54 protein-coding genes and 2 tRNA genes (2 of these 56 only partly in view) are annotated in these 55,258 nt (G+C 65.4%); 32 read left to right on the forward strand and 24 right to left on the reverse strand.

Features of this window, described 5'->3' with window-relative positions:
- The 4 genes from NLM32_RS01630 to NLM32_RS01645 all read left to right on the forward strand — a co-directional run.
- Positions 1-672 carry the 3' portion of a uroporphyrinogen-III synthase gene (locus tag NLM32_RS01630; protein WP_254127484.1) on the forward strand. It extends 75 nt beyond the left edge of the window, so 672 of the gene's 747 nt are visible here — the last part of the coding sequence; its start codon lies off the left edge, out of view; it ends in the stop codon at positions 670-672.
- A 65-nt stretch (positions 673-737) separates the two neighbouring features.
- Positions 738-2,006: a COG4223 family protein gene (locus NLM32_RS01635; RefSeq protein WP_254127486.1), complete on the forward strand. Its 1,269-nt coding sequence runs from the start codon at positions 738-740 to the stop codon at positions 2,004-2,006.
- A gap of 35 nt (positions 2,007-2,041) precedes the next feature.
- Positions 2,042-3,826, forward strand: coding sequence for a heme biosynthesis protein HemY (locus NLM32_RS01640; RefSeq protein ID WP_254127488.1), 1,785 nt, complete (start codon positions 2,042-2,044; stop codon positions 3,824-3,826).
- A gap of 99 nt (positions 3,827-3,925) precedes the next feature.
- A tRNA-Thr gene (locus NLM32_RS01645) sits at positions 3,926-4,001 on the forward strand.
- Between the two features lie 77 nt (positions 4,002-4,078).
- Here the strand turns inward: NLM32_RS01645 and NLM32_RS46180 are convergent.
- Positions 4,079-4,720 carry a CGNR zinc finger domain-containing protein gene (locus NLM32_RS46180; RefSeq protein ID WP_375143512.1) on the reverse strand — a complete coding sequence of 214 codons (642 nt, stop codon included), beginning with the start codon at positions 4,718-4,720 and terminating at the stop codon, positions 4,079-4,081.
- Here NLM32_RS46180 and NLM32_RS01650 point away from each other — a divergent pair.
- The 3 genes from NLM32_RS01650 (at position 4,719) to NLM32_RS01660 (ending at position 6,281) form a co-directional block, all read left to right on the forward strand.
- Positions 4,719-5,471: an AzlC family ABC transporter permease gene (locus NLM32_RS01650; RefSeq protein ID WP_254127490.1), complete on the forward strand. Its 753-nt coding sequence runs from the start codon at positions 4,719-4,721 to the stop codon at positions 5,469-5,471. The genes NLM32_RS46180 and NLM32_RS01650 overlap by 2 nt on opposite strands.
- Positions 5,464-5,769, forward strand: coding sequence for an AzlD domain-containing protein (locus NLM32_RS01655; RefSeq protein WP_375143513.1), 306 nt, complete (start codon positions 5,464-5,466; stop codon positions 5,767-5,769). Before NLM32_RS01650 ends, NLM32_RS01655 begins: the two co-directional genes overlap by 8 nt.
- Positions 5,770-5,915: 146 nt before the next feature.
- Entirely contained in the window at positions 5,916-6,281 is a 366-nt protein-coding gene (locus NLM32_RS01660) for a hypothetical protein (RefSeq protein WP_254127494.1), read from the forward strand.
- A gap of 71 nt (positions 6,282-6,352) precedes the next feature.
- Here the strand turns inward: NLM32_RS01660 and NLM32_RS01665 are convergent, their stop codons facing one another.
- On the reverse strand, positions 6,353-7,420 hold the full coding sequence (locus NLM32_RS01665) for a polysaccharide deacetylase family protein (protein ID WP_254127496.1): 1,068 nt from the start codon (positions 7,418-7,420) through the stop codon (positions 6,353-6,355).
- Positions 7,421-7,673: 253 nt separating this feature from the next.
- Between NLM32_RS01665 and NLM32_RS01670 the strand changes: the two genes are divergently transcribed.
- Both NLM32_RS01670 and NLM32_RS01675 read left to right on the forward strand, forming a co-directional pair.
- Positions 7,674-7,967 carry a hypothetical protein gene (locus NLM32_RS01670; RefSeq protein WP_254127498.1) on the forward strand — a complete coding sequence of 98 codons (294 nt, stop codon included), beginning with the start codon at positions 7,674-7,676 and terminating at the stop codon, positions 7,965-7,967.
- Positions 7,968-8,148: 181 nt separating this feature from the next.
- A complete protein-coding gene (locus NLM32_RS01675; protein ID WP_148775584.1) occupies positions 8,149-8,364 on the forward strand; it encodes a hypothetical protein in 216 nt (71 codons plus the stop codon).
- A 3-nt stretch (positions 8,365-8,367) separates the two neighbouring features.
- Here the strand turns inward: NLM32_RS01675 and NLM32_RS01680 are convergent, their stop codons facing one another.
- Complete coding sequence (locus NLM32_RS01680) at positions 8,368-10,056, reverse strand: MFS transporter (RefSeq protein WP_254127500.1); 1,689 nt, start codon at positions 10,054-10,056, stop codon at positions 8,368-8,370.
- Positions 10,057-10,192: 136 nt separating this feature from the next.
- Here NLM32_RS01680 and NLM32_RS01685 point away from each other — a divergent pair, with 136 nt between their 5' ends.
- From NLM32_RS01685 to NLM32_RS01715, 7 genes are all read left to right on the forward strand, one after another.
- Positions 10,193-11,572 carry a hydrolase gene (locus NLM32_RS01685; protein ID WP_254127502.1) on the forward strand — a complete coding sequence of 460 codons (1,380 nt, stop codon included), beginning with the start codon at positions 10,193-10,195 and terminating at the stop codon, positions 11,570-11,572.
- Between the two features lie 34 nt (positions 11,573-11,606).
- The gene (locus NLM32_RS01690) at positions 11,607-12,974 is read left to right on the forward strand and encodes a cytochrome P450 (RefSeq protein ID WP_254127504.1); all 1,368 of its coding nucleotides are present in this window, start codon (positions 11,607-11,609) and stop codon (positions 12,972-12,974) included.
- A gap of 45 nt (positions 12,975-13,019) precedes the next feature.
- A complete protein-coding gene (locus NLM32_RS01695) occupies positions 13,020-14,429 on the forward strand; it encodes an adenylate/guanylate cyclase domain-containing protein (protein WP_254127506.1) in 1,410 nt (469 codons plus the stop codon).
- A gap of 245 nt (positions 14,430-14,674) precedes the next feature.
- Complete coding sequence (locus NLM32_RS01700; RefSeq protein ID WP_254127508.1) at positions 14,675-15,163, forward strand: TerB family tellurite resistance protein; 489 nt, start codon at positions 14,675-14,677, stop codon at positions 15,161-15,163.
- A gap of 229 nt (positions 15,164-15,392) precedes the next feature.
- Complete coding sequence (locus NLM32_RS01705; protein ID WP_254127510.1) at positions 15,393-16,172, forward strand: SDR family oxidoreductase; 780 nt, start codon at positions 15,393-15,395, stop codon at positions 16,170-16,172.
- Positions 16,173-16,353: 181 nt separating this feature from the next.
- The gene (locus NLM32_RS01710) at positions 16,354-17,148 is read left to right on the forward strand and encodes a glutamine amidotransferase (RefSeq protein ID WP_254127512.1); all 795 of its coding nucleotides are present in this window, start codon (positions 16,354-16,356) and stop codon (positions 17,146-17,148) included.
- Positions 17,149-17,272: 124 nt separating this feature from the next.
- A complete protein-coding gene (locus NLM32_RS01715) occupies positions 17,273-18,085 on the forward strand; it encodes an enoyl-CoA hydratase (RefSeq protein ID WP_254127514.1) in 813 nt (270 codons plus the stop codon).
- A gap of 126 nt (positions 18,086-18,211) precedes the next feature.
- Here NLM32_RS01715 and NLM32_RS01720 read toward each other — a convergent pair.
- Positions 18,212-18,287, reverse strand: a tRNA-Ala gene (locus NLM32_RS01720).
- Between the two features lie 209 nt (positions 18,288-18,496).
- Between NLM32_RS01720 and NLM32_RS01725 the strand changes: the two genes are divergently transcribed.
- Genes NLM32_RS01725 through folD form a run of 3 tightly spaced genes read left to right on the forward strand, consistent with a single transcriptional unit; the run spans position 18,497 to position 20,055 of the window.
- Entirely contained in the window at positions 18,497-18,787 is a 291-nt protein-coding gene (locus NLM32_RS01725; protein ID WP_148752825.1) for a YggT family protein, read from the forward strand.
- Positions 18,788-18,836: 49 nt separating this feature from the next.
- The gene (locus tag NLM32_RS01730) at positions 18,837-19,169 is read left to right on the forward strand and encodes a DUF167 domain-containing protein (RefSeq protein WP_254127516.1); all 333 of its coding nucleotides are present in this window, start codon (positions 18,837-18,839) and stop codon (positions 19,167-19,169) included.
- A 1-nt stretch (position 19,170) separates the two neighbouring features.
- Positions 19,171-20,055, forward strand: coding sequence for a bifunctional methylenetetrahydrofolate dehydrogenase/methenyltetrahydrofolate cyclohydrolase FolD (folD, locus tag NLM32_RS01735; protein ID WP_254127518.1), 885 nt, complete (start codon positions 19,171-19,173; stop codon positions 20,053-20,055).
- Positions 20,056-20,090: 35 nt separating this feature from the next.
- Here folD and ppa read toward each other — a convergent pair whose 3' ends face one another.
- The gene (gene ppa, locus NLM32_RS01740) at positions 20,091-20,627 is read right to left on the reverse strand and encodes an inorganic diphosphatase (protein WP_254127520.1); all 537 of its coding nucleotides are present in this window, start codon (positions 20,625-20,627) and stop codon (positions 20,091-20,093) included.
- Between the two features lie 183 nt (positions 20,628-20,810).
- The gene (locus tag NLM32_RS01745) at positions 20,811-21,320 is read right to left on the reverse strand and encodes a GNAT family N-acetyltransferase (protein ID WP_027533231.1); all 510 of its coding nucleotides are present in this window, start codon (positions 21,318-21,320) and stop codon (positions 20,811-20,813) included.
- Positions 21,321-21,586: 266 nt separating this feature from the next.
- Here NLM32_RS01745 and NLM32_RS01750 point away from each other — a divergent pair, with 266 nt between their 5' ends.
- From NLM32_RS01750 to NLM32_RS01765, 4 genes are read left to right on the forward strand one after another with little or no spacing between them, the layout of a single operon-like run.
- The gene (locus NLM32_RS01750) at positions 21,587-22,486 is read left to right on the forward strand and encodes a dienelactone hydrolase family protein (protein WP_254127522.1); all 900 of its coding nucleotides are present in this window, start codon (positions 21,587-21,589) and stop codon (positions 22,484-22,486) included.
- On the forward strand, positions 22,483-22,950 hold the full coding sequence (locus NLM32_RS01755) for a DUF2269 domain-containing protein (RefSeq protein ID WP_254127524.1): 468 nt from the start codon (positions 22,483-22,485) through the stop codon (positions 22,948-22,950). Before NLM32_RS01750 ends, NLM32_RS01755 begins: the two co-directional genes overlap by 4 nt.
- An 8-nt stretch (positions 22,951-22,958) precedes the next feature.
- Complete coding sequence (locus NLM32_RS01760; RefSeq protein WP_254127526.1) at positions 22,959-24,278, forward strand: SDR family oxidoreductase; 1,320 nt, start codon at positions 22,959-22,961, stop codon at positions 24,276-24,278.
- Positions 24,278-24,685 carry a thiol-disulfide oxidoreductase DCC family protein gene (locus NLM32_RS01765; protein WP_254127528.1) on the forward strand — a complete coding sequence of 136 codons (408 nt, stop codon included), beginning with the start codon at positions 24,278-24,280 and terminating at the stop codon, positions 24,683-24,685. Before NLM32_RS01760 ends, NLM32_RS01765 begins: the two co-directional genes overlap by 1 nt.
- 180 nt (positions 24,686-24,865) lie before the next feature.
- Here the strand turns inward: NLM32_RS01765 and NLM32_RS01770 are convergent, their stop codons facing one another.
- The 3 genes from NLM32_RS01770 to NLM32_RS01780 form a co-directional block, all read right to left on the reverse strand.
- Positions 24,866-26,104, reverse strand: coding sequence for an NAD(P)/FAD-dependent oxidoreductase (locus NLM32_RS01770; RefSeq protein ID WP_254127530.1), 1,239 nt, complete (start codon positions 26,102-26,104; stop codon positions 24,866-24,868).
- A 214-nt stretch (positions 26,105-26,318) separates the two neighbouring features.
- On the reverse strand, positions 26,319-28,145 hold the full coding sequence (gene typA, locus NLM32_RS01775; RefSeq protein WP_254127539.1) for a translational GTPase TypA: 1,827 nt from the start codon (positions 28,143-28,145) through the stop codon (positions 26,319-26,321).
- Positions 28,146-28,435: 290 nt separating this feature from the next.
- Positions 28,436-29,212, reverse strand: coding sequence for a Crp/Fnr family transcriptional regulator (locus NLM32_RS01780; RefSeq protein ID WP_254127541.1), 777 nt, complete (start codon positions 29,210-29,212; stop codon positions 28,436-28,438).
- Positions 29,213-29,402: 190 nt separating this feature from the next.
- Here NLM32_RS01780 and NLM32_RS01785 point away from each other — a divergent pair, with 190 nt between their 5' ends.
- Positions 29,403-29,786, forward strand: a complete 384-nt coding sequence (locus NLM32_RS01785; RefSeq protein ID WP_254127543.1) for a response regulator — start codon at positions 29,403-29,405, stop codon at positions 29,784-29,786.
- A gap of 13 nt (positions 29,787-29,799) precedes the next feature.
- Here NLM32_RS01785 and NLM32_RS01790 read toward each other — a convergent pair whose 3' ends face one another.
- Positions 29,800-31,347: an alkaline phosphatase gene (locus NLM32_RS01790; RefSeq protein ID WP_254127545.1), complete on the reverse strand. Its 1,548-nt coding sequence runs from the start codon at positions 31,345-31,347 to the stop codon at positions 29,800-29,802.
- Positions 31,348-31,455: 108 nt separating this feature from the next.
- Complete coding sequence (locus tag NLM32_RS01795; protein WP_254127547.1) at positions 31,456-32,901, reverse strand: TAXI family TRAP transporter solute-binding subunit; 1,446 nt, start codon at positions 32,899-32,901, stop codon at positions 31,456-31,458.
- Positions 32,902-33,052: 151 nt separating this feature from the next.
- On the opposite strand from NLM32_RS01795, the gene NLM32_RS01800 reads away from it, so the two are divergent.
- Entirely contained in the window at positions 33,053-33,355 is a 303-nt protein-coding gene (locus tag NLM32_RS01800; protein WP_254127549.1) for a 4a-hydroxytetrahydrobiopterin dehydratase, read from the forward strand.
- An 89-nt stretch (positions 33,356-33,444) separates the two neighbouring features.
- Complete coding sequence (locus tag NLM32_RS01805; protein ID WP_254127553.1) at positions 33,445-33,825, forward strand: YkvA family protein; 381 nt, start codon at positions 33,445-33,447, stop codon at positions 33,823-33,825.
- A gap of 44 nt (positions 33,826-33,869) precedes the next feature.
- Here NLM32_RS01805 and NLM32_RS01810 read toward each other — a convergent pair whose 3' ends face one another.
- The 3 genes from NLM32_RS01810 to NLM32_RS01820 form a co-directional block, all read right to left on the reverse strand.
- Positions 33,870-35,024 (reverse strand): TAXI family TRAP transporter solute-binding subunit, encoded by a 1,155-nt coding sequence (locus NLM32_RS01810; RefSeq protein ID WP_254127555.1) that lies wholly within the window; start codon positions 35,022-35,024, stop codon positions 33,870-33,872.
- An 18-nt stretch (positions 35,025-35,042) separates the two neighbouring features.
- On the reverse strand, positions 35,043-35,891 hold the full coding sequence (locus tag NLM32_RS01815; RefSeq protein ID WP_254127557.1) for a hypothetical protein: 849 nt from the start codon (positions 35,889-35,891) through the stop codon (positions 35,043-35,045).
- A gap of 339 nt (positions 35,892-36,230) precedes the next feature.
- Positions 36,231-37,205, reverse strand: a complete 975-nt coding sequence (locus NLM32_RS01820) for an NADPH:quinone oxidoreductase family protein (protein ID WP_254127559.1) — start codon at positions 37,203-37,205, stop codon at positions 36,231-36,233.
- Positions 37,206-37,425: 220 nt separating this feature from the next.
- Here NLM32_RS01820 and NLM32_RS01825 point away from each other — a divergent pair, with 220 nt between their 5' ends.
- From NLM32_RS01825 to argG, 6 genes are all read left to right on the forward strand, one after another.
- The gene (locus NLM32_RS01825; RefSeq protein WP_254127561.1) at positions 37,426-38,265 is read left to right on the forward strand and encodes an SDR family oxidoreductase; all 840 of its coding nucleotides are present in this window, start codon (positions 37,426-37,428) and stop codon (positions 38,263-38,265) included.
- 106 nt (positions 38,266-38,371) lie between these two features.
- Entirely contained in the window at positions 38,372-39,019 is a 648-nt protein-coding gene (locus tag NLM32_RS01830) for an invasion associated locus B family protein (protein WP_254127563.1), read from the forward strand.
- A gap of 195 nt (positions 39,020-39,214) precedes the next feature.
- Positions 39,215-40,417 (forward strand): 23S rRNA (adenine(2503)-C(2))-methyltransferase RlmN, encoded by a 1,203-nt coding sequence (gene rlmN / locus NLM32_RS01835; RefSeq protein WP_254127565.1) that lies wholly within the window; start codon positions 39,215-39,217, stop codon positions 40,415-40,417.
- A gap of 136 nt (positions 40,418-40,553) precedes the next feature.
- Positions 40,554-41,042 carry a hypothetical protein gene (locus NLM32_RS01840; protein ID WP_254127566.1) on the forward strand — a complete coding sequence of 163 codons (489 nt, stop codon included), beginning with the start codon at positions 40,554-40,556 and terminating at the stop codon, positions 41,040-41,042.
- A 61-nt stretch (positions 41,043-41,103) separates the two neighbouring features.
- A complete protein-coding gene (locus NLM32_RS01845; protein WP_254127568.1) occupies positions 41,104-41,880 on the forward strand; it encodes a phosphatase PAP2 family protein in 777 nt (258 codons plus the stop codon).
- 94 nt (positions 41,881-41,974) lie between these two features.
- Positions 41,975-43,312: an argininosuccinate synthase gene (argG, locus tag NLM32_RS01850; RefSeq protein WP_254127570.1), complete on the forward strand. Its 1,338-nt coding sequence runs from the start codon at positions 41,975-41,977 to the stop codon at positions 43,310-43,312.
- Between the two features lie 190 nt (positions 43,313-43,502).
- Here the strand turns inward: argG and NLM32_RS01855 are convergent, their stop codons facing one another.
- The 10 genes from NLM32_RS01855 to sdhC form a co-directional block, all read right to left on the reverse strand.
- Positions 43,503-45,659, reverse strand: a complete 2,157-nt coding sequence (locus NLM32_RS01855) for an OmpA family protein (RefSeq protein ID WP_254127572.1) — start codon at positions 45,657-45,659, stop codon at positions 43,503-43,505.
- A gap of 183 nt (positions 45,660-45,842) precedes the next feature.
- Positions 45,843-46,106 carry a hypothetical protein gene (locus tag NLM32_RS01860; protein WP_254135183.1) on the reverse strand — a complete coding sequence of 88 codons (264 nt, stop codon included), beginning with the start codon at positions 46,104-46,106 and terminating at the stop codon, positions 45,843-45,845.
- Positions 46,107-46,271: 165 nt separating this feature from the next.
- A complete protein-coding gene (locus NLM32_RS01865) occupies positions 46,272-46,658 on the reverse strand; it encodes a VOC family protein (RefSeq protein ID WP_234684262.1) in 387 nt (128 codons plus the stop codon).
- 21 nt (positions 46,659-46,679) lie between these two features.
- The gene (locus tag NLM32_RS01870) at positions 46,680-47,504 is read right to left on the reverse strand and encodes an FkbM family methyltransferase (protein WP_254127574.1); all 825 of its coding nucleotides are present in this window, start codon (positions 47,502-47,504) and stop codon (positions 46,680-46,682) included.
- A 202-nt stretch (positions 47,505-47,706) separates the two neighbouring features.
- Positions 47,707-49,665, reverse strand: coding sequence for an ABC transporter ATP-binding protein/permease (locus NLM32_RS01875; protein ID WP_254127576.1), 1,959 nt, complete (start codon positions 49,663-49,665; stop codon positions 47,707-47,709).
- Between the two features lie 53 nt (positions 49,666-49,718).
- Positions 49,719-51,857, reverse strand: coding sequence for an ATP-binding protein (locus tag NLM32_RS01880; RefSeq protein ID WP_254127578.1), 2,139 nt, complete (start codon positions 51,855-51,857; stop codon positions 49,719-49,721).
- Positions 51,858-52,050: 193 nt separating this feature from the next.
- Positions 52,051-52,833 (reverse strand): succinate dehydrogenase iron-sulfur subunit, encoded by a 783-nt coding sequence (locus tag NLM32_RS01885; protein ID WP_254127580.1) that lies wholly within the window; start codon positions 52,831-52,833, stop codon positions 52,051-52,053.
- A gap of 24 nt (positions 52,834-52,857) precedes the next feature.
- Positions 52,858-54,693 (reverse strand): succinate dehydrogenase flavoprotein subunit, encoded by a 1,836-nt coding sequence (gene sdhA, locus NLM32_RS01890; protein WP_254127582.1) that lies wholly within the window; start codon positions 54,691-54,693, stop codon positions 52,858-52,860.
- A gap of 3 nt (positions 54,694-54,696) precedes the next feature.
- The gene (sdhD, locus tag NLM32_RS01895) at positions 54,697-55,101 is read right to left on the reverse strand and encodes a succinate dehydrogenase, hydrophobic membrane anchor protein (RefSeq protein ID WP_254127584.1); all 405 of its coding nucleotides are present in this window, start codon (positions 55,099-55,101) and stop codon (positions 54,697-54,699) included.
- A protein-coding gene (gene sdhC / locus NLM32_RS01900; RefSeq protein ID WP_254127586.1) for a succinate dehydrogenase, cytochrome b556 subunit crosses the window boundary here: on the reverse strand, positions 55,098-55,258 show its 3' portion. 238 nt of this gene lie beyond the right edge of the window; 161 of the gene's 399 nt are visible here — the last part of the coding sequence; its start codon lies beyond the right edge, outside the window; it ends in the stop codon at positions 55,098-55,100. Before sdhC ends, sdhD begins: the two co-directional genes overlap by 4 nt.

The following is a 55,258-nucleotide window of genomic DNA, read 5'->3' on the forward strand; positions in this document are numbered from 1 at the left end:
GTGCTGCTCGCGCCGGTGCTCAAGTTCGAGCCGGTGGCTTTCCATGACGAGAGCGAGGCGGGCTACAGCGCCATCATCGTGACGTCGGCCAATGCGATCCGCGCCGTCGCGCCGCAATTGCGGGACCTCGGCCTCGTGGAGCTGCCGCTGTTCGCGGTCGGCGAGCACACGGCTGCCGTGGCGCGCGAAGTCGGCTTTGCGGATGTGATCGTCGCCGGCGGCGATGCCGCGTCCTTGCGCGACAAGGTGATGCAGAGCGCGCGCGACAAGGTGCTGAAGAAAAAGAGTACGCTGCTTTATCTTGCGGGCGCCGACCTGTCGCGGGATCTCGGCGGCGAGCTCGGCGCGGAAGGGTTTAGCGTGGTCACTCAGACGACCTACCGTATGACCCCGGTCAAGCTTCTGCCGCGCGACGTCTGCGACGGCTTTGCCGCGCATGGTATCGAGGCGGTGCTGCATTACTCCCGGCGCAGCGCGCGGGCCTTCCTGGACGCGGCCCGGGACGAAGGCGTCGAAATCTCGGCACTGGCGATCCCGCAATGCTGCCTGTCCGAGACGGTCGCCAGCGTGCTGCGTGATGCCGGGGCATCGCAGGTCCTGGTGGCCGCGACCCCGGACGAAAATGCCCTGTTTGACGCCTTGGAGCGTGCTTTGCGGACCCGTTTGGCGTAAGAGGACGGGCCGAATCCGAGGCAATCGGGCTCGTCTCTGGTATGAAAGTGTGAGGAACCGTCACGATGGCCGACGACAAGCCGGAAGACGCAGGCAAGCGTGAAAACGTAGGACTCGCCCCCGAGTCCGGCCGTGCCAAGCGCACCCCGCCCACCATCGACCTCGAGGCGACCGAAGTCTCCACCCAGCCGCAGGATGTGGCGGCTGAGCCGGAGGCGCAGCCATCGGCCGAACAGGCAAATGCCGCGCAGACCGCTGCCGAAGACGCAGAAGTCGAGACGGCCAAGGTCGACACGGCCAAGGTTGAGACAGCCAAGACCGAGCCGGAGCCTGGCGAGGCGCAGGCTGCCGTTGCATCGAGCGCCATTTCGCCCTGGATCATCGCGCCATTTTCCGGCGCCGCCGCAGCCGCGGTCGTGATCGCGGTCGGCTGGGCATTGGGCTGGCCCGCGGTGCAGGCGCCGCCGGCCGCGCCGCAAGTGACCAGTGCCACGGTCGATGCGCTGAGCGGTCGCGTCGCCGCAGTCGAAGCCAAGGCGGGCAAGCCCGCCGCCGATCCGGCCATCGTCGCGCGGCTCGACGCGCTGGAGAAATCCGTCGGCACCCTGCGCGGCGACATCGCCGGCTTGCGCGCGCAATCCGACAAGACCGCGAGCGCATTGAACGATGCGAAATCCGCGCCGCGCGATGCAGCAGCCTCGTCCGGCCTCGCCGCCCTCGACGACCGCATCTCCCAGCTCGAGCGCGCCAGCACCACCGCACGCGCCGAGCTCGCTGAGCAGGGCGAAAAGATCGCCGACGCCAAGGCGGCGGACGACAGGCCGTTGCGCTACGTGATCGCCGCCACCCTGCTCGATGTCGCCGTCCGCCACAACGATCCCTATGAGGCACAGCTCACGGCTGCGCGGTCGTTCGCCGCCAAGCCCGAACTGCTGAAGTCGCTCGATGCGTTTGCGGCGTCGGGCATTCCGACGCCGGTCGCGCTGACCCGCGAGCTCCTCAACATCGTGCCGAAATTGGCGCCGCCGCCGGAGACGCCGAGCAGCAATGCCGGCATCGTCGAGCGCCTTCAGGCGGGCGCGTCGAAGCTCGTCCGTATCGAGCGCACCGACGGGGTCGGCAACGACCGCGGCGCCATCGTCGCGCGGATCACGGCCGCAGCGCTGCGCAACGATTTCGTCGAAGCGCGGCGCGAGCTGAAGACGCTGCCGGATGCCGATCGCGCGCCTGCGCAAGCCTGGCTCGACAAGGCCGACGCGCGCGATGCCGCGCTCGCGGCCTCCCGCAAATTCGCCGACGACGCTCTCGCTGGTCTCGCCAAGCCCGCTCAATAAGATTCGCGCAACAATCCGCGCGTATAGGAACAGTCATGCTTCGCATCGTCTTCTTCCTTGTTCTGATTGCGCTCGCAGGCGCAGGCGCGGCCTGGGTTGCCGATCAGCCCGGCGATGTCGTGCTGACCTGGGGCGGTTTCCGGGCCTCGCCGAGCATTCCGGTGTTCGTGCTCTGCCTCGGCATATTCGCCGTCCTGATCGTCTTGCTCTGGAGCATCGTGACGATGATCTGGCGCACGCCGGGGCGCATGCGCCGCCGCCGGCACGAGAAGCGTCACGCCCGTGGCCGCCACGCCATCACCCACGGCCTGCTCGCGATCGGTCATGGCGACACCGCGCTGGCTCGCCGTCACGCCGACGCGGCGCGGCGGCACGCGCCGAACGATCCGCTCGCGCTTCTCCTGCACGCGCAATCGGCCCAGCTCGACGGTAACCGCGACGAGGCCCAGCGCGCCTTCCGCGCCATGGCCGAGCGCGAGGATACGCGGCTGCTCGGCCTGCGCGGCCTGTTCATCGAGGCGCAGCGCGCCGACGATGCGGTCGGCGCCGTGATGATCGCGGAGGAGGCGATCAAGCTGTCGCCGTCCTCGACCTGGGCCTCGCACGCGGTGCTCGGCTTCCGCTGTGCGCGCGGCGACTGGAGCGGCGCGCTCGCGATCCTGGATTCGAATCTGTCCGCCGGCCTGATCGACAAGCAGGGCTATCGCCGGCAGCGCGGCGTGCTGCTGACGGCGCGCGCACTGGAGTTGGAGACGATGGACCGCGATGTCGCGCGCGAGAGCGTGATGGAAGCCGTCAAGCTCGCGCCGACCCTGGTGCCGGCCGCCGTGCTCGCCGCGAAATTCGAGAGCGAGGCGCACCAGGTGCGCCGCGCCATGAAGCTGGTCGAGGCGGCCTGGCTCGCCAATCCGCATCCCGACCTTGCCGATGCCTATGCGCATGTGAAGCTCGGCGATGCCGCGCGGCAGCGCCTGCAGCGGGTCGAGACGCTTGCGGCGAAAACGCCCGCCGACAAGGCCGGGCATGTCGAGGGACAGCTTGCGATCGCGCGTGCCGCGATCGATGCGACCGAGTTCGCCCGTGCGCGCGAGGTGCTGGCGCCTTACGTCAACGATCCGACCCAGCGCGTGGCGCTGCTGATGGCCGAGCTCGAACGCACCGAGCATGGTGACGGCGGCCGTGCCCGTGCCTGGACCTTGCGCGCGGTGCGGGCCCGTCACGACCCGGCCTGGACCGCGGATGGCTATGTCAGCGACCGCTGGCGTCCGGTCTCCCCGGTCACCGGCCGGCTCGACGCCTTCCAGTGGCAGACGCCGGTGGCGAGCCTGCCGTCCGACAAGGGCACCACGATCGAGTCCTCGGCCTTCGAGGAAGCCATGCTCGCCGCCCCGCCGCCGAAGCGGGTGACGGTGGTTAGCGAGGCGCCGGTGGAACCGGCCGTGATCGCAGAGGTCCCAGCCCCAGCCCCTGCCGCTGCCCCAGCCCCTGCCCCTGCTCCGGCCGCGCAGGACAACGCGCCCCCGGCGGCGACGGAAGAACCGGTGGTGGCACCCGCCGAGCCGGCCAAGGCGGAGGCCCCCGAGCCCGCCGAATCATCGCCGGTGGCGGCAACCCCGGTGTTCCGGACCCGTGCCGACCTCGGCAAGCCCGCACAGGCGCCGATCCAGGCCGTCATCCCGATCGTCCGCGCGCCGGATGATCCCGGCATCGATGACGACGGCCCCAGCGATGAATTTACGGAACAAATCGGCACGCCCAGGGACCATGCGAAGGCCCAGGCCGGCGGTTGGCGCGGATTCTGGTCCCGTTGGGGCGCGTGAGGCCTATTTCGCCTGCCGCTTGTTCTTGCCAATTCGGGCCATGCCCGATATCAGGGGCGCGTGTATCGGGGCCGGCATCGCCCGGGCCCCGCAGGGTTCGCCGCAATAGCTCAGCTGGTAGAGCACGTCATTCGTAATGACGGGGTCGGGGGTTCGAGTCCCTCTTGCGGCACCATTTTCCGTTTTTCGACGCGGCATCTTCCACACCGACGATCGGCAGTCGCTCGCGCTTGTTGCGCCGCCAGGAATCGATCATTTGCGCTGTCGTGGTCGAGCCGCCTTGGGAGGATTTTCCTTCCGGCGTTTCGTATAAGCGCGCCGCGCTCGCTCGCGATTTCCGCACACCTCGCTCGAACACCACAGCCGGGTTCGGTTCGGGCTCTCATCGACATAGAACCAGCCACAGCCGGTCGCTTGGCAGCAACCAATTCGTCCCGCGTCTGTCGACGTCAGAACGGCGCTCAAAGACCACAGCAACGGCCAAAGTGGTTCGCGGACATCACGCCCCGGAAGGTCGTGCAAGAACACTCCGCCACGGCCAACAAGACCCGGCTGAGGCGGCGCTTGCGAGAGAAGCTCGTTCACGAGACCCAAGTCTGGCTGCCTATTGCCGCGCAGGGCGTCACAAATCTTCCAGATATCCTGACGCAAGGACACAAGTTCTGCCAATGCCGCAGCCCCGGCGGATGGCTCCCGCTTGTCGGCCGAAATCAAACCCTCGACCGCCGACGCCGACATGATTCCGCGACGCGCGCACCATCCGAGGAACGCGGCGTAATCGGGTATCAGCTCCTGCGGATCGTCAGATGTTCGCCAGTCAAGCGTGTTCCCGAAATCCAGGCAAACGCGCCCGCCAAAAAACTGCGTTGCTGCTCGGAGGGGATCCCTTGACATGGCTGCTGCGGTCGTGGCTTATCTAATGCCCATGGCCATTATAAACGAAGCCATCCCTGCGGCAACGGCACGCTGCTCGCGCGCCGGGTTCAAGCGTGGTTTCGTCAAGGCGTTGCCGTTCCTTCTCAGCAACGGTCTCGCGGGCGTGGTCATGGGTGTCGCCTATCGCGGTGTTGGACTTGGCTTTGTTCCTGCGGTGCTGTTCAGCGTCGTTGTCTACTCCGCCACAGCGCAGGCCGTCACGCTCGGAATGTGGGCTGCGGCCCCACCAATCATACCCATGGTCATCGCGTGCGTGGCGACCAACGCACGCTATCTGGTCATGGGGGCCCACCTCCATCAACTCTTCGGCAGGCTTCGCAAGCGTATCACGCTTCCGATCCTGTTCTTCTTGGCGGATGCGTCATGGCTGATGACGACCGCCGACGCGGAACGCAATGATGCCGATGCTGGCTATCTCCTGGGCGCGAGCGCACCGATGGCAATCGGTTGGGTGGGCGGAACAGCTTTAGGCTACGGCTTGCCTCTGCAACCTGACGGTCCACTCGCGATTGCCGCCGCGCTGTTGCCAGCCGCTTTCATCGCCACGCTGCTTCCAAGCCAGTGGCGTGGCAAGCGCTCTATACTTCCCTGGCTTTTGGCTGCCATCACCGCAGTCCTCGTCAGTCGCTTCATGGCGCCGAACTGGGCCATGCTCATCGGTGGCGCGGTCGGAACAGGATTCAGCATGTTGCGGGGGGATCATGCTTGATTGGCGAACTCTTGCGGCAATCGGCGTGCTCGGCCTCGTCAGTTACGTCATGCGGTCAGGTGGGTTTCTCGCCGCCGGGCTGATGCGCGAAGACAGGACGCTCGTGACATTCTTCCGACTGGCGCCGGGCAACCTTTTCGTCGCTTTCGTCGCGGCGGCCTGCCTCGAGGGCGGTTTTCCAAGCATCCTCGGCTGCGCCAGCGCATTCGGCGTGATGGCGGTGACCCAAAAAGAATGGGCGGCTCTGGCTGCAGGCTTTGCCACTGCCACGCTCGTCGCAATTTTTCATTCGAAGTAATTCTGCTGCGCCTCGCGGCCGACAGCCCCATCGACGCGGATGCTGAGCTCGGCTTAAGGCGCAGGTCGGCCAGCGTGATTTCCATCACATAACCTCGCGCAGGCCTCCCGTACTGTCCCGGTCACGCAAACACGGGGAGATGTCACATGCGCAAGATCATTCTGGTTGCCGCCATGGTTCTGGTCTCTGCATCGGCTCAGGCAGGTGACCGCAGCCTGTCGCTGTCTGCGGTCACAGCCGCGCCACAAGCCACCACGACCACGCAAATCAGCGAAGTCGCCCCGGCGGTCGAAGCGCCGAAATATGTCGACCGCCCGCCGGCGATCCCGGCGGCCGAACCCGCCGTGGCGCCGGCTCCCGCCGCGACCACGACGACGGCCTCGGCGCCGGTCACGACCAGCAACCCTGCACCGAAGGCGAAGACGACGGCGAAGGCCGAAAAGCCCCGGCACAAGCGGTGGACCGAAGGGCGCATCATCGCCGAGCTGCATCGCCACGGCATCTATTGGTAATCGGCGTGAAGCTCTCGAAATAAAATGGCCGGGCTGAGCCCGGCCATCATGCTTATTGAGACCCGACGCGCCTAGCGCTGCGAGACCGTCTGCACCACGCTCGACACCGGGCGCGCGTTCGTCGCATTGGTCGCCGGCACCTTCAATTCCTTGAGCACGGCTTCGTCATACTCGGGCAGCGAGTCGAACGTCGTCTTCGCCTTGATCTGCACGACCTTGTAGCCACCGGCCTTGAGGCGCGCGAGCAGCGTCGGCAGCGCTTCGCCGGTGCGCTTCTGGAAGTCGTGCATCAGGATGATGCCCTTGCCGAGCTTGTCGAGCTTGGTCATCACGTTGCTGATGATCTTGTCCGGCGTGCTCTCCTTGCGGAAGTCGAAGGAGTCGAGGTCGGTCGAGAAAATCCCGACGTTGCGGCTGCCGAGATAGCTCACCAGCGCCGGATTCTGCTGAAGCTGCGGGAAGCGGAAGAACGGCGACGGGTTGGTGCCGAGCGCCCATTTCACCGCGCTGAAGCCCTTCTCGATCTCGTCCTTGGCCTGCTGCTCCGTCATCTTCTTGCCGTTGAGATTGAGGTGCGACCAGGTATGCGTGCCCACCGTGTGGCCCTGGGCCAGAACCTGGCGCAGGATCTCCGGATGCCAGGTGGCGTGCTTGCCGACCGAGAAGAACAGGCCCTTGGTGCATTCATCGGCCAGGGCCTTCAGCACGGCCGGCGTGTTGTGCGGCCAGGGACTGTCGTCGAAGGTCAGCACGACCTCCTTGTCGGCCAGGAAATCGAACTGCTTGTACTGCTCGAAGCCGAAGCCCGGACCGCCGGTCGTGTCGATCTCGACCACGCGCGCGACGCCCAAGGCATTCGGATTGGTGCAGGTCGTCGTCTGCTGAACCGGCGCCACGGCCGGTGCCGGCGCAGGTGCGGACGCTGCGGCAGGAGCGGCGGGCTTGCCCGCGAGCGCCGCCGTGGTCTCGACGTCATCCTTGGCGGCAAGCTTGGCCTGTGCCGGGAGCGGATCGGCGGCACGGGCAGCTGTTGTCTTGGGAGCGCCCTGGTCGGCGCGAGAGGAATAAAAATACCAACCCCCGGCGATCACGACCGCCGCAAGGACACTGGCCAGCATCAGGCCCAACGCATTACGCATCGTTACTCTTTCCAAATACGCAACCAAACCGGCGGAATTTCCCGCGCGCCCGGTCATTAATGCGAAGGAACAGTTAACGTGACACCAACACGACAGCGGTTGCGGAGGAATTTCAGGCAGGTGCGCCAAAGTGACCGACCTCACGGAGGGCAGGCCGCCCGTGACGGTCATCACAGTGGAAAGGATTTTCCGGGAGCATGGTCATTCCCATCAACAACGGGCCCGCGTCCCGCGGTGCCAATGGGAGCTTCAAATGACGACGTCGTTTACCGCCAAGATCCGCGACACCAGCCTGGCTCTGGGCTTTGCCGCCATCGTCTCGATCATCTCGACCACCTCGAGCTTCGCCTTCTCGGCCGAAGCGCAGCAGATGTGCACCGGCGATGCCTTCCGCCTGTGCTCGTCGGAGATCCCCAACATCCCGAAGATCACCGCATGCATGATGAAGCATCGCTCCGATCTGAGCTCCGGTTGCCGCGCGGTGATGGACAAGGACCTCGCCAAAGGCGCCTCACGCAAGGTCGCTGACGCCCAGGACGGTCAGTAAGCGCGCAACGATCGCGTCGTTGCGTTAGTCAGCTCCCCTCGCGATGCGCCCCGGCGTCAAGCCGGGGCCACGCGGCGGCGCCAATCAGCCTGCACCGTCAGCCTGCCAATAAAGCCGTTGCGGCTAGGGGATCGTCGCACTAGCTTCGCCCGCATATCTACCGGCTACGAGGCATTACGCGATGACCAGATTTCTTTTCATTGTTTCTTTGGTTCTGTGCGCATCCGGCGCCTCAGCACAGCAGCAGCCCGGCCACGATGCCTGCGCGCGCGACGTCACGCGTCATTGCCGCGCCGTGATGAACAATGGCGATAGCGCCGTGCTCGCCTGCCTGAAGCAGAACCGCACCAAGCTGAGCAAGGCCTGCGACAAGGTGCTGACGGACCACGGGCAGTAAGGCCTACGTGCTGCTTCCTGCCGCGGTCGCGACCACCGGCAGCACCTCCGCACTGGCGCGGTCCGGCGTTTCTTCCTTCCAGCGCACCGAACCGAACGGCCGCTCCAGCATGCGGCGGATCCGCACCGGATCGGGACCGATGTGGAAATCGATCGCTTGCTGATGCAGCGCGCGTTCGGACTGGGTCGAACGGTTGCGCTGGCGCAGATAATCGAACCAGGTCGGGCAGTGATAACGCTCGGTCCACAATTCCGGATCGGCGATGTCGCGCGCGATCGACCAGCCATAGGCGCCGTTGCGCTGCCGCGACAGCTGCACGTCCTGCATCACGTTGTGGAAGCCGCGGGCATTCTCCTGCGCGATGCGATATTCGATCTCCACCACCAGCGGTCCGCTGCGCCCGGTCAGTGACAGCTTGACCTCGGGATCGGCCAGCACATCCGCGTCTTCGTTGCGGGCGCCGACGCGAGGCATCGTCAGCCAGACGCCGAGCAAGGGCGAGACCAGCATCAGGCCCGCCGCGGTCAGCAGCGCGACCTCGACGCCGGCATAGTCGGTGAGACGACCCCAGCCCCACGCGCCGATTGCGATACCGCCGGAGATCGAGGCCTGGAACGCGGCAAGCGAGCGTCCCGCGACCCAGCGCGGCGCCGAAAGCTGCACGCCGATGTTGAACAGCGCCACCGCGGCCATCCAGACCGCGCCGGCCAGCACCAGCGCGGCCGCGGTCAGCACGGGCTCGCTGCTCAAGGCAATCGCCGCCATCGCGAACGCCATCGAGATCGTGCAGGCGCGGATCGCCGCCTCGCCGCTCATGCGCTTGCGCAATTCGTGGATGTTGAGCGCGCCGACCACCGCGCCCATGCCGAAGGCGCCGAGCATGATGCCGTAGGTCTGCGCGCCGCCATGCAGGAGGTCGCGGGCCACCAGCGGCATCAGCGCCATGATGGCTCCGCCGATCAGGCCCATCACCAGCGTGCGCAGCAGCACGATCTTGATCGGCGGCGAGTTGGTGATGTAGCGGAAGCCCGACACCATCGCGCGATTGAGCTTCTCCCGCGGCAGTCGCGAGGGCTCGACCACGCGCCGCCAGAGCAGCAGCACCACCAGGAGCGGCAGATAGAGGATCGCATTGCAGGCAAACGCCGCAACCGCGCCGAGCGAGGCGACGATGACGCCGCCCACTGCAGGACCGAAGCTGCGCGCGATGTTGTAGCTGATGCCGTTCAGCGCGACCGCCGACGGCAGGGCCTCGGGCGGCACCTGCTCGCTGACCGAGGACTGCCAGGCCGGTCCGAACAGCGCATTGCCGCTGCCGACGACGAAGCAGAAGGCCAGCAGCGCTTCCGGGGTGATGAGCTTGAGCCCGGCCAGGATGGTGAGGGCGGATGCGCCGGTCAGCGCGATCATGAGCGAGACCAGCGTCACGATGCGGCGGTCATACATGTCGGCGATGGCGCCGGCCGGCATCGAGATCAGCATGATCGGGAGCATCAGGGCGGTCTGCACCAGCGCCACCTTGTCGGCGGAAGCCGCCATCTGCGTCATCGCCCAGGCCGCGCCCACGCCCTGGATCAGGAGGCCGAGATTGGAGAGCAGGCTCGCGAGCCAGATGCGCCGGAATATCGTGTACCGCAGGGGTGCGGTGATGCCGTCGGCGGACTGTCTCTGGCGGTTCGTCTGCTCGGTCATATCCTCTTCCAAGTCGTCTGGCAGAAATGGCTTCGATGATTCCGGCGTCGTCAGTGATGCCTGCGAAAGTCCTTCGCTGTCCAGTGGTTAGGCCGCTATAAGCAGTGCAAAGACGGGTTTTGCCGGGGAGGAGAAGATGATGCTGTCACGACGGACGATCCTGCAGGGTGCAGGTGGCCTGGCTTTCGCGGTTGCGAACTTTCGCAGCGATGCGCTGGCGCAAACATCGTCCGCGGCCAAAGATCCCGGCAGCAACCCTGAGGTGCCGCCGATCCTGTTCGTTCACGGCAATGGCGACTACGATGCGCTGTGGATGACGACGCTGTGGCGGATGGAATCCAACGGCATCGCGCGCGACCGGATGATGGCGATCAATTTCACCAATCCCACCGCGCGCGCCGACGATACGGTCGAGCAGGCCAACCGCTCCTCCACCGAGGATCAGCGCCGTGAGCTGGCGGCCGCCATCGCCGAGCTGAAGCGCCGCACCGGCGCGGCGCGTGTGGCGCTGGTCGGCAATTCGCGTGGCGGCAATTCCATCCGCAATGTCATCAAGAACGGCGGCGGTGGCGATGTCAGCCACGCGGTCCTGTGCGGCACGCCCAATCACGGCGTGTTTGCGCTCGATGATCTCCTCGGCAACGAGTTCAACGGACGCGGCCCCTTCCTGAGCGGCCTGAACGGCGGCGACAGCGAGGTGACGCCGGGCACGGCTTTCCTCACCCTGCGCAGCGACGGCATGGACAAATATGCGCAAGCCGATGGCCGCTTCATGGGCAAGCCGGGCGTGCCGACCAATGTCACCGCCGAGGGACCGGAGCTGAAGGGCGCGACCAATCTCGTGCTCGGCACGATCGACCATCGCGAGACGGCGTATCACCCGCGCGCCTTCCGCGAGATCTACAAGTTCATCGCCGGCCGTGAGCCTGCACGCATCGCGATCACGCCGGAGCACACCGTCCAGCTCAGCGGACTGGTCACGGGCGCGGTGGACGGCGTGCCGACCAATCGCCCGGTCGCCGGGGCGGTGGTGGAGGTCAACTATGTCGACCGCGAGAGCGGCGAGCGCAGGGGCGTGGTGCATCGCTCGACGACGGGCGCCAACGGCCGCTGGGGGGTTGCCTCGGTCGATTCCACGTCGCCGCTCGAGATCGTCCTGACTTCGCCGGACGCCCCGATCACGCACTTCTACCGTTCGCCGTTTCCGCGCTCTTCCGACGTCGTGCATTTGCGCGCCGCGCGCCCGTTCCTTCCCGCGGACAAGGATGCCGGAGCGGTCGTGATCATGTCGCGCCCGCGCGGCTATTTCGGCCTGCCGCGCGATACCGTCCTGTTCGACGGCAAGGAGCCCGCCGACGTCCATCCGGGCGTGCCCACGGATGCGACAGCGACCTTGCGCCTTCCGGCCAGCGATGGCCGGCGTAACATCGTGGCCCAGTTCAACGAAGAACGAATTGTGGCGCGCGCCTGGCCGGCCGCCGAGAACAGGATTGCGGTTGCCGAGATGACTTATTAGCTAATTGCCTGCGTCATATCTGCGGGAGAGAGCCATGAACATCGCCAGCGTGCGTCGGCCCATCATCCCCCCGACCCCGCCGCGCGCGCCGGACAATCTGTCGTTCTTCGGCCGGCTGGCGGTGATCCGGCAGAACATGATCGCGACCTGGGGGCAGCGCGCCTATGAGGAAGAGATCATCCAGGGCCGCTTCTTCCTGCACAAGAGCTTCATCCTGAACCAGCCGGATGCGATCCGGCACGTTCTACTGAGCAACTACCAGAACTACACGCGAACGCCGGCCGGCATCCGCATGCTGCGTCCGGTGCTCGGCGAGGGTCTCCTGCTCGCCGAAGGCCACGCCTGGACATTTCAGCGGCGCACGCTGTCGCCGGCGTTCACGCCGCGCGCCACCGCCAATCTCGTCCCGCACATGACGGCGGTGCTCGACGAGACCATCGCGAAGCTGGATGTTCGTACCAATGAGCCGATTGATCTGCGCGAGGTCATGCAGCGCATGACGCTGGAGATTGCCGGACGCACGATGTTTTCGTTCGGCATGGACCGGCACGGTCCGACCTTGCGCAACTTCGTCATGGAATATGCCGAGCGGCTCGGGCGGGCCTACTTCCTCGACATGGTGCTGCCGGTCTCCTGGCCGACGCCGATGGATCGGGCTCGCGCCCGTTTCCGCACGCGCTGGACCGAATTCGTCGCGATGCTGATCGCCGAGCGGCGCGCGGCAGGCAAGCAGGATGGCGCGCCGCCACGCGATCTGTTCGATCTCATGGACGAGGCGCGCGACCCTGAAACGGGCAAGGGCTTTTCCGATGCGCAACTCGTCGACGAGGTCGCGACCATGATCCTGGCGGGTCATGAGACGACCGCGACCGCGTTGTTCTGGGCGCTCTATCTGCTGGCGCTCGATCCGGATACGCAGGAGGAGGTCGCCTCCGAGACCCGCGGCGAGCATCTCGACAGCATGGCCGATATCGACCGGCAAAAATTCACCCGCGCCGTGGTCGACGAGACCATGCGGCTCTATCCGCCGGCGTTCCTTGTCGCCCGCGCCGCGCGCGACAAAGACGTTGTGGCCGGCGCCGGGGTCAGCAAGGGCGACATCATCATGATCGCGCCATGGCTGCTGCACCGGCACGAGAAGCTGTGGGATCAGCCCAACGCGTTCATTCCCAAACGGTTCATGACGAAAGAGGCGCCCGATCGCTTCGCCTATCTGCCGTTCGGCGCGGGTCCGCGCGTCTGCATCGGCGCGCCCTTCGCGCAAGCCGAGTCCGTGCTGGCGCTGGCCCGGCTGATCGGCGCGTTCCGCGTCGAACTGGCGGATGCGACACCGGTCATTCCGTGTGGCGTCGTGACGACCCAACCTGACCACTCACCCCTGTTCCGCATCACGCGCCGGTGACAGGTTCTGGCCCTCGGCGTGATCCACCCCAAATAGAGTTGCGTCATGAGCGACATCCAGGCCCAGCTATCCGTTCTGAAGCAGACCGCCGACGCAAAGGTGGTCGATGCGATTGCGCGCCTCATCAAGGATGGTGAGGATCACGAGCTCAACCGCGTCAATGTGCTCGACTTCGCCACGCAGCACGGCGTCGATGAAGAGCACGCGATCTCCACCTTCCTGCATTCGGCGCGGCTCGGGTTGTTCGATCTCGGCTGGAACGTGCTGTGCCCCGGCTGCGGCGGCGTGCTTGGCGCCCATACGACGCTGAAGGCGCTCAAGCCGGACGATTATCACTGCGCGCTCTGCGCCTGCGGCTACAAGGCCTCGGTCGACGATCAGGTCGAAGTCTCCTTCACCGTGAATCCGCGCGTCCGGCGGATCGCCGCGCACGATCCCGATACCCTTCCGGTGTGGGAGTATTTCAAGCAGGTGTTCTGGAGCTCCGGTGTCGACTTCAACAAGGAATCGTTTGCGACACTGGCCAACGAGGTGACGCTGGATACGATGGAGCTGCCGGCCGGCGAGAAGGCGACGATGTCGCTGCAACTCCCGAACGACTTCATCATCATCTTCGAGCCGGTGACCCACGCCGCCCAGTTCATCGACGTCCAGGGCGAGCCGACCAAGGACCGCCAGCAGCTCTCGATTATGTACAACAAGGTGCAGGCGCCGACGGGAACCACGACGATGCGGCCGGGGCCGCTGCGGCTGTCGCTGGAGAACCAGGCCGGCGTGCGCGTGCTGCCGTCGGTGTTCATCGCGGCCGAGGCGCTCCATCATCTGATCGGGCAGCGCAAGCCGTTCCTCACCGCCAAGCGCATGCTGTCGAACCAGACGTTTCGCGATGTCTTCAAGGCTGACAATCTCAGTCTCGACCAGCGGCTCCAGATCACCTCGCTGACCTTCCTGTTCACGGACCTGAAGGGCTCGACCGCGCTCTACGAACGCGTCGGCGATCTCGCCGCCTTCGATCTCGTGCGTGCGCATTTCCACGCGCTGCTCGAGATCATCTCGTCCGAGAAGGGTGCGGTGGTGAAGACGATCGGCGATGCCGTGATGGCCACCTTCGTCCGTCCCGAGCATGCCATCGTCGCGGGCCTGCGGATGCGGGCGGCGATGGATGAGCTCAACAAACAGCGCGGCACCGATGATCTCATCGTCAAGATCGGCATCCATGAAGGCCCGTGCCTCGCGGTGATGCTCAACGAGCGGCAGGATTATTTCGGCCAGACCGTCAACATCGCCGCGCGTGTGCAGAGCCTGTCGACCGCGCAGGAGATCCATATCACCGGTCCGGTGCTGGATGCGCCGGCGGTCGCCGAGGTTCTGCAGCAGCGCGCCATCAAGCCGATCCAGAAGCAGGCGGCGCTGCGCGGCATCGCCGACAAGATGGTGGTGTACGAGATACCGTAGTTGGTCGTCCCGGCGAAGGCCGGGACCCATACCGCGTGATTTCTGAAATGGGCAGGATGGTCGTTGCCAGAGCCTTCGCCACACAGTGGCCTGTGGTTATGGATCCCGGCCTTCGCCGGAATACCGTCATCCAGATTGCCGAAACGTAATCAGTGCGCGGCACTGACGCACGTTGCGCCGGTTGGGTTTCCGCTCATATAAGGCTGGTAGCGGCCTCGCCGCGTCATCGATTTCGGTAGGATCTTATGCTCGACGGCCTGCGCCAGTTCATCGCCGACATTGTTGCACCTCACGCCCAGGACCGCGCCTTCGGCGACAGCGATTATCGGCTGGCGGCCACCGCGCTGCTGGTCCACGTGGTTTCGCTCGACGGCCAGCCGACGCAGGCCGAGCAGAGCAAGCTGCACAATCTGATCGAAAGCCATTTCAAGCTCGATCGGGGCACGGCTGACCGGCTGATTGCGGATGCGACCCAGGTCGAGGGCGAGGCTGTCGATCTCTATCACTTTACCAGCGTGATCATGCGCTCGCTCGACGAAGAGGGTCGCAAGCGCATCGTCCAGATGATGTGGGAGCTGGTCTATGCCGACGGCCAGGTCACCGAGTTCGAGGACAACGTCGTCTGGCGTGCCTCCGACCTGCTCGGGATCTCCCAGCGCGACCGGATCGATCTGAAGCATGCCGTCGCGGAGCGCGCCGGCGGTCAGGTCAAAGACAACGCCGTCGGCGGCTGAACGATCGGCAGCGCGGCATGATTCCTGGTTGTATGGACCACATGACGAAACTTTAATGTGACCGCCGGACCTCCCGGTTCCGGAATCCCCTGTAAATCCGCCGTTTTTGCCGCTCCCTGTTGCCCGCTCAGGCCGCCATGCCGCCGGCGCCGCTTGCCTGTCGCGTGTGGCCTATGCTCCAGTTCCGCCATTACGGGGCCAAAAAACTTCAATTCAAGAGACTGCGATCGTGACTGAGCGGGTAACGTTGATCACCGGTGCCTCGGCAGGCATCGGCACGGAGCTGGCGCGTGTGTTTGCCGCGAACGGACACCGGCTCGCGCTGACGGCGCGACGTGCCGACCGGCTTGAGGCGCTCGCAAACGAGCTCACCTCCAAGTGCGGCAAGAAGCCGATCGTGATCGCCTGCGATCTGCAGCAGGCCGATGCCGGCGAAAGGATCGCCGCCGCACTCGCTGCCGAAGAGGTCGAGCTCGACAATCTCGTCAACAATGCCGGATTCGGCGTGTTCGGTGACGCCATCGAGCGCGACCGCGACGAGCAGGTCGGCATTGTCGACGTCAACGTCCGCGCGCTGACCGACCTGTCGCTGCGCTTTGCCGACCAGCTCATCAGGAACAAGGGCGGCCTGCTCAATGTCGGCTCCGTCGCGGGCTTCCTGCCGGGACCCGGCATGGCGGTCTATTACGCGTCCAAGGCCTATGTGATTTCGCTCACCGAGGCGTTGCGGGCGGAGCTCGCGCCGCGCGGCGTTCGCGTCACCGTGCTGTGCCCGGGACCGGTGCAGACCGAATTCCAGGGGCGCGCCGGCGTTGGCGCCGGCCACGATACGGCGATTCTCAATGTCCCGGCCGCCGATGTCGCACAGCAGGCCTATCGTGGCCTGATGGCGAACAAACGGGCAGTGCTGCCCGGTCTCGGTATCAAGATCGTACCGTTCGCGCTGCGCTTCTTCCCGCGCGGCTTCATCCTGTCCGCCACCAGCCGGTTTCAGCGGCAGAGGCATTAGATTCGTGTATTGACACGTTTTCTTCACGCGAACCGGTGCCCACTTCGCTCGAAAACGCTCTGCAAGCCCCGTAGTGGCCCGGAGCTTGCTTCAATATCGGTGCGCGTGTGCGCAAACTCACACGATGTTAACCGTCGCTTAGCTATGCTGGCGGCTTGAACCGATAGCACTCGCAGAGGCCATGTCGTTTCGGACGGACAGGTTTGGTGGCGCAGAAGTGGTGCCCTTCCCCGGAAGGACGCCGAGCGCGGCCGCCTCCGAACCCCTCCTGCCGGTTCTGATCGTCCTGCATCAGGAATCCTCGACACCCGGCCGCGTCGGCAATGCGCTGCGCGCGCTCGGCCATCGCCTCGATATTCGCCGGCCACGCTTCGGCGATCCCCTGCCCGACACGCTCGACCGGCATGCCGGCGCGGTGGTCTTCGGCGGCCCGATGAGCGCCAATGATCCCGACGACTACGTTCGCCGCGAGATCGACTGGATCGAAATTCCACTTCGCGAACAGCGGCCGTTCCTCGGCATCTGCCTGGGCGCGCAGATGCTGGCGATGCAGCTCGGCGCGCGCGTCGCGCCGCATGCGCAGGCGCTGACCCAGATCGGCTACTATCCGATCCGCCCGACCGCGGCCGGCCGCGCGCTCTGCCCGGACTGGCCGGCGCAGGTGTATCACTGGCATCGCGAAGGATTTCAGTTGCCGCGCGGTGCCGAATTGCTGGCGGAAGGCGATGATTTTCCGATCCAGGCGTTCCGCACCGGCAATGCCTTCGGCGTGCAGTTTCATCCCGACGTGACCTACGCGATGATGCATTGCTGGACCACGCGCGGCTATGACGGTCTCAGCGCGCCCGGCGCGCGCGAACGGCATCATCATTTTGCCGATCGCGCAGTCCATGACGCCGCGGAACGCGCCTGGCTCGATCGCTTCATCGACAGCTGGCTGGTGCGCCGCCCAGTGCTGGCGCAAGCCGCCGAGTAGATCGCGCTATTGCGCAGATCCTTGGCATAAGTCCTTGGCGCAAGTCCTTGCCTCATCCCTTGATATGTTAGGCTCGCTGCCAACGAGCGCGCGAGAACGCGTGCCGGCAAAAAGGGAGAGCGCGATGGCCTATGAGCATATTCTCTACGAGGTGAGCGACCGGATCGCGACCATCACGCTCAATCGCCCCGATCGCATGAATGCGTGGACGCCGGTGATGGAGCGCGACGTACGCCACGCGATGGAAACCGCGAGCGCCGATGACAATGTCCGCGTCATCGTGCTGACAGGTGCGGGCCGCGCCTTTTGCGCCGGCGCCGACATGGACGCGCTGAAGGGGCTCGATCCCAACGACGTCAAGCGCGCCTCGAACCTGCCGCCGTTCGACATGAACCGTCGGCCGGATTGGCAAACGCGCTATGGCTTCTATCCGTCGATCGGCAAGCCGGTCATCGCCATGCTCAACGGCGCCACCGCCGGCATCGGTCTTGTCCACGCACTCTATTGCGATCTGCGTTTTGCCGCCGACAACACCGTGTTTACGACGGCCTTCGCGCGGCGCGGCCTGATTGCCGAGCACGGCATCAGCTGGATGCTGCCGCGCATCGTTGGTCACGCCAATGCGATGGATCTGCTGCTCTCGGCGCGCCGTGTTCCGAGCGAAGAGGCACTGCGAATCGGGATGGTCAACCGGCTCTGCTCGCCCGAAAAGCTGCGCGAGGAGACTTACGCCTATGCCCGCGACCTCGCCGACATGGTTTCGCCGAGTGCGATGGCCGTGATCAAGCGGCAGCTCTACGAGGTGCCGTTCCAGACCCTGGCCGAGGCAACCATCGAGGCCAACAGGGAGATGATGGTGGCGCTGAACGGGAGCGATTTTCGGGAGGGCGTCGCGAGCTTCATGGAGAAGCGGCCGCCAAGGTTTACGGGGAAGTAGGGGGAGAGGAGCTGTCGATAGAGCCCGCCTTCGCCCTGCGGGCTTCGGCGCGGCAGCCTTCGCTCACTTCGCTACGAAGCAGCCAAGCTGGCTTGCCGAGCCGTAGCTCGCGAAGCGAGCGAAGGCTGGTGGAGCCAGGCGGGATCGAACCGCCGACCTCGTCATTGCGAACGACGCGCTCTCCCAGCTGAGCTATGGCCCCTTTGCTGGCCGCTCTGGTAAACGCGGCCGACAACCGGGCGCCATTTAAGTCCCCGCCAAGGTCAAGTCAAGGACGGGTGTAACCCGGTTTTAGCCATCCGGGCACCGACTTCCCTTGTTTGGGCCGGGGGGAACCGATATCTAGCCAAGATAACCTAAACACCACCCCAAACGCCGACCAACGACACAGGCCCAGAGAGTGTTTCGCTGATGCGCCCGATAGTCTTCATTCTGATCCAGATCATCAATCTCTACATCTACCTGCTGATCGCATCGGCAATCCTGTCCTGGTTGATCGCGTTCAACGTCGTCAACACGCGCAACCAGTTCGTCGGTGCCGTGTGGGAGTTTCTCTATCGGATTACCGAGCCGGTCTTGGGTCCGATTCGGCGCAGGCTGCCCGCGATGGGTGGGCTCGATCTGTCTCCGATCGTCGCCTTCTTCGTGCTCTGGCTGATCCAGCTCTATCTCGCCGAGTACGTCTATCCGAACGTGCCGTAGCCCGGCGGAACCGTGGCGGAGCCTCGATGGTCCCTTGATGGTTCCTTTGATGGTTCCTTGGCGTACCTCCACCACGGGCGTCAGCATCGCATTGCGCGTGACGCCGCGTGGCGGGCGTGACGGCATCGACGGGATCGAGCAGCTCTCCGACGGCCGCAGCGTGTTAAAGGTGCGGGTGCGGGCCATCGCCGATGGCGGCGAGGCCAATCGCGCGGTTCTGGTGCTGCTGGCGAAATCGCTTGGCGTGCCCAAGGCCAGCGTCAGTCTCTTGTCGGGGGCGACGTCGCGGCTGAAGCAAATCGCGGTCGCGGGTGATCCGGCACGGCTTACCGAGGTGTTGCACGAGCTCGCTTCCGTCAAATCGACAGACCAAGGGAACTGACATGACGGCCAAGATCATCGATGGAAAGGTCATCGCGGCAGACCTTCGCGCCCGCGTCGCGGACGAAGTCGCCCGCGTCAAGCGCGAGCACGATCTGGTGCCGGGCCTCGCGGTGGTTCTGGTCGGCAACGACCCCGCCAGTGAAGTCTATGTCCGCTCCAAGCATACGCAGACGCAAGCCGCCGGCATGGCCTCGTTCGAGCACAGGCTGCCGGCCGACGTCTCGCAGGCCGATCTGCTGGCGGTGGTCGCAAAGCTCAACCGCGATCCCGCCGTGCACGGCATCCTCGTGCAACTGCCGCTGCCCAAGGGGCTGAACACCGAGGCCGTGATCAACGCCATCGATCCCGCCAAGGATGTCGATGGCCTGCATCCGAACAATGCCGGGCGGTTGGCCGGAGGCTTCGAGGCGCTGTCGCCCTGCACGCCGCTCGGTTGCATCATCCTGACCAAGAGCGTGCACCCGTCTCTCGAAGGCATGAATGCCGTCGTGATCGGCCGCTCCAATCTGGTCGGTCGCCCGCTGGTGCAATTGCTGCTGAACGAGAATGCGACGGTGACGATCGCACATTCGCGCTCACGCGACCTGCCCGGGATCGTCAAGCAGGCCGACCTCGTCTACGCGGCTGTCGGCAGGCCCGAGATGGTGCGCGGCGACTGGCTCAAGCCGGGTGCGACCGTGATCGATATCGGCATCAACCGGATTCCCAAGGACGACGGCAAGACCCGCCTCGTCGGCGATGTCGCCTATCAGGAAGCGCTGGGCGTGGCCGGTGCGGTGACGCCGGTGCCGGGCGGCGTCGGCCAGATGACGGTCGCCTGCCTGCTCGTCAATACGCTGCGCGCGGCTTGTGCGATCGCGGGCCTGCCGAAGCCGGCGGTGTAGCACCTCGCCCCGCGAGCGGGGCGAGGGAGCAAGGCTTACGCCTTCTTTTTCTTCTCGCGCTCGATGCCTTCGAGGATCAGCTTCTGGGCTTCCTCGGGGCCGCCCCAGCGCGTGATCTTCACCCACTTGCCCTTCTCGAGATCCTTGTAGTGCTCGAAGAAGTGCTGGATCTGCTGCAGCGTGATGTCGGGCAGGTCGGAATACGACTTCACCTTGTCGTAGCGCTGCGTCAGCTTCGACGACGGCACCGCCAGAATCTTCTCGTCGCCGCCGGCCTCGTCTTCCATGAACAGCACGCCGACCGGGCGCACGCTCATGACGGCGCCGGGAATGATGGCGCGGGTGTTGATGATCAGCACGTCGCAGGGATCGCCGTCATCCGACAGCGTGTGCGGGATGAAGCCGTAATTGCCGGGGTAGCGCATCGGCGTGTAGAGGAAGCGGTCGACGACGAGCGTGCCGGCTTCCTTGTCCATCTCGTATTTGATCGGCTCGCCGCCCACGGGGACTTCGATGATGACATTGACGTCCTCGGGGACGTTTTTTCCGATCGAGACCGCATCGATACGCATTAGAAAGGCTCCGTTATTTGCCGAAGTTAAATCTCGCCCGGCAGCGATTTTCGGCGCTGTCATACGCGGGCTTGGCCCGCTGATCCATCGTGTTTTTGTGAAATAATGAATCCAGCGATCACCGGCGCAGCTGGCGGACGGTATCGACGGATGGGTAGCGCTGCCGATTAAGCTTTCAGCAGCTCAATTGGTCCAAGCGAAGGCAACCTTGTCGAGCGACTTCGGCCCGAACCGCTCCGAGGAGCGCGCCACCATGCGGCCACCCAGCGCCCGGTAGAACTCGGTCGCGGGATCGTTGTCCGAGAGCGCCCACACCACCATGCTCTTCAGATTGCTCTGCATGAGGTCGCGGCGCGCGGCGGTGAACAGGCGGCGGCCGAAGCCGAGGCCCTGGAATTCCGGACGCAGGTAGAGCTCGTAGATCTCGCCGTCGAAATGCAGGCTGCGGGCGCGGTTGCGACCGTAGTTGGCGTAGCCTGCGATCTTGTCGCCGAACACCAGCACGCTGACGCGGCTGCCCTTGCGGATCGCGCTGTCCCACCATTGCGGACCGCGGCGGTTGATCAGCTTCTCCAGCTCGGCGCCGGGAATGATGCCCTGATAGGCGGAACGCCAGGCTTCGTCATGGGTGGACGCCACCGCAGTTGCATCTGCAGCTTTGGCCGGCCGGACCTCGATCAGGGTTGTGCTCATGGGCGTGATCAAACCAAGTCGCCGCGCCGGCGGCAAGACCTATCGTTAATTATCGGTTAACGTGTGGACTTTCTGCATCAGTATTTTAACCATGTTGTACCGAAAAAAGACAAGACGCCATTTCGTGCGGCAATGGACTGCCATGCGCCGGTGCAAAACTCCGCGGTCTCAACGAATGAACGCCGATGGCAACGCAGAAAGTCCGCCCAGAGTGATTCGTTCCGATTAGTCTCGCCTGCACTATCCGTGTTCGCCCTCGGCCATTCATGCGGCTCTTCAACACAACTGCGCTCCTGTCTCTGCTGGTCCTGCTGGCGGCGTCGCCTGTGTGCGCGCAGATCACGTTCGGGGCATCGGGCGCGGAGAGCGAGCCGTTTCGCCGCCAGGAATGGCGGGTGCCGTCGCCGGATGCCGACATTGCCGCGCGCGCGCTGCTGTTTCGTCCCGCAGGCAGCGGTCCGTTCCGGCTTGCGGTGATTGCGCATGCATCGACGCAGAACGTGCTGCGTCGCGCGCAAATGCCGCAGCCGGAATATCGCGCGCTCGCAGCGTTTCTCGTCGCGCGTGGCTTTGCCGTGCTGGTGCCGGAGCGGCTGGGCCACGGTGCAACCGGTGGCCGCTATGTCGAGGACCAGGGCGGCTGCGACGAAGCGGACTACGCCCGCGCCGGCCGCGCCACCGCGGAGGAAATTTCGCTCGCGCTGGACTATCTGCAGAAGCAGGATTTTATCCGCAAGGATGCAGCCGTCGTGATCGGACATTCCGCAGGCGCCTGGGGCGCGCTGGCGCTTGCCGATGCCGATCCGAAGACCATCTCCGCCATCATTGCGTTTGCGCCCGGACGCGGCGGTCACGCCAATGACGAGCCGAACAAGGTTTGCGCGCCCCATACGCTGCTCGCGGCTGCGGCCGAATTCGGCAGGGCGGCGCGCATTCCCGTCACATCGCTGGTCGCAGCCAATGACAGTTATTTTGCACCGGCCTTTTCGAAAGAGATCGCGAATGCGTTTCGCCGTGGCGGCGGCAGGGACGATGTCCGCATCCTGCCGGCCGTGGGCAGTGAGGGCCACTGGATGATCGAGCTGGATGCCGGCGTCCAGGCCGCAAGCAGCGAGCTCGCGCGCGCGCTGAACCTGCCAAAGCCTGTGGCGACCAAGAAGCCATGACGCTGTATTTCCTGGTCAAATATCTGCACGTGCTCGGCGCCATCGTCATCCTCGGCACCGGAACCGGCATCGCCTTCTTCATGCTGATGGCCCATCGCACCAACGACGCGGCGTTCATCGCACGCACGGCGTCCGTGGTGGTGATTGCAGATGCGATCTTCACGCTGTCGGCCGTGGTCCTGCAGCCGGTCACGGGCGGCCTGCTGATGATGCTCTCGGCGACGCCGATCACCGAACGCTGGCTGCTGGCCTCGCTCGCGCTGTACGTCTTTGCAGGCTTGTTCTGGATCCCCGTCGTCTTCATGCAGATCGAGATGCGCGACCTTGCGCGCAAGGCCGCCGAGCAGCGCATGGCGCTGCCGCAGCGCTATTTCACCCTGTTCCGCCGCTGGTTCGCGTTCGGCTTCCCCGGCTTCGGCGCCACGATGGCGATCCTCTGGCTGATGGTCGCAAAACCGTTTTGAAGGACGCGATGAACCAGCGAACCATTTTGGTGCTCGGCGCCTCCGGCCTGATCGGCCGCTTCGTCACCGACGATCTGCGCGCGCGAGGGTTTCGCGTGGTCGGTCTGGCGCGCAGCCTGTCGCCCGCGCAGGCAATGAGTGCGCTCGATATCGCGCTGCCGATCTTGTCGCTCGACGCGGCGGCGCTGATGCGCCTGCTGAGTGAGTACGCAGTGGATGTCGTCGTGAACTGCCTCGGGGTGCTCCAGGATGGCCCCGGCAGCGATACCAGTGCCGTGCATCGCGATTTCGTCGCGCGCCTGCTTCAGGCCATCGCCGGCAGCGGTCGTGCGATCCGGCTGGTGCACATCTCGATTCCCGGAACGGCCGAAGCCGATCGCACCGCCTTCGCCACGACCAAGCGTGAGGCCGAGCGGCTGATTGCGACGTCTCACATTCCCCACGCTATCCTGCGGCCCGGCTTCGTGGTCGCGCCGTCAGCCTATGGCGGCAGCGCCATGCTGCGCGCCCTCGCCGCCTTTCCGCTCGATCTGCCGGATAAGGAGATGGCAACACGATTCCAGTCGGTCGCGGTCGAGGATATTTCGGCCACCATCGCCTGGCTCGCCGTGCGCGAGATCGACGATGCATCTGTGAAAGCGGTGAGCTGGGACCTGATGCAATCCGAGCCGATCACGATGGCCGGCGTCGTCAAGCAGTTCCGTCATGCGTTCGGCACGGCCGGCTGGCCGCATGTCGCGATGCCGTCCTTCATGCTCGATCTCGGCGCAAGAATTGGCGATCTCGCCAATTACCTCGGCTGGATGCCCCCGATGCGCTCCACCGCCATCGCCGAGCTGCGCCGCGGCGTGAGCGGTGATCCCTCGGCGTGGATCGCCGCGACCGGCATCGTGCCGAAGACGCTGGCCGAGACGATCGGGCATCATCCCGCCACCATCCAGGATAAATGGTTCGCCCGGCTGTTCCTGGTCAAGGCGCCAATTGTAGCGAGCCTGGTCGTGTTCTGGCTCGTCTCCGGCTTCATTGCGCTGTTCGTGTCGTATCGCGCCGCCGCCGGGATTCTCACCGCGCACGGCTTCCCGCCGGCGCTGGTCGCTCCCATCACCATCGGCACCAGCCTGATGGACATGAGCATCGGCGTGCTGATCGCTTTCCGCCGCACGGCTGCGGTCGGGCTCGTTGCGGGCATCGTCGCCTCACTCTGCTATATGTTCGGCGCAGCGATCCTGACGCCCGACCTCTGGATCGAGCCGCTCGGCGCGCTGGTGAAAACAGGGCCGGCTATCGTGCTCATGCTGGTCGCACTTCTGATGCTGGATAATCGCTGATGCCGAAATGGCCTGACGACGACGTGATCCTGTTCGACGGCGTCTGCATCTTCTGCTCGCGCTGGGTCCGCTTCGTCGCGCAGCGCGACGCGGCAAAACGGTTTCGATTTACACCGATCCAGTCGGATTATGGCGCGAAGCTCGCACGGACGTTCGGTATCGATCCGGATGATCCTGATACGAACGCCGTCGTTCACAGCGGCGAGGTGTTCATGAAGTCCGATGCCGCGCTGACGGTGCTCTCGCTGCTTCCCGGCTGGGGCTGGGTGCGCGTGCTGTTCGCCGTGCCGAAGCCGCTACGGAATGCGGCCTACAGCCTCATCGCGCACAACCGTTATCGCATCTTTGGCAAGTACGAGGTGTGTTTCGTGCCGGATGCAGATTTACGGGCAAGGGTGATCGAGTGACTCGATAGCGGCGCCACAAACTCGATGTCGTCCCGGCGAAGGCCGGGACCCATAACCACAGGCCTGAGTTTGGCGAAGGCTAGAAGTTAAGGCATCAATCCGCGGTACTGCGATCGAGGTTCATCCAGAGATCACGCGGTATGGGTCCCGGCCTTCGGCCGGGACGACGCTGGGGATAGGCTAGCGCTTCGCAGCTAAAACTTCCTTCGCTGCCCGCTCCCCGCTATCCCGCGCGCCATGCGCCGTCGTGAAGAAATTCGGCGAGGTCGCCTCGCCCGCGAAGAACAACCGTCCATCCACCGGTGCGGCCAGCACCGCGCGGTCCCCCGCATGCCCCGGCAGCGCGTGCGAATAGGAGCCTCGCGCGAACGGATCATGCCCCCAGCGCGACTCGTAGAGCGGCTTCAGCTTGCGGCGGATGTCGTTGCCGAGGAAGCCTGCGATCTCGTCGATGCTGTGCGCGGCGATGGCGCCGTCGCCGGCGGCTTCGAGTTGACGTGCAAAGCTGCCGCCGAAAAAGCCTTCGATGCAGGGCTGGCCGAACGGGCGGATATGGTAGGTGCCCATCTCAGTGCGCATGGTGGCGCCGCGCAGATTGCCTTCTTTCGGGAAGGCTTCGGCATCGTCGAGTGCCAGTGTCACCTTGTCGTCGACGCCGAGCGGCAGGCCGCGCGCGGCATCGACTTTGACCGGCAGGGGCGGCGAGAAGCGGATCGCCTCATCGGCGATGAGATTGGTCGGCACGGTGACGATCACCTTGGCCGCGGTCAGCGTGCCCTGTGATGTCTCGATGCGAACGTGCTTGCTCGAATGATCGATCAGCGTGACGTTGCAGTTCAGCGCGACGGGACATGGTGCGCCATAGGCCGCAACCAGTGCGCCATAGCCGCGGCGAACGCGCCAGTTGAGCTCGCTGTCCTCGTAGGCGTCCCAGTCGAGCGTCGACATGTCCTTGAGTTCGCAGCCGTTGATATAGGTCGAGATCGCGTCGATCATCGGATTCCAGCGATTGTCGGGCTCGAGGCTCAGGCTCGCGGGCTGGTCCATGCCCTTCTGCGCGGCCTGCCAGAGCCGCTCGTAGAACGCGTCCATCGCGCGCATGAAATCGTCGCGGTCGCTTTGCGGAAACGCATTGCCATAGGCGCGCTCGCTCCAGGGCGGCAGGTCCTTGTTGAGCTCGAAGCCGAGCGCGCGTGCGATGGGAGCGAAGGAGTTCTTGTCCGCCGAGTGCAGCCAGCCGCAGCCGACGTCGAAAGTGACCTCAGGCGAGGCCTGCACGGTCCAGGCGCGGCCGCCGAGCCGGTCGCGCGCCTCCAGCACGATCACGGCGCGGCCGGAGCCTGCCAGCGCGTGCGCTGCGCCGAGGCCGGCGGCACCGGCGCCGATGATCGCGACGTCGACGGAAGAGGGGAAGGACATGGGTGGGCTCTAGCACGTTCGCAGGATGTGCTGAAGCCGGCCAGATATGCCGTTCTCGTGTCCCGGACGCGACGCAGCGCGCAGCGGTGCGGCGCAGAGCCGGGACCCAGGACGATGTCGAGGCGATGTGTGGGTGGTGAAGTAACTGGGCCCCGGCTCAGCAGCGCACCACTAGCGTGCTGCGCTGCGTCCGGGGCACGAGAGAGCGAAAGCCTTACGCCACCGCTTCCTTGGCCTTTTCGGCGCGCTTGCGCTCGTTCGGATCGAGATGCTTCTTGCGCAGGCGGATCGACTTCGGGGTGACCTCGACGAGCTCGTCGTCCTCGATATAGGCCAGCGCCTTTTCGAGGGTCATGCGGATCGGCGGGGTCAGGCGGACGGCTTCGTCCTTCGACGTCGTGCGGATGTTGGTGAGCTGCTTGCCCTTGAGCACGTTGATCTCGAGATCGTTGTCGCGGGTGTGCTCGCCGACGATCATGCCCTTGTAGACCTTCCAGCCGGGCTCGATCATCATCGGGCCGCGATCTTCCAGCTTGAACATGGCGTAGGCCACCGCCTCGCCCTGGTCGTTGGAGATCAGCACGCCGTTGCGGCGGCCCTGGATCTCGCCCTTGTAGGGGGCGTAGCCGTGGAACAGGCGGTTCATGATCGCGGTGCCGCGGGTGTCGGTGAGCAGTTCGCCCTGGTAGCCGATCAGGCCACGGGTCGGCGCGTAGAACACCAGGCGCTGACGGTTACCGCCCGAGGGCTTCATCTCGATCAGCTCGGACTTGCGCTCGCTCATCTTCTGCACGACGACGCCGGAATGCTCCTCGTCGACGTCGATCACGACCTCCTCGATCGGCTCCAAGGCGCCGCCGGTGGCCTCGTCCTTCTGGAACACGACGCGCGGGCGCGACACCGAGAGCTCAAAGCCCTCGCGGCGCATGGTCTCGATCAGGATCGCGAGCTGCAATTCGCCGCGGCCCGAGACTTCCATCGCGTCCTTGTCGGCGGCCTCGACCACGCGCAACGCGACGTTACCCTCGGCTTCGCGCAGCAGACGATCGCGGATCATGCGGCTCGTCACCTTGTCGCCTTCGGTGCCGGCGAGCGGGGAGTTGTTGACGATGAACGACATCGACACGGTCGGCGGATCGATCGGCTGCGCCGGCAGCGGCACCTCGACGGTGGGATCGCAGAAGGTGTCGGCGACGGTGCCCTTGGTCAGGCCCGCGATCGCGACGATGTCGCCGGCTTCGGCTTCCTCGAGCGGCGTGCGCTCGAGACCGCGGAACGCCAGGATCTTGGTGATACGCCCGGACTCGACCAGCTTGCCTTCGGCGTTCAGCACCTTGACCGCCTGGTTCGGCTTGAGCTGACCGGAGGAAATGCGGCCGGTGATGATGCGGCCGAGATAGGGGTTGGCCTCGAGAATGGTGCCGATCATCCTGAACGGACCTTCCTCGACCTTCGGCGGCGCGACATGGCGCAGGATCAGGTCGAACAGCGGCTCCATGCCCTTGTCCTGCGGACCCTCCGGGCTCTCGGCCATCCAGCCCTGCTTGGCCGACCCGTAGAGGATCGGGAAGTCGAGCTGCTCCTCGCTGGCGTCGAGCGCCGCGAACAGGTCGAACACCTCGTTGATGACTTCGGTCGGGCGCGCATCGGGGCGATCGACCTTGTTGATGACGACGATCGGCTTGAGGCCGACCTTGAGCGCCTTGGAGACCACGAATTTGGTCTGCGGCAGCGGGCCTTCGGCGGCGTCGACCAGCACCAGCGCGCCGTCGACCATGTTCAGGATGCGCTCGACCTCACCGCCGAAATCGGCGTGGCCTGGGGTGTCGACGATGTTGACGCGGGTGTCCTTCCACTGCACCGAGGCCGCCTTGGCCAGAATGGTGATGCCGCGCTCGCGCTCCAGATCGTTGGAGTCCATGGCGCGATCCGTGACCTTCTGGTTCTCGCGGAACGTACCGGACTGCTGGAGGAGCTTGTCGACGAGGGTCGTCTTGCCGTGGTCGACGTGGGCGATGATGGCGACGTTACGAAGATTCATGAGTGAGCTTCTTTGCGGTCGGACAATGGGTTAAGCGCGATCTCGCCGGTCAAGCCGGGACCTCTTCTCGGACAACGCTGAAACGTGAAAAACGGGGCCTGCTACGCCCTAAAAGGAAACCCGGCCATATCGACCGGGTAGCCTATGCGTTTGCGGCGCAATATAGGGAAAAAACGCCAAAAAACAATGCGTTCTTTCGGGGTTGGTTGATTGAATTTTGTCCGGGAATCCCCGGAGCTTGGGCGATAGCGGGCCAAATCGGCCCTTTATGCGCGGGACGGCCGCCCCGGCTAGCCCTGGAGGGAGCTGCTGTTCGTCTCCTCGGTCGGATAGACCCCGCGCAGCACCTCCTCGAAATGCATCTTCACGGCGTCGTTGCAGAGACAGGCACGCAGCCGAAGGCCGTCGTGGTTGCGGACCAGGATCGCGCCGCGCCTGGTGTCGAGCACGCCTTCGGCCTTGAACGATTGCAGCACGCGGCTGGCGTAGCTGCGCCCGACCCCGAGCAAGGTGGCGAGCTGCTCATGCGTCAGCGGCACGCTGCTCTCGTCGCCGGTCCGCTCCATCGCCGCGATGATCCATTTCGCCGTGCGCTGCTCGATCGAGTGGATGGCGTTGCAGGCGGTCGACTGGAAAATCTGCGCCAGCATGCAGTCGGCGTAGCGGGCGAAGATATTGCGCAGCGACGGCGAACGCGCCTTGGCCGCCTCCAGCTTGCCGACGTGAATACGCGCAAACGGGCCACCGAATTTCACGCAGATGCGGGTATAGGCCGGCAGAAATCCCTCGCTGACGATGCCGCCCACTGCGCCCTCGCGGCCGACCAGAATGGTCTCGACATCGCGGCCGTCTTCGTTCGGGACGAGGAACGTCGCAAGCGACGGCCCGCAGGGAAAGTGCACGACCTGGACATCGTCGCCGGGACTGTAGAGCAAATGGTTCGCGCCGACGTCGTCAACGCCAACATGCGGCGCGAGCAGCGCATAATCCGCCGGATTGAGGCGGCGTAGCAGATTGTTGGCAGGGCGGCTGTCGATCTCGTTTGTCTTGCTGATCCGCACGTCCATCGCAAATCCCCTGCTCTCCTTCCCAACTCTAGTCAGTTCCGTCCGTCCGTTGTGTGCACATGTGGACAGACGTCAAAACTGTTCTGTGGTGAGTTTCGTTCCGGGAACCCTCCGATGCGCTGGGCGCAGGCGTCGGTATGAGGCTGTCCAGATCGGTAGAAAAATGCAGCCCTCGATAGCAGCCAGGATCATGATACCTGTTTCCCCCGACGGCGCGGCCGCCATCCCTGCCGACGTCTTGATCGTCGAGGATGATCCGATCATCGCGATCGATTTCGAGGATCGACTGCTCGGCTTTGGCGTGATCAACGTGCGCACCGTGGGTTCGGTGGCGCAGGCGCTGAATGCGATCACGACGCGCGCGCCCGACTTCGCACTGCTCGACGTCGAGCTGATCCGCGAGAAGAGTTTTGCGATCGCCGAGCGGCTCGCAGCCCTCGAGATTCCCTTCGTCTTCGTGACCGGCTACGGCGCCGAGACCAGCATCCCGGCGCAATTTGCCACGCGTCCGCGGCTGCAAAAGCCGTGCTCCAGCGATGCGCTGGAGGCGGCGTTGCAGGCGCGCGGCGCGTGACGGCGCGGTAGTCTCAGGCGAACTTCGGATCGAGCGTAGTCGACCACAGCGCGACGTCGGCGCGGTCGCGCAGCGTCACCGTCATCTGGCCGGAGGCGCCGTCGATCTTGACGTGGCCGAAAAACTGCATGCCGGCGGACGGCGGCAGGTTCTGCTTGTCGAGGCCCGGCGCCTTGATGAAACGCACCTCGGGGCCGAACGTGTTGTCGAGCTCGTTCGGACCGAACGTGCCGGCGTGCAGCGGGCCCGAGACGAATTCCCAGAACGGCTCGAAATCCTGGAATTGCGCCTTGTTCGGATCGTAGTAGTGCGCGGCGGCGTAGTGCACGTCCGCCGTCAGCCACACCGTGTTCCTGATCGGCGCCATCTTGATGAAGCGCAGGATGTCGGCGATCTCCAACTCGCGACCGCGTGCCGGGCCGTCGCCTTGCGCGAACGCTTCCGAACCCTTCTTGTTGGTGGCATCGTCATAGACGATCAGGCTGAGCGGCATGTCGGAGGCGATCACCTTCCACGTCGCGCGCGAGTTGAGCAGTTCGCGCTTCAGCCAGGCCATCTGCTCCGGCCCGAGGAAATAGCTGGCCGGGCCGTACTCCGTCTCGAGATTGGCGCCGTTGCCGCCGCGATAGCTGCGCTCGTCGAGCACGAACACGTCGAGATGCGGGCCGTAGGAAATCTTGCGATAGACCCGGCCCGGCTCGACGATGCTCTCGCGCATCGGATACATCTCGTGGAACGCGCGCCCCGCGCGCGCGGCGAGCAGCGAGATGTCGCGCACCTTGTAGGTCGAGGGCAGATCCTTCGACAGCGACCAGTTGTTGGTCACCTCGTGATCGTCCCACTGCACGAAGATCGGCACCTCGGCATTGAAGGCGCGAACATTGTCGTCGGTGAAATTGTATTTGTGCGCGGCGCGGTACTCGTCCAGCGTCTCGGCGACCTTGGCCTTCTCGGGGATGGTGATGTTCTTCCAGACCTTGCCGTCGGCAAGCTTCACCTCGGAGGGGATCACGCCGTCGGCGTAGATGGTGTCGCCGGAATGCAGCAGGAAATCCGGCCGGTGCTTGCGCATGGCTGCGAACGTGACCATGCCGCCGTCATCGGGATTGATGCCCCAGCCTTGGCCGGCGACGTCGCCGCCCCAGACGAAGCTGACGTCGCGGCGGTCGGCCGGCGCGGTCCGGAAGCGGCCGACCACCGGCTCGCCTTCGATGGCGGTGTGGGAGAGATCGCGGAAGCGGACGCGATAGAAGATGTCCTGGCTGGCAGGAAGATTGTCCACCAGCATCTTCGCGGTGAAGTCGGTCTCCGGCAGCGCCGCGATCGGCGGCAGTGCGCGGGCATCCTTGAAGGTATCCGTCGTTGCGACCTCGACCAGCATCTGCGCGGGCCGGTCGGTGCGCGCCCAGACCACGCCGCCGTCGACGGTGACGTCGCCGGATTGCACGCCGTGGGTGACCGCAGGCCGGTCGGCCGCGCGCGACAGATGCGGCATCGCGATCGCGCCGAGCGCACCGGCGCTGGTGGTGAGGAAACGACGGCGGGAGAATTTGATCTTCATGGCGATGCTCTCGATATCGCGCGGCGGGCCCGCCGAGACGGCGGTGGCCAGGATGAAGTCCGACGCTATATTGAGACAATGTGACGCGGCAATTACGCGCGCAAGCGCTTATGCGTTGCCGGCGGCCCGGAATTGCGCGCCGGTGCGCTGCAGGTTCTGCGGCAGGCTGAGCAGCACCGCCTTGCGGTCGGCGACCGCGGCGTGGAATTGGTCGAGCACGATGTTGAAGGCGGTCAGTGCGCCTTCCTCGATGGCGCCGTGGTCGTAACAGCGCAGCGTGTCGCGCAGGATCTCGTCGGCCTCGGCCTGCATCTGGTCGAGCTCGTCAGCCGTCTCGCTCTTGCGCGCGGCGGCGAGCATGTCGAGCAGGCGTTCGCGCAGATGGCTGTTGTTGTCGCGCTCGTCCTTTTTCAGATAGCCCGCGAACCAGGCGCCGATCGAGCCCGTGGCCGAAAGCGCCATCAGGCTCCACCAGATGTAGTCGCTGTACTTGTCGAGGAAGGTCTTCTCCTCGCCGTCGACGAAGGCGGCCGCGCCCGGGTGCACGGGGATCACCGCATCCTTGTCGGTATCGGGCGTCTCGATCTTCGCGGCTTGCGGGAAATCGGTCAGCAATTGTTGGCGTACGGCGAAGAGCTGTCGGGTGAAGGCCGCGACCGTGGTCTCGGACAGGCCTTTGCGCGCCACGATGTGGTGCGAGAAGCTGATGGTCTTGACCTCGTCGTCGGGACGATCGGGCGAGCCGCCATACGTGCCGGCCGGGATTTCAGACGCCTCATAGACCGGATGGTTCTGCGCGATCGCGTCCGCCGAATCGATCGCCAGGAAGGTCGGCGTGCCGCCATCCTTCGCGGAGGCGGCGATCGCGTCCGCCGTGATCTTGCTGTTGACGGGGCCGGCCGCGAGATAGACGTCGGCCTTCTGGGCCTTGATCGCTTCGGCGACTTCGCTCGCCGGGAATTGCACGATCTCGACCTTGGCGGGATCGACGCCGTATTGCTGCAGGATCACCTTGAGCAGATTGACGTTGGCCGGGGTGCGGCCGACGACGCCGACGCGGTGGCCGGCGAGCTGCGCGATCTTGGTGATCTTCGCGCCCTTCTTCTTGCCCTTGCCGGGCACGGACCACAGCACCACGACGTTCTTGCGCAGCGTCGCGACGGCTTGCGCGTTCTTGGGGACATCGAGATCGCCGCGCACGATGGCGAGATCGGCCTTGCCCTCGGCGAGCAGGTCCGCGCTGGCGGTGGCGCCGTCGGTCTGGATCGGGCGCAACCGCACGAAGCCTTTGCTCTGCGCGAAGGCCTGCGTCAGCGTCTGGACCACCTTGACGTCGTCGCTATTGGCGGGACCGACCGCAATCTTCAGCGTCACCGGTCGCATCGCGAAATAATAGCCGCCGACCAGTGCGCCGACGATGGCGAACACCAGAGCCAGCGACACGAGCGCCGTCTTCCGCGCCGCGGATCGCGGCGAAGGCGGAGAGGGCGTTTCGGCCAGGTCGGATGCCCCGGTCATCGATCTCCCAAACAGGCGCTTCAGGCTCAGTTTCATCTTGGCCGGCGATTTACGCCCGCAATTGTAGCAAATTTCTTGTTCCGCAGGGTTACATCTCCGTCATGGTTAGCGGATCGGCGAATTGCCGCATGAACCCGGGGCGTAAGCACGGTGTTAGGGTAAAGTTCCCCTGAAAACGGAGGTCACCATGGCAGAGCTTCTATCGGCGGATGCACGCAAGCAGGCGTTGGGGGGTATTCCCGGCTGGGCTGAGGTCCAGGACGGCAAAGGGATCGGGAAGACCTTTGTCTTCAAGGATTTCAACGAGGCTTTCGGCTTCATGACCCGCGCGGCGCTGGTCGCGGAGAAGATGGATCACCACCCCGAATGGCGCAATGTCTACAAGACGGTCGAGGTGGTCCTGTCGACCCATGACGCCGGCGGCGTCACCAAGCTCGACGTTCAGCTTGCCACCGCGATGAACGCGATCGCCAGGCTGACGCAGGGCTGACGCCTTGCGGGCCGGAGCCGCATCCCCATCTTGTGATCGTTGTCGGATGCGGCCTTCAGCCGCGCCGGGTTGAGCGGGAGTTTCCAAAGATGGTTGCCGAACACAGCGTCGGCTTCGAGCCGGCCGATCGGCTCGCGGAAGATCGCGAAAGCGTGCGTCGTCGTTTCTGGCGCAAGCTGAAGCGCGTCGTCGCGCATCTGCCGTTTGCCGAAGATCTGCTCGCCGCCTATTACTGTGCGTTCGACCGCCAGACGCCGCGCCATGTCCAGGCGTCGCTGCTGGGTGCGATCGCCTATTTCATCCTGCCGTTCGACTTCATTCCCGACGTGATGCCGGTGCTCGGCTTCACCGATGACGCTGCCGTGCTCGCGACGGCCATTCGCATGGTCGCCAGCCATATCACGACAGAGCATCGCGAGGCCGCGCGCGCTGCGCTCAAGCGCGGGGTGGATGAGGCTGAAGTGGCGTAGAAGCGGGCGTCGTCCTGGCTTCCGCCAGGACGACTTTGAGAAAGCTACTTCTTCTCCGCCCGCGCCTTTTCCGCATCCCACGCCTGGAATTGCTTGAACAGCGTTTCCCTGTCCGCGTCAGACACTTTCGCACCTGTCGGGCTCTGCTTCAGGAACGCCTCGAAGCGTTGCTGTGTCACCGGCTCGACGCCGTGCCGGTCGAGCCATTGCTGCGCCACCGGCAACCTGTTCCAGCCGGACAGAGGCGCCGCGAGCGAAACCTCCTTCCATTTGGGATGGAACGGCGGGTTCTGAAGCGCGGGGAATTTGGTGAAGAACGCGTCCACGAACAGCGCGATCTTGCGATAGCGCTCGGTGTTGGGCGCCCAATTATAGGCCGCGAGCACCGCCGGCACCGCGATGGTGTCCACGCTCTCGCCGTCCTTGATCAGGTTGGGGTAGTCCTTGGCGGTCAGCGTCGCCGGCAGATAGTCGTTCTGGAGCGGCTTGGCATAGTCGACCTTCGCAAGGTGAAAGCGGCCGTCATTGCCGAAGGTCGAAACCGATTTGTACGGCTTGCCGCCGACCACGATCACGGCATCGATCTCGCCGGCCTTCAGCTTCTCCATCGCGATGCGCTGCTCGACATAGACGAACTTGGCCTTGATCCCGAGCCGCTCGAACACGGTGAGCGCGGTGACGAAGGTGCCGCCATTCGGCAGGTCGACGCTCACCGTCTTGCCTTCGAGGTCTTTCAGTGTCGCGACCGATTTCGGCGCGATCACCTGCATCTCCTCGTTGTAGAGTTTCGTCACATAGGTGAACTGCCGCTTGATGTCCTTGGCAAAGCCCTTGCGCTCGAGATAGTCGAGCGTATCGGCGCGCACCACGCCGAGATCGACGCCTTGCAGGAACAGGATGTCGGCGACGCTCTGCACCGAGCCGCGGCCGACGATCGGCAGCACGCGGATCTTGTTGCCGTCGTCGAGCACGGAGGCGAGGTCGGCGCCGAACTGCACATAGGTGCCGCCGATCGTGCCGGTGATCAGCGTGACGGTGTTGGCGTTCAACGCCTGCTTGGTCGAGCTCGAGCCGAACTGGAAGATGGCTTTCAGGCTGTCCGAGACTTTGGCCGGGTCATATTCGGTCTGCTCGGCGCGTGCGGCGAAGGCAGAGATCGTCATGATGGCGGCAAGCGCCATTCTCAAAGTGTTACGCATGATGTCACCTGAACCGTTCTAGTTCGAGAGGAGAGCGAGGCGCTGTTCTGCCTCGGACGATCCGAGCGCTGCGGCTCTCTGATACCAGTCGCGAGCGGCCGCAGCGTCGGCATTGACGCTCCGTGTGTCGCGTGTGCCGAGCACCGCCGGATCATAGGTTTGCGCCAGCAGAAGCGCCGCCGTCGCATCCTGCGCAGTGGCCGCGCGTTCGAGCAGCAGGCGGGCTGCCGCGATATCGCCGATCTTCAGCAGGCTCTTCGCGCGCGTCATCAGCCCGGCCAGCGTGTCGGCGTCGAGCGTCTTGACCGGGGGAGGCGGTGCAGGCGCCGCCGCGACGGGCGCGGGCAGGGCCACAGGCGTTTGGGCTTGCAATGCCGTCTGATAGGCGGTCGCGATCGCTTCGCGGCTCGGGGTCGACGGTGCAGGGACATTCTGCGCGTCGGCGCTCACCGGCCTCGGGTCGGTCGCGCGGGCCGGATCCTTGAGCGGGGTTTGCGGGATGGCCGGCGCGCTGGCCTTCGCCATGGCCTGCTCCGGCGCGAAGCCCACCCAGTTACCGGCACTGGCGGGCAAGAGGTTGCGAAAATCGGGCTGAAACAGTGTGACCAGGACTGCCAGGGCGGATGCCGCCAGAACGGCCGCGAGCACACGCGGGACCATTCTGGAACGCACCTCCACGGGCGCATATTCGCTTGGGTCCGGCGCACCGAGCGGATCGGACAAGAACAGTGGAATTGGATCGTCCTGCGAAAGATCGGCCCGCGCGGCGCGCGCACGAATAAAGGACGCGGTCGACGGATTTGATGCGGCTCGATCGAAGTCGAGCGCTCTCGACTCCTTCGACGGGCGATTTGCCGTCGTCTCCATGGTGATGCTCCCCATTACTACGCAACGCAGGGGCATTCCCGGCTTCAGTCTTTTTATTGTTGTCCAGAAGCGCCCCGGCAAACTGGAACCGGTAAATCGCAATTTGAATCAGCCCAAAAAACGACGGCGGTTGGCGCGAATTGGGAAATAGTTGGGTTTGATTGAGGCGGAGCGGGGGAATACACCGCAATTTTGGCGGCGATGGTTGAGGAGGACTCAACCAGACGGCGCCGCGCTCGCGAGCGGCGTGGACGAGGTGGAGGCGCGATCGCACGCTCCAAAATAGTCCTGGCTTTCGCCAGGACTATTCGCCGGGGCAGTCATTGCGATTGTGTCGCCTCACGGATGCAGGATCACCTTGCCCATGGCCTGGCGTCCCGCGAGCACCTTCAGTGCGTCGGCGGTCTGCGCCAGCGGGAAGGTGCGGTCGACATGGGAGGAGATCTTTCCTTCCGCCGTCCACTTCACGAGCTTCTCGAGATTGGCGCGGTTCTTCTCCGGGTTCTGCCGGGTCCAGGCGCCCCAGAACACACCGCGGATGTCGCAACCCTTCAAGAGCGCGAGGTTCAGCGGCATCTTGGGAATGTCGCCGGCGGCAAAGCCGATCACGAGGAAACGGCCTTCCCAGGCGATCGAGCGCAGCGCCTGCTCGGCATAGGCGCCACCCACCGGATCGAAGATGATGTCGACGCCCTTGCCGCCGGTGAGCTTGCGCAGGCCTTCCTTCAAATCTTCCTTGCCGTAGTTCAGCGTCAGCTCGGCGCCATGCGCTTTGGCGAATGCGAGCTTCTCGTCCGACGAGGCGCAGGCGATGACCTTCAGGCCCATCAGCTTGCCGAGCTCGCAAGCAGCGAGGCCGGTGCCGCCGGCAGCGCCCAGCACTGCGAGCGTCTCACCCGGCTTCGGGCTCGCGCGATCTTCCAGCGCATGCAGCGCGGTGCCGTAGATGATGATGATGCCGGCCGCGCGGTCATAGTCGAGATTGTCGGGGATCTTCACGATTCCTGCCGCCGGCAGCGCGATCTTTTCGCGCGCGCCGTTGTGGCCGCAAGAGGCGACAACGCGATCGCCGACCTTGAGGTCGGTGACACCGGGGCCGATGCTCTCGATCACGCCTGCGACTTCAGCGGCCGGCGAGAACGGGAACGGCGGCTTGATCTGGTACTTGCCCTGAATCATCAGGATATCGAAGAAGTTCAGCGCCGCCGCCTTGATCGCGATCACGGCTTCGCCGGGACCAGCCACCGGATCCGGCACATCGGCGAGCACGAGATCGTCGGGCTGGCAATATTGCGAGCAGAGGATGGCTTTCATGGCGGCACCTTGGGGCGTTTCGAGTGGAGTTATGGTTGGCCTGTTTCTGCCGGATTTACTGCGACCGGACAATCCGGATTCTTTGTCTTGAGCAATGCGAAGGCCTATCCTTCCGTCATTGCGAGCGAAGCGAAGCAATCCAGATTTTTTCCGTGACACGGACTCTGGATTGCTTCGCTGCGCTCGCAAGGACCGAAGAACAAAAAGAAGGATTCAAACGATGTTTGAAACAGGTCTGCTCAAGGGCAAGCGCATCCTCGTCACCGGTGGCGGCTCCGGCCTCGGTGCCGCGATGGGCCGTCGCTTTCTCGCGCTCGGCGCCGAGCTCGTGATCTGCGGCCGCAAGCTCGACCGGCTCGATGCAACGGCGAACGAGATGCGCCAAGAGACCGATGGCAAGGTCACGACAATCGCGTGCGATGTGCGCGATGGTGCCGCCGTCGACAACATGATGGATGCGATCTGGCGGGAGGCGCCGCTCGACATCCTCGTCAACAATGCTGCCGCGACCTTCATCGCGCAGAGCGAGCATCTGTCATTCCGCGCGGCGGACGCGATCCTGGCGCCGACGCTGCATGGTGCGATGTACTGCACGCTCGCCGCCGGCAAGCGCTGGATCGACGGCAGGCACAATGGCGTCGTGCTGTCGATCCTCTCGACCTCGACCATCACCGGCCGCGCCTTCACGGTTCCCTCGGCGATGGCGAAATCGGCGGTGCTGGCGATGACCAAGAGCCTCGCGGTCGAGTGGGGCCCGAAGGGCATCCGCACCGTCGCGATCGCACCCGGACCGTTCCCGACCGCCGGCGCATCGGGCCAGCTCCGCCCCGAGGGCCGCGACGAGGGCTGGACCTCGCGCAATCCGCTGGGCCGCACCGGCGAGCACAGCGAGCTGGCCGATCTCGCCAGCTTCCTGGTCTCGGACCGCGCCGGCTACATCAACGGCGAGATGGTGGTGATCGACGGTGGCGCGCATTTGCGCAGTTCCGGCGCCGAGGATTTGTTGCGCTGGACCGATGCGCAATGGGCCGAGCAACGCGCCGCGCGATCCAAGGGCTGACCCGCTAACTGCCTTCCCAAATTGGACTTTCCCGGTTATCCCTGCGACGGGGACAACCCACGGCCGGGCCATCTTCCAGTCACAATATTGAGGGAACCACTCCAGCATGTGGCGGGTGCTGATTTTAGCTTTGATGACTGGCGTGATGGCCTGTGGAATCGCCGATTCCGCGCGGGCGCAGACGGCGCAGCCCGCGCAACCGGCGCCGAAGGCTGCGGCGAAGCCGGCAGCCCCTGCCGCCGCAAAAACCGCTGCCAAGCCCGAGAGCAAACCGGCTGCCCCTGCCGCGGCGGTTGCGGGCGGCGCCGAGCCGACCCTGATCGGCCAGTTCGGCACCTGGGGCGCCTATTCGGCGACGCCCAACGGCAAGAAGGTCTGTTTTGCGCTGGCCAAGCCCTCGTCGTCGAAGACCAATCCGCCGAACCGGCCACGTGATCCCGCCTATGCCTTCGTCTCGACCCGCCCGGCCGAGAAGGTGAACAACGAAGTCTCGGTCATGATCGGCTATGCGTTGAAGCCGGGCTCGGAATCCTCGGTCGAGGTCGGGGGCGCCGCGTTCGCGATGTACACGCAGGGCGACGGCCTCTGGATCAAGAATGCAGCCGAGGAGGAGCGGATGGTCGAGGCCATGCGCAAATCCGCCGATCTCGTGGTCAAGGGCGTTTCGGCCAAGGGGACGGAGACGACCGACACGTTCTCGCTGAAGGGCCTCGCCCAGGCGCTGGACCGGATCTCGCAGGATTGCCGGCGTTAAGGCTGCCGGCTTAGGCCTTTAGGGCTAGGCAATAGCCACGGTCGCAATCGGCGGTTCCGGTTGCTATATAGACGTATCCCAAAGGTACAGCCGTCATGGCCGGGCTTTTCCCGGCCATCCACGTGCTAGCCACGGGCCAGAACAACGTGGATGCCCGGGACGAGCCCGGGCACGACGAGAGATATCAGGCAACCGATGCAACCGACGACCGAGCCGCGCGACGCAATCCTGGTGGAGAAGACTCCGCTCGAAACCTATGTGCCGCCGGCAAGACCGTCGCTGATCGGACTGTCGCGCACCGAGCTTGCCGATCGGCTTGGCGACATCGGCGTCGCGCCTGCGCAGCGCAAGATGCGGGTGCAGCAGCTGTGGCACTGGCTCTATTTCCGCGGTGCCCAGAGCTTCGACGACATGACCTCGATCTCGAAGGGCATTCGCGCGGAGCTGGCGCAGCACTTCACGGTCGACCGGCCCGAAGTCGTGGCCGAGCAGATCTCCAATGACGGCACCCGCAAATGGCTGCTGCGGCTGCCGAGTGGCGACAATGTCGAGAAGGCGCATGAAGTCGAGTGCGTCTACATCCCCGAGACCGACCGCGGCACGCTCTGCGTCTCCTCGCAGGTCGGCTGCACCTTGAATTGCTCGTTCTGCCACACCGGCACGCAGCGCCTGGTGCGCAACCTCACCGCCGGCGAGATCGTGGGCCAGATCATGGTCGCGCGCGATCGCCTCAATGATTGGGCCGATCGCGAGGACGGCACGCGCCGCGTCACCAACATCGTGATGATGGGCATGGGCGAGCCGCTCTACAATTTCGACGCGGTGCGCGATGCGCTCTTGATCGTCGGCGACAATGAAGGCATCGGCATCTCCCGCCGCCGCATCACGCTGTCGACGTCGGGCGTGGTGCCGAACATCGTGCGCGCCGGCGAGGAGATCGGCGTCATGCTCGCGATCTCGCTGCATGCGGTGCGCGACGAGCTGCGCAACGAGCTGGTGCCGCTCAACCGCAAATACCCGATCAAGGAACTGCTGCAGGCCTGCCGCGACTATCCCGGCGCCTCCAACGCGCGCCGCATCACCTTCGAATATGTGATGCTCAAGGGCGTCAACGATTCGCTCGACGATGCCAAGCTGCTGGTCAAGCTGCTCAAGGGCATTCATGCCAAGATCAATCTGATCCCGTTCAATCCCTGGCCCGGTACGGCCTATGAATGCTCGGATTGGGACCAGATCGAAAAGTTCTCCGAATACATCTTCAACGCCGGCTATTCCTCGCCGGTGCGCACCCCGCGTGGCCGCGACATTCTCGCCGCCTGCGGTCAGCTCAAGTCGGAGACGGAAAAGCTGTCGGCCCGCGAGCGCCAGGCGCTGCGCGCCATGGCGATGACGGATTAGCTAGATCTGTTCGTGCTGTCGCCTCCTCGTCATTGCGAGCGAAGGCGGAAGCAATCCAGAATGTCGCCGCGGAAGCAGTCTGGATTGCTTCGTCGCAAGTGCTCCTCGCAATGACGGCAGTGGTGGTTTTTGCGTCATGTCCCTGATCGGCCGCCTCGTCGTCATCTTCATCGGCTTTTTCGCCGCCTGTTTCGTCGGCGGCATGATCGTCGTCGGCGCGCTGCTGTTCCCGGAATTTTCCGATCTCGGCGCCGGTCCTGTCGACGAGGGCACGATCGACATCCTGCTCGGCTTCGGCTTCATCTTCGTCTCGGGTTTCGCGCTGGTGCCGGCGGCGGTGATCGTCGCGATCACCGAGGCGCTCTATATCCGCAGTGCGCTTGCCTATGCCGTCGGCGGCGGCCTCGTCGGGCTCGCCTGCTATCTCGGGCTGATCCCGTTCCACCCCGATACGTTTCAGTTCGAAGGCATCGTGCGCCGTCACCTCGAAATCATGACCGGCGCGGGCATCGTTGCCGGCGTCGTCTACTGGCTGATCGCCGGCCGCAATGCCGGCGCCTGGCGCATCCCGCCGCCGCCGCGCAAGCCGCCTCCGCCGCTGCCGTTGAATTCGAGGCCGGAATAGCGGCGCGCAATGACGGATTCCGGGGTTTTCATCCTCGCTTGCCTCCGCTAAACCGCGCGCCATGAACCGTACCGGACTCTTCATCGCCCTGGCGCTGTGGCTCGTGATCGGCGTCGTTTTCGGCCTCTATCCCGAGCTCGATCTCAAGCTCGCCGCGCTGTTCTTCGACCCCGAGACAAAAACCTTTCCGCTCAAGCTGAACGAATGGGCCGGCATCGCGCGAGATGCTGCGATGTGGGTGTCCTGGGCGTTCGTGCTGCCTCCGCTGGTCGCGCTCGTGGTCAAGATGATCCGGCCCGATCGTCCCTTGATGGTGTCGGGGCGCGCGATCGTGTTCCTGCTCGTCACGATCATCCTGTCGGCCGGCATCCTCACCAATCTCACCTTCAAGACCTATTGGGGCCGGCCGCGGCCGGTGGTGGTGACCGAGTTTGCCGGCGATCAGCAGTTCGTGGCGTGGTGGGATCCGCGCGGCGATTGCGCGCGCAACTGCTCGTTCTTCTCGGGCGAAGGCGCAACGGCGTTCTGGACGCTGGCGCCCGCCGCGCTGGCGCCGCCGGCATGGCGGCCGCTCGCTTATGCCGGCGCAGTGGTGTTCGGCGCCGCGACCAGCGGGCTCCGCATGGCCTTCGGCGGCCACTTCTTCACCGATGTCGCGACCGCCGGCCTCGTCACCTTCATCGTGATCTGGTTCGGCTACGCACTGATCTACCGCTGGCCGCGGACCCGGTTTTCGGACGAGGCGGTCGATGCCGCCCTGACCCGGCTGAACATGCCCGCCTACCGCCTCCGCAAGCGCCTGTTCGGCGGCAAGACCGGCCCCGCACCGTCGATTTGAGCCATTAAAGGGGTGCCGAGCCCCGCGAAATTTGATATTCGCGCGGTCAAACTACACCCCGGCATCAGCCCCTTGAGACCCGATTGGAAGCCCCATGACCACGATCCTGAAAAGCCTGCCCAAGGGTGAGAAAGTCGGCATCGCGTTTTCGGGCGGTCTCGACACCAGTGCGGCGCTGCTCTGGATGAAGCAGAAGGGCGCGCGCTGCTACGCCTATACCGCCAATCTCGGCCAGCCCGACGAAGCCGATTACAACGAGATCCCGCGCAAGGCCGAAGCGTTCGGCGCCGAAAAGGCCGTGCTGGTCGATTGCCGCACCCAGCTCGTCCACGAGGGCATCGCCGCGATCCAGTCGGGCGCCTTCCACATCTCGACCGGCGGCATCACCTATTTCAACACCACGCCGCTCGGGCGCGCCGTCACCGGCACGATGCTGGTCGCGGCGATGAAGGAAGACGGCGTCAACATCTGGGGTGACGGCTCGACCTTCAAGGGCAACGACATCGAGCGCTTCTACCGCTACGGCCTGCTGACCAACCCGTCCTTGCGCATCTACAAGCCCTGGCTCGACCAGCAGTTCATCGACGAGCTCGGCGGCCGCGCCGAGATGTCGGCGTTCATGACGGCGCAGGGCTTTGCCTACAAGATGAGCGCCGAGAAGGCGTATTCGACCGACAGCAATCTGCTCGGCGCCACCCATGAGGCAAAAGACCTCGAAAGCCTCGACAGCGGCATCAAGATCGTCAACCCGATCATGGGCGTGCCGTTCTGGCGTGACGATTGCAACGTCAAAGCCGAGAAGGTCGTGGTGCGTTTCGAGGAGGGCCAGCCCGTCGCTCTGAACGGCAAGACCTTCTCTGATCCGGTCGCGCTGTTCCTCGAAGCCAATGCGATCGGCGGCCGCCACGGCCTCGGCATGAGCGACCAGATCGAGAACCGCATCATCGAGGCGAAGAGCCGCGGCATCTACGAAGCGCCCGGCATGGCGCTGCTGCACATCGCCTATGAGCGGCTCGTCACCGGCATCCACAACGAGGATACGATCGAGCAGTACCGCATCAGCGGCATGCGCTTGGGACGCCTGCTCTATCAGGGCCGCTGGTTCGACTCGCAGGCGCTGATGCTGCGCGAGACCGCGCAGCGCTGGGTCGCGCGCGCCGTCACCGGCGAGGTCACCCTCGAGCTGCGTCGCGGCAACGACTATTCGATCCTCAACACCGAGAGCCCGAACCTCACCTATGCGCCGGAGCGGCTCAGCATGGAGAAGGTCGAAGACGCCGCCTTCACGCCGGCCGACCGCATCGGTCAGCTCACCATGCGCAATCTCGACATCGCCGACACGCGCACCAAGCTCGGTCTCTATTCGAAGACCGGCCTGCTCTCGGGCAGTGAAGGCTCGCAGATCTTCAAGCTCGAGAACGACAAGGAGTAGTGCCGTAGGGTGGGCAAAGGCGCGCTCTTCGCGCCGTGCCCACCATCTGTCCATGATGGAGGAGATCGTGGGCACGGCGCTACGCGCCTTTGCCCATCCTACGAGCTCGCGCCGTTCCGCAGCGTCGCGCAAAGCATCCAAAACAAAAATGGCCGGGATCGCTCCCGGCCATTTTCTTTTTGCGATCGCCTTACTGGCGCGGCGGCGTGGTGCCGGGCGGGGGCGGCGGCAACGAAGCCGTGCCACCATTGAGCAGCGGCGTGATGCGGCGGACGGTGACGCGCCGGTTGATGCGGCTCGGCCCGTCGGTCTGCTCCTTCAGGTACTGCTTGCCGTAGCCCTGCGAGGTCAGGTTCTCCGCGGGCACACCGAACTGCTGGGTCAGCAATTCGGCCGCCGACTGCGCACGGCGATCCGACAGCGACAGATTGTCGACGTCGTTGCCGACCGCGTCGGTGTGTCCCTCGATCAGGAACACCTCGCGCGGGTTGCGCTGGATCGCACGGTTGAGACCGTCGGCGATCACCTGCAGCCGCGCCGCCTGATCCGGCGGAATGGTCCACGATCCCGTCTCGAAGTTGATCGTGTTGACGTCGATGCTCGGCATCGCCATGCGGACGTTCGGCGAGTAGCGGATCTCGTCGAGCGAATAACGCCGCTCGATCCGCTGCACCGGCGGTGCCTCCATGGTCTCGTAGATCACGTCCGGCGTCGCTTCCTGGGCATCGACGATGTAGCGATCATAGGGAATGTTCACGACTGGCGGCGGTACGTCGACATAGAAGCCGCCGACCGCGCGCGGATCGCGGTAGCTGTTGTCGATGATGACAAGCTCTTGCCCGCGGGGGTCCCGGCGGATTCGGCGGAGCAGCGAACCGTCCGGACCGACCACGGTGATCACCTCGCTGCCATCGGGACGGATCACGACGGTGCGGGTTTCGCCGCCGACAGTCTCGGTGCGGATGTCGCGGGCACCGTAGCGGAAGCGATAGAGATCGTTGCCGCGGACGTATTCCTGCCCGCCCGGGTCGCGGATGATGATGCGATCCGGCTCGGTGTAGACGGTGCGGCCGCCTTCGACGACCTCCTGCCGCTGATTGCGGTAGTCGGCGATGGTGGCGCCGATCACGGCACCGGCCACGACGCCCGCGCCGAACGCAAGCGGCGTCAGGTCACGCTGCGGCGGACGCGGCGCAGGCGGCAGCGGAGCGGCAATGGTCGGCGCGGCGCGGAAGGCCGGCTGAACCGTCGGCGGGGCGTATTGCGCCTTGTCCGGCGGCGGTGCTGCGGCTGGCGTCGCAGGGACGACAGTCGGCGCCGCGGCGCCGGGCGGCGGCGCCGGCGGACGCGGCCCGGCGCCGGCCTGCGGTGCCACAGGCGGAGCACCGGCTGCCGGCGCGCCGGCAGGCGCTCCACCCTGACGTCCGGGAGGCTGGGTCACCGCGCCGCCGGGAGCCGGCGTTGCCGTCGGGGCCGGGGTGGCGCCTGGAGCGGGTGTTCCTGCGGCCGGCGGTCCACCGGGGCCGGGACGTCCGGACGGCGTCGTCGGGGTGCCACCTGGCGCCGGCGTGGCGCCTGGAGCGGGTGCCCCTGCAGCCGGAGGAGCGCCGCCGGGGCGTCCGGGCGGCGTGGTGCCGGGCGCCGGCGTCGCGGTCGGAGTGGTCGTCGGGGCAGCAGGCGTCGTGGCCGGGCGAGCTGCCGGTGCTGCGGGCGACGGAGTGGGCGTCGGAGTCGGAACTGGCGTCGCCGCCGGCGCAGGCCGTGCGGCAGGTCCCGCTGAGGGTGGTGTGGCTGCCGCAGGCGGAGGCGGAGGTGTCGGCGGGGTCGCCGGGCGCGCCGGTGCTGCCGCGGGCGGCGGAGTCGGTGTCGGTGCGTGCTGCTGCGGGGCTGCCGCTGGAGGCGGCGGCGGTGTCGGAGCGTGCTGTTGCGGAGCCGCGGCCGGAGGCGGCGTCGGCGCCTTGGGGGCAGCAGGCGGCGGCGGGGGTGGCGGCGGAGCCTGATGCGTCGCGGGCGGCGGAGGCGGTGGCGTCGGACGTGCGGGCGCAGCAGCCGGCGGAGGTGCGGCGGGCGGATGCGGCGGGGCAGCCGCCGGCGGCGGCGCGGCCGGTGCCTTGGGCGGAGCAGGGGGTGGTGCGGCTGGCGGAGGCGGTGCCGCCGGGCGCGCGGCGGGCGGCGGACCCTTTGGCGCTTCCTTCGGAGGCTGCTTCGGTTTTCCGTCAGGGCCCAATTCTGGCTGGGCCTGCGCGACCACGAGCGGCGGCGCGCTTTGCGCATGCGATGCGGAGCTTGCGAATTGCATCGCGGTCAGAGCCGTCGTGGCAAGCAGCAAGAGACGAAGGTTGGTCATGTGGTTCAACTTCCCCGGAAGGTTCTTTGACGAAGTCTTGGTTTGACGAAGTGTTGGAATGAACGGCTACGCGTTAGGCCGCATTGTGGCGGGCGAAGCGGTCGCGGCCCGATTTATTTCTGCACGCAAATCACGTCACTATGACAACGTTCATTGCGCATTCAGACGCATGTTGCAATCGCCTCACATGTGATCGCTCGCGTCTCGCATGTGATGCTGCGACGAATTGGCATCCGTCGCGGGATTCGGCGTGAGCGGACCGCTCGGTCCGCGCGACGGAATCTCTTCGGGCATGCGACCCGGCAATTCATCGGGCCGCGGTGATTCGCCGGGCTCGCGCACTGGCGGCGTGATTTCAGGTTGCGGGTTGCCCGGCGGAATTCCGGGCGGTGGCTCGCTGGGCGTGCCGGGTGTCGATGGCGGTATCTCGGGCGGTTCAATCGGCATCGGCATCACAAAGATCAGTTGTCCGGAGAACGACAACGATGATGCCGCGCCGATGTTCCGAGAGCATGATCCGGAAAAGTGCTGAGCGGTTTTCCGAGAAGATCATGCTCAAACAACAACCTGAAGCGCGATGAGATGGTCTCATCGCGCTTTGGTCGCACCGCGCTATTCCGGTGCGTGACAGACCGCCTCAATGTTGTGGCCGTCTGGGTCCAGCACGAAGGCGCCGTAGTAGTTCGCGTGATAATGCGGGCGGAGGCCGGGCGGCCCGTTGTCGCGACCACCGGCGGCCATCGCCGCCTTGTAGAACGCATCGACGGTGGCGCGGTCCTTCGCGAGGATCGCGACATGCACCGGCTTGTTCATCGCGCCTTCGCCGCCGATCCAGAAGTCGGGCTTGCCGCCGGCGCCGAATCCGGCTGCCGCGGCGTGACCGGTCTGCTCCTCCGTCACCTCCATGATCAGGCTGTAGTCGAGCGGCGCCAGTGCCTTGCTGTAGAATGCCTTCGCGGCCTCGTAGTCGGAGACGGAGAGGCCCAGGTGATCGATCATCGTAACCTCCGTGGTTCGTCGTCAGCGTGACAGGAACGTATTGCTTCGAGTCTTGCGCGCGATCGTAAAGCCGCGCGCGACCATGTCGGCGATACAATCCTGTTGCCACTCGTTTTGTGACAGATGCTCGATCACGACCGCGCGGGGCCACAGCGCCTGCGGCGCGTCGCGGAAGAAGCCGATCAGCACGCGGTCCTCAAAACCCTCGACGTCGATCTTGAGCGAATCGACCTGTGTAACGCCGGCCTCTTCCAGAATGCGCGTGAGCCGCAGCGACGGCACCTTGATCGCATCAGTGCTGGCCGGGCCGGTGACGACGTGCGTGGCGCCGAGATTGCCGCCGCCGCTCTCGATCATCAGCTCGCCGTCGCTATCGCCCGCGGCGGCCTGTACCAGGCGCACCTGCGTCGCCTTCGATGCGGCGTGATTGAACGAGAGCCGTCCAAACGTCAGCGGATGCGGCTCGATCGCGACCACCTTGCCGTTGGTGCCGACCTGCCGCGCCATCACCAGCGCGAAGGTGCCGACATTGGCGCCGACATCGACGAACGTGCCGCCGGCTTGCGTGTGCTGTCGCAGGAAGTCGAGCTCGTCGAGATTGTAGTCGGGGTTGAACAACGCGCCGCGTTCGGTCGCGCTGCCCTGGTGATAGAAACGGAATGAGGCGCCCTGATATTGTACGTCGATCGGGCCGCCGCGGAGCAGATTGACCAGCCGCGACATCCATGGCCGGAACGCGCCGCGCTTCAGCCCCGATCCCTGCGTGAGGCGAATGATCGCGGCCTGCGCGGCATTCGGCGCAAACGCGCCGAATGGCGCGGATGAAAGGGCATTGTCGGGCGTCAAGCAGGCGATCCTCGTTGCAGGCGGCGCATGCATAGCCGGTTTTGCGGTGAGCTACAATTTCAGTGTCATCCCGGCGAACGCCGGGATCCATAACCCCAGGGAGGCGTGTGACGCGAGATGCCTACTCCGAGTCTTCGCCAAACTCCTCCCTGTGGGCATGGGTCCCGGATCTGCGCTGCGCTTGTCCGGGACGACGGAGAAGTCACGCCACCTTTTTCGCCGCGGGCTTCCGCTGACGCAGGAATCGCCCAAGCAGCTTGCGCTTGCCCTTGCGCGGGATCAGGTCGATGTCGCTGACGAGCTTGGCGCCGCCCTTGCGGCGCTCCAGCACGATCTTGCGGCTGTGGAACGCTTCGAGCTCGACACGATGCGCGACGCTGACGATGGTGGCCTCTCGCAGCTCGTCGGTGACCATCTTCATCATCTTGTCCTGGCTCTTCTCGTCGAGCGCGGAGGTCGCCTCGTCCAGCACGACGATGTCGGGGTTGTGCAGCAACAGCCGCGCGAAGGCGAGGCGTTGTTTTTCGCCGCCGGACAGCGTCTGGTCCCACGGCCCTTCTTCCTCGATCTTCTCCTTGAGATGGTCGAGGCCGACCTTGTGCAGGGCTTCGCCGATCTCCTCGACGGTCCAGTCGTCCTCGGCGCCGGGATAGGCGACCGCGCGGCGCAGGCTGCCTGAGGGCACGTAGGGCCGCTGCGGCAGCATGAACAGCCGCCGGTCGGGATGGAAATTGACGCTGCCGTCGCCCCATGGCCACAGGCCTGCGATGGCGCGCACCAGCGTGCTCTTGCCGGTACCGGATTCGCCGGCGACCAAAAGCCGCTCGCCGGGCTCGATCGCCACCTCGGTCTCGCCGACCACGGCGGTGCCGTCGTCGAGCGTGACGGAGAGATCGTTCAGCTCCAGCATCGTCTCGTTGCTGGTCTCGCCGCGCTTGATGCGGCCGAGGCCGTCGCCCTGCTCGGCGCGCTCGAGGCCGTCGAGCGACATCATCAGCGAGGCGATGCGGCGGGCGCAGGCGTTCCAGTCGGCGAGACGCGGATAATTGTCGACCAGCCAGCCGAACGCGCTCTGCACGATGGTGAAGGCGGAGGCCGCCTGCATCACCTGCCCCAGCGTCATGCTGCCGTCGAGAAATTTCGGCGCGCAGAGCAGAAGCGGGACCACGGGCGCAACGAGGCTCGAACCCTGCGACACCAGCGTCGTGCGCATGTGCTGGCCCGCGAGCCGCGCCCACTGCCGCAGCACGCTGGTAAAATTGCGGTCGATGCCGCCGCGCTCTTCCTCCTCGCCGCCGAGCAGCGCGATGCTCTCGCCGTTCTCACGCACGCGCGTCAGCGTGTAGCGGAAATCGGCCTCCGCCTGGTTCTTGTCCTCGGAGACCTGCACGAATTGACGGCCGATCACCAGGATCGAGCCCGAGGCGATTCCCGCATAGAGCATCGCGGCGATCACGAGGAAGCCGGGAATGGTGATCGACGATCCGCCAATCGTGACGGTGAGTGCGCCGCCGATGGTCCAGAGCACGACGATGAACGTCGCGGCCGATAGCAGTGCCGAGGTCACGCCGGCGAGGAAGTCGACCGGCGAGTCCGTTGCGACGCGCAAATCCTCGGCGATGCGGTATTCCGGATTCTTGTGGTCGCCGCCGACGAGGTTGAGCTGGTAATAGCGCCCGTTGGTGAGCCAGCGCGTCAGCACGCTGTTGGTGAGCCAGGCACGCCAGCGCCGCTGGATGCCCATGCGGGCAAACACCTGCGCGACGCCGAGCACGATGCTGCCGATCGCGAGCGGGAAGAACACCGCGGTGAGATGGAAGACCGTGGTCGCATCGCGCTTCTCGATGGCGTCGAAGATCGCGCGGTTCCAGACATTGATGCCGTATTGGAAGCCGACGGTGAGGACGATCAGCACGACGAGGCCGATCGAGAACGGCCAGGCGAGGCGGTCGCCCTTGCGTGCCCAGAAGCCGCGCGCGCTGATCCAGAACCGCGTCAGCAGATAATCCTTGCGCGCCTGCTCGATCTCTTCGGGTGAGAGGTCTGAATCAGGTTCGACCACTTCGGGCGGCGGCGGTGCGATCGCGTCGCCGTCCTCGCCCTTGATGTCGACGATGGGCGGCTTCCTGCCCTGTTCGCGCTTTGCGGCTGGCTTTTGCATGGCCGGATAACGCCAGACAAATCAGCCGGTTCCGTTGAGTTCCGCTGGGCCGATCACTCGGCGGCGCCGTCACGCACCCGCTTCAGCCGCGCCGCCTGGTGCAGGACCCGCGACAGCTCCTCGATGGAATAGGGCTTTTGCACGAGCTCGAAGCCGGCGACGCCGTCCTGGGACAAAGCGTGGCTGTAGCCCGTGGTCAGCACGATTGGCACGCCGATGCCGCGATCGCGGATCGCCTGGGCCAGATCGAGCCCGGTCATCCCGGGCATGACGACGTCGGAGAACACGACGTCGAAACGATCGGTAGCGCCGACCAGCTCGGTGAGCGCATCGGTGGCGTTGTCGACCAGCGTAATGCTGTAGCCGAGCTCGGTCAGTCCGTCGGCGGCGAAATTGCCGAGCTCGATATTGTCCTCGACGACCAGCACCGACATGCCGCTGCCGGCGACCGCCGGCGCCGTAGTCGGCGCCTGGCTTCGCGGCAAGAGCGTTGCCGGCACGCGCGGCAGATAGAGCGAGAAGGTGCTGCCCTGGCCGACTTCGCTCATGACGGTCACCTCGCCGCCGGATTGCCGGGCGAAGCCGAACACTTGCGACAGGCCGAGGCCGGTGCCCTGGCCGACCTGCTTGGTGGTGAAGAACGGTTCGAAGATGCGGCCCAGTTGCGCGGCGGGAATGCCGATGCCGCTATCGCTGACGGCGACGCAGACAAATCCGTGACTTCCCGAGAGGTGCGCCAGCGTGTCCGGAACATTCGTCGCCGCGTGCACCGTGAAGACGATCCGGCCCTTGCCCTGCATGGCGTCGCGCGCGTTGGTCGCCATGTTGATCATGGCCGTCTCGAACTGGCCGGCATCGGCATTGACGAGACAGGGCTCGATCGGCAGCTGCGTGACGATTTCGATGGCCGGTCCGAGCAGCGTGGCGAGCATGTCGCGCAGCGACTGCATGCGGTCGCCGATGTCGAACACTTCGGGCTTCAAGGTCTGGCGTCGCGCGAAGGCCAGGAGCTGCGAGGTCAGCTTCGCCGCGCGCGCGACCGCCTCGGCGATCGCCGTGATGTAGCGCTGCCGCCGTTCCTCGCTGATTTGCGGGCGATTCAACAGATCGACGGACGCGCGGATGACGGTCAGGAGATTGTTGAAATCGTGCGCGACGCCGCCGGTGAGCTGGCCCAGCGCCTCCAGCCGCTGGCTGTGCTTGAGTGCGTCCTCGGCTTCGCGCCGCCTGGCCGCCTCGGTCTGGAGAGTCTGGGTGCGGCGGAAGGCGAAGGCCAGCAGGATGAACAGCAGCGCGGTCGCGGGCACGCCGAACACCAGATGCTGGCTCATGGTGGCGAGCCAGCGCGCGCGGATCGCCGACGTCTCGAGGCCGGCGCTGACATAGATCGGATATTCGGCGACGCGCCGGTAGCCGATGCGCCGCTCGATCCCGTCCGACGGCCAGGCGATGGTCATCAGCCCATGATCGGGATGGGCCGCGATGCTCCGGCCGACCGGACCGTTCGGGTCGAGCTGGATCTGGTGGTCGAGCCGCGGGAAATGCGCCAGCAGCACGCCGTCGGTGCGTCCCATCGCGAAGAAGGAGCCGGGATCGGTGCCGATCCTGGCGTAAAAGCTCTCGAAATATTCCGGCAGCACGGACGCCTGGATCACGCCGGTGAAGCTGCCATCGTCGGTTGCGCGGCGGCGGCTGACGCCGAAGAAGCGCGCACCCTGGTAGGGCTGCCGCGGCGTCAGCGAGGCGCCGATGAAGGTGCCGATGCTCTGGTCGACATGGGCATAGAAGTAGTCGCGGTCGGCAAAGCTCTGATCCGGCGCCGGCGACGCCAGACTGTTGACCAGCGATTTTCCGTTCGCATCGAAGATCCAGGCCGATTTGAGCTGCGGCAGCGCGTCGGTCAGCTGCTTCAGGCGCCGGTGCAGCGCGCCTTCCCGCGACCGGATGACGTCGTCGGGAAGGTCGCGCACGACCTCGTTGATCTCGGCGAGGCTGCGGTCGATGGTCTCGAACACCTTGAGCGCGTGCTCATGGGCGACATCGAGCGTACGCTCGATCTCTCGGTCGGCGATGTCGCGCGTCGAATTGTAGGAGATGGTGGAGGCGATGGCGAACAGCGCAATCGGCAGCGCCAGGGATGCGGCCATCATCCACTGCAAGAGTCTCAGCGAATTGCGTTGTGCGCCCTGCAAGGTCGCTCCCGGTCCCCCGACGGGAAGCTTACTTGAATCTGACGCCGGGAAGGAAGCGACTTATGGCCGGAACCGGAGGTTGTGGTCCGCCGATTCGCCCGCGACGCGGGATAGGGTAAATTTTACCCGAAGCAGGCCCGGTCGTAGCATACCCCGGCCGTCCTGGCCGGGGGGGGTACGGTGTCCGCGGCGCCTAGATCTGGCGCTCGACCATCTTGAGCTTGAGCTCGGCGATGGCTTCGGCCGGGTTGAGGCCCTTCGGGCAGGCCTTGGCGCAGTTCATGATGGTGTGGCAGCGATAGAGCCGGAACGGGTCCTCGAGGTTGTCGAGCCGCTCGCCGGTGGCCTCGTCGCGCGAATCGGACACCCAGCGGTTGGCCTGCAGCAGCGCGGCCGGACCGAGATAGCGGTCGCTGTTCCACCAATAGCTCGGGCACGAGGTCGAGCAGCAGGCACAGAGGATGCACTCGTAGAGGCCGTCGAGCTTCTCGCGATCCTCGTGGGTCTGGCGCCATTCCTTCTGCGGCGTCGGCGAGGTCGTCTTCAGCCAAGGCTCGATCGAAGCGTACTGGGCGTAGAAATTGGTGAGGTCGGGAACGAGATCCTTCACCACCGGCTGATGCGGCAGCGGGTTGATCTTCACCGCGCCGTCCTTCACGTCGTGCATCGAGCGGGTGCAGGCCAGCGTGTTCTGGCCGTCGATGTTCATGGCGCAGGAGCCGCAGACGCCTTCGCGGCAGGAGCGGCGGAAGGTCAGCGACGGATCGATGTGGTTCTTGATCCAGATCAGGCCGTCCAGCACCATCGGACCGCAATCATTGGTATCGACGTAATAGGTGTCGACGCTCGGATTCTTGCCGTCGTCCGGATTCCAGCGATAGACGCGAAACTCGCGCGTCTCGGTCGCGCCCGCGGGCTTCGGCCAGGTCTTGCCGCCGGTGATCTTGGAGTTCTTCGGAAGTGCGAATTCAACCATTTTGATAAGGCTTTCGCTGTTCGCTCAGTACACGCGCGCTTTGGGCGGGATGTACTGCACGTCGTTGGTCATGGTGTAGTCGTGAACCGGGCGGTACTCGATCTTGACCTTGCCGTTGTCGTCGAGCCAGGCCAGCGTGTGCTTCATCCAGTTCTTGTCGTCGCGCGCGGAGAAGTCCTCGCGCGCATGCGCGCCGCGGCTCTCGGTGCGGTTGGCGGCCGAGTCCATCGTCACCACCGCCTGCGAAATCAGATTGTCGAATTCGAGCGTCTCGATCAGGTCCGAATTCCACACCAGCGAGCGATCGGACACGGCGATGTCGGTGATGCCGCTGTGGACCTTCTCGATCAGGTGCTGGCCTTCGCTCAGCACGTCGCCGGTGCGGAACACGGCGCAGTTGTTCTGCATCACATGCTGCATGCCTTCGCGCAGCTTTGCGGTCGGCGTGCCGCCCGAGGCGTAGCGATAATGGTCGAGGCGGCCGAGCGCGAGATCGGCCGAGTTCGCCGGCAGCTCGGGCTGCTTGGCGTTCGGGGTCAGCTTCTCGGCGAGACGGAGCGCCGCGGCGCGGCCGAACACGACGAGATCGATCAGCGAGTTCGAGCCGAGGCGGTTGGCGCCGTGCACGGAGACGCAAGCGGCTTCGCCGATCGCCATCAGGCCCGGGATGATGGCGTTGTCGTCGCCGTCCTTCTTGGTCAGCACTTCGCCGTGATAATTCGTCGGAATGCCGCCCATGTTGTAGTGCACGGTCGGCACGATCGGGATCGGCTCGCGCGTCACGTCGACATTGGCGAAGATTTTTGCGGATTCGGAGATGCCCGGCAGGCGCTCGGCGAGCACCGCGGGATCGAGATGGTCGAGATGAAGGAAGATGTGGTCCTTCTTCTTGCCGACGCCGCGGCCTTCGCGGATCTCGATGGTCATCGCGCGCGAGACGACGTCGCGTGACGCCAGGTCCTTTGCCGACGGCGCATAGCGCTCCATGAAACGCTCGCCCTCGGAATTGACGAGGTAGCCGCCTTCGCCGCGCGCACCTTCGGTGACGAGGCAGCCCGAGCCGTAGATGCCGGTCGGGTGGAATTGCACGAACTCCATGTCCTGCATCGGCAGGCCGGCGCGCAGCACCATGCCGCCGCCGTCGCCGGTGCAGGTGTGCGCCGAGGTGCAGGAGGCGTAGGCTCGGCCGTAGCCGCCGGTCGCGAGGATCACGGTCTGGGCGCGGAAGCGATGCAGCGTGCCGTCGTCGAGCTTGAGCGCGATGACGCCGCGGCAGGTGCCCTGGTCGTCCATGATCAGGTCGATGGCGAAGAACTCGATGAAGAACTCGGCCGCGTGACGCAGCGACTGGCCATACATCGTGTGCAGCATGGCGTGACCGGTGCGGTCGGCGGCGGCGCAGGTGCGCTGCGCCTGGCTCTTGCCGAACTCGGTGGTCATGCCGCCGAACGGGCGCTGGTAGATCTTGCCGTCCTCGGTGCGCGAGAACGGCACGCCCCAATGTTCGAGCTCGTAGACCGCGTCGGGTGCGTTGCGCACCATGTATTCGATCGCGTCCTGGTCGCCGAGCCAGTCCGACCCCTTCACGGTGTCGTACATGTGCCAGCGCCAGTCGTCCTTGTGCATGTTGCCGAGCGAGGCCGAGATGCCGCCCTGCGCCGCGACTGTGTGCGAGCGGGTCGGAAACACCTTGGTGATGCAGGCCGTCTTCAGGCCGGCTTCGCTGCAGCCGACCGTGGCGCGCAGGCCCGCGCCGCCGGCGCCGACCACGACGACGTCATAGGTGTGGTCCTCGATCGGATAGGCTTTGCCGTTGGTGGCGGGAGCGCCGTTGCCCTTGCCATTCGTCGCGTTGGCCATGGGTTACACTCCGGATGACAGTTGGAGAATCGCGTAGATCGACGCGAGCGCGACCGCGATCGAGAAGAAATTGTTGAGCATGATCGTCGCGAGCTTGAGCTTCTCGTTGTGGACGTAGTCCTCGATCACGACCTGCATGCCGATCTTCATGTGCCAGGCGCTGGCGATGATGAAGAGCACCATGATGATGGCGATCGGCAGCGAGCCCAGGATCTGCTTGGCATAGGCCTGGTTGCGGCCGAGCAGCATCATGATGACGACGATCACGGGGAGCATCAGCAGCACCATCGCCACCGCCGTCAGGCGCTGGCGCCAGAAATCGGACGTGCCGGAATGCGCGGCGCCGAGGTTGCGGACGCGGCCGAGCGGGGTGCGCATGCTGCGCTTCGGCGTATCAGCCGTGCTCATCGTCCACCTCCGGTCGCGTAGGCAATGATCCAGATCAGCACCGTCAGGGCGATGCCGCCGATCAGGGCGCCCCAGGTCAGCGCTTCGCGCTCATTGGCCTTGAAGCCGTAGCCAAGGTCCCACACGAAGTGCCGGATACCGCTCAACATATGGTGCA

This window comes from Bradyrhizobium sp. CCGUVB14, assembly GCF_024199935.1.
Classification (GTDB): domain Bacteria; phylum Pseudomonadota; class Alphaproteobacteria; order Rhizobiales; family Xanthobacteraceae; genus Bradyrhizobium.

What these genes read in the sequence shown, in the direction of transcription:
- NLM32_RS01675 (WP_148775584.1), top strand. Translation starts at nt 8,149, where the DNA reads ATGACCAGATTTCTTTTCATTGTTTCTTTGGTTCTGTGCGCATCCGGC.
- NLM32_RS01845 (WP_254127568.1), top strand. Translation starts at nt 41,104, where the DNA reads ATGAACCGTACCGGACTCTTCATCGCCCTGGCGCTGTGGCTCGTGATC.
- folD (WP_254127518.1), top strand. Translation starts at nt 19,171, where the DNA reads ATGACGGCCAAGATCATCGATGGAAAGGTCATCGCGGCAGACCTTCGC.
- NLM32_RS01690 (WP_254127504.1), top strand. Translation starts at nt 11,607, where the DNA reads ATGAACATCGCCAGCGTGCGTCGGCCCATCATCCCCCCGACCCCGCCG.
- NLM32_RS01860 (WP_254135183.1), bottom strand. Translation starts at nt 46,106, where the DNA reads ATGCCGATTGAACCGCCCGAGATACCGCCATCGACACCCGGCACGCCC.
- NLM32_RS01745 (WP_027533231.1), bottom strand. Translation starts at nt 21,320, where the DNA reads ATGAGCACAACCCTGATCGAGGTCCGGCCGGCCAAAGCTGCAGATGCA.
- NLM32_RS01765 (WP_254127528.1), top strand. Translation starts at nt 24,278, where the DNA reads ATGCCGAAATGGCCTGACGACGACGTGATCCTGTTCGACGGCGTCTGC.
- NLM32_RS01800 (WP_254127549.1), top strand. Translation starts at nt 33,053, where the DNA reads ATGGCAGAGCTTCTATCGGCGGATGCACGCAAGCAGGCGTTGGGGGGT.
- NLM32_RS01755 (WP_254127524.1), top strand. Translation starts at nt 22,483, where the DNA reads ATGACGCTGTATTTCCTGGTCAAATATCTGCACGTGCTCGGCGCCATC.
- NLM32_RS01635 (WP_254127486.1), top strand. Translation starts at nt 738, where the DNA reads ATGGCCGACGACAAGCCGGAAGACGCAGGCAAGCGTGAAAACGTAGGA.
- NLM32_RS01785 (WP_254127543.1), top strand. Translation starts at nt 29,403, where the DNA reads ATGATACCTGTTTCCCCCGACGGCGCGGCCGCCATCCCTGCCGACGTC.
- NLM32_RS01710 (WP_254127512.1), top strand. Translation starts at nt 16,354, where the DNA reads ATGTCGTTTCGGACGGACAGGTTTGGTGGCGCAGAAGTGGTGCCCTTC.
- NLM32_RS01655 (WP_375143513.1), top strand. Translation starts at nt 5,464, where the DNA reads ATGCTTGATTGGCGAACTCTTGCGGCAATCGGCGTGCTCGGCCTCGTC.
- NLM32_RS01840 (WP_254127566.1), top strand. Translation starts at nt 40,554, where the DNA reads ATGTCCCTGATCGGCCGCCTCGTCGTCATCTTCATCGGCTTTTTCGCC.
- NLM32_RS01790 (WP_254127545.1), bottom strand. Translation starts at nt 31,347, where the DNA reads ATGAAGATCAAATTCTCCCGCCGTCGTTTCCTCACCACCAGCGCCGGT.
- typA (WP_254127539.1), bottom strand. Translation starts at nt 28,145, where the DNA reads ATGAATCTTCGTAACGTCGCCATCATCGCCCACGTCGACCACGGCAAG.
- NLM32_RS01760 (WP_254127526.1), top strand. Translation starts at nt 22,959, where the DNA reads ATGAACCAGCGAACCATTTTGGTGCTCGGCGCCTCCGGCCTGATCGGC.
- NLM32_RS01810 (WP_254127555.1), bottom strand. Translation starts at nt 35,024, where the DNA reads ATGCGTAACACTTTGAGAATGGCGCTTGCCGCCATCATGACGATCTCT.
- NLM32_RS01660 (WP_254127494.1), top strand. Translation starts at nt 5,916, where the DNA reads ATGCGCAAGATCATTCTGGTTGCCGCCATGGTTCTGGTCTCTGCATCG.
- NLM32_RS01805 (WP_254127553.1), top strand. Translation starts at nt 33,445, where the DNA reads ATGGTTGCCGAACACAGCGTCGGCTTCGAGCCGGCCGATCGGCTCGCG.
- NLM32_RS01670 (WP_254127498.1), top strand. Translation starts at nt 7,674, where the DNA reads ATGACGACGTCGTTTACCGCCAAGATCCGCGACACCAGCCTGGCTCTG.
- NLM32_RS01700 (WP_254127508.1), top strand. Translation starts at nt 14,675, where the DNA reads ATGCTCGACGGCCTGCGCCAGTTCATCGCCGACATTGTTGCACCTCAC.
- NLM32_RS01825 (WP_254127561.1), top strand. Translation starts at nt 37,426, where the DNA reads ATGTTTGAAACAGGTCTGCTCAAGGGCAAGCGCATCCTCGTCACCGGT.
- NLM32_RS01820 (WP_254127559.1), bottom strand. Translation starts at nt 37,205, where the DNA reads ATGAAAGCCATCCTCTGCTCGCAATATTGCCAGCCCGACGATCTCGTG.
- argG (WP_254127570.1), top strand. Translation starts at nt 41,975, where the DNA reads ATGACCACGATCCTGAAAAGCCTGCCCAAGGGTGAGAAAGTCGGCATC.
- NLM32_RS01855 (WP_254127572.1), bottom strand. Translation starts at nt 45,659, where the DNA reads ATGACCAACCTTCGTCTCTTGCTGCTTGCCACGACGGCTCTGACCGCG.
- rlmN (WP_254127565.1), top strand. Translation starts at nt 39,215, where the DNA reads ATGCAACCGACGACCGAGCCGCGCGACGCAATCCTGGTGGAGAAGACT.
- NLM32_RS46180 (WP_375143512.1), bottom strand. Translation starts at nt 4,720, where the DNA reads ATGTCAAGGGATCCCCTCCGAGCAGCAACGCAGTTTTTTGGCGGGCGC.
- NLM32_RS01730 (WP_254127516.1), top strand. Translation starts at nt 18,837, where the DNA reads ATGGTTCCTTGGCGTACCTCCACCACGGGCGTCAGCATCGCATTGCGC.
- NLM32_RS01725 (WP_148752825.1), top strand. Translation starts at nt 18,497, where the DNA reads ATGCGCCCGATAGTCTTCATTCTGATCCAGATCATCAATCTCTACATC.
- ppa (WP_254127520.1), bottom strand. Translation starts at nt 20,627, where the DNA reads ATGCGTATCGATGCGGTCTCGATCGGAAAAAACGTCCCCGAGGACGTC.
- NLM32_RS01680 (WP_254127500.1), bottom strand. Translation starts at nt 10,056, where the DNA reads ATGACCGAGCAGACGAACCGCCAGAGACAGTCCGCCGACGGCATCACC.
- NLM32_RS01640 (WP_254127488.1), top strand. Translation starts at nt 2,042, where the DNA reads ATGCTTCGCATCGTCTTCTTCCTTGTTCTGATTGCGCTCGCAGGCGCA.
- NLM32_RS01885 (WP_254127580.1), bottom strand. Translation starts at nt 52,833, where the DNA reads ATGGTTGAATTCGCACTTCCGAAGAACTCCAAGATCACCGGCGGCAAG.
- NLM32_RS01665 (WP_254127496.1), bottom strand. Translation starts at nt 7,420, where the DNA reads ATGCGTAATGCGTTGGGCCTGATGCTGGCCAGTGTCCTTGCGGCGGTC.
- NLM32_RS01830 (WP_254127563.1), top strand. Translation starts at nt 38,372, where the DNA reads ATGTGGCGGGTGCTGATTTTAGCTTTGATGACTGGCGTGATGGCCTGT.
- NLM32_RS01715 (WP_254127514.1), top strand. Translation starts at nt 17,273, where the DNA reads ATGGCCTATGAGCATATTCTCTACGAGGTGAGCGACCGGATCGCGACC.
- NLM32_RS01815 (WP_254127557.1), bottom strand. Translation starts at nt 35,891, where the DNA reads ATGGAGACGACGGCAAATCGCCCGTCGAAGGAGTCGAGAGCGCTCGAC.
- NLM32_RS01795 (WP_254127547.1), bottom strand. Translation starts at nt 32,901, where the DNA reads ATGAAACTGAGCCTGAAGCGCCTGTTTGGGAGATCGATGACCGGGGCA.
- sdhD (WP_254127584.1), bottom strand. Translation starts at nt 55,101, where the DNA reads ATGAGCACGGCTGATACGCCGAAGCGCAGCATGCGCACCCCGCTCGGC.
- NLM32_RS01650 (WP_254127490.1), top strand. Translation starts at nt 4,719, where the DNA reads ATGGCTGCTGCGGTCGTGGCTTATCTAATGCCCATGGCCATTATAAAC.
- NLM32_RS01770 (WP_254127530.1), bottom strand. Translation starts at nt 26,104, where the DNA reads ATGTCCTTCCCCTCTTCCGTCGACGTCGCGATCATCGGCGCCGGTGCC.
- NLM32_RS01685 (WP_254127502.1), top strand. Translation starts at nt 10,193, where the DNA reads ATGATGCTGTCACGACGGACGATCCTGCAGGGTGCAGGTGGCCTGGCT.
- sdhA (WP_254127582.1), bottom strand. Translation starts at nt 54,693, where the DNA reads ATGGCCAACGCGACGAATGGCAAGGGCAACGGCGCTCCCGCCACCAAC.
- NLM32_RS01875 (WP_254127576.1), bottom strand. Translation starts at nt 49,665, where the DNA reads ATGCAAAAGCCAGCCGCAAAGCGCGAACAGGGCAGGAAGCCGCCCATC.
- NLM32_RS01780 (WP_254127541.1), bottom strand. Translation starts at nt 29,212, where the DNA reads ATGGACGTGCGGATCAGCAAGACAAACGAGATCGACAGCCGCCCTGCC.
- NLM32_RS01695 (WP_254127506.1), top strand. Translation starts at nt 13,020, where the DNA reads ATGAGCGACATCCAGGCCCAGCTATCCGTTCTGAAGCAGACCGCCGAC.
- NLM32_RS01865 (WP_234684262.1), bottom strand. Translation starts at nt 46,658, where the DNA reads ATGATCGATCACCTGGGCCTCTCCGTCTCCGACTACGAGGCCGCGAAG.
- NLM32_RS01750 (WP_254127522.1), top strand. Translation starts at nt 21,587, where the DNA reads ATGCGGCTCTTCAACACAACTGCGCTCCTGTCTCTGCTGGTCCTGCTG.